General features: G+C 71.7%; 32 protein-coding genes and 1 other RNA gene. 18 read left to right on the forward strand and 15 right to left on the reverse strand.

What is annotated here, in order from left to right; all coding sequences use genetic code 11:
* Window positions 1-476: 476 nt before the first annotated feature.
* Window positions 477-1,352 (reverse strand): ADP-dependent NAD(P)H-hydrate dehydratase, encoded by an 876-nt coding sequence (locus ACTJKO_RS13830; protein ID WP_440689664.1) that lies wholly within the window; start codon window positions 1,350-1,352, stop codon window positions 477-479.
* A 24-nt stretch (window positions 1,353-1,376) separates the two neighbouring features.
* Between ACTJKO_RS13830 and ACTJKO_RS13835 the strand changes: the two genes are divergently transcribed.
* The 4 genes from ACTJKO_RS13835 (at window position 1,377) to ACTJKO_RS13850 (ending at window position 5,723) form a co-directional block, all read left to right on the forward strand.
* The gene (locus ACTJKO_RS13835; RefSeq protein WP_440689666.1) at window positions 1,377-2,015 is read left to right on the forward strand and encodes an HAD family hydrolase; all 639 of its coding nucleotides are present in this window, start codon (window positions 1,377-1,379) and stop codon (window positions 2,013-2,015) included.
* A gap of 9 nt (window positions 2,016-2,024) precedes the next feature.
* Complete coding sequence (locus ACTJKO_RS13840) at window positions 2,025-3,107, forward strand: NADH:flavin oxidoreductase/NADH oxidase (RefSeq protein ID WP_440689668.1); 1,083 nt, start codon at window positions 2,025-2,027, stop codon at window positions 3,105-3,107.
* Between the two features lie 202 nt (window positions 3,108-3,309).
* Window positions 3,310-4,689, forward strand: coding sequence for a hemolysin family protein (locus ACTJKO_RS13845; protein WP_440689670.1), 1,380 nt, complete (start codon window positions 3,310-3,312; stop codon window positions 4,687-4,689).
* Window positions 4,686-5,723 (forward strand): hemolysin family protein, encoded by a 1,038-nt coding sequence (locus tag ACTJKO_RS13850; protein WP_440689672.1) that lies wholly within the window; start codon window positions 4,686-4,688, stop codon window positions 5,721-5,723. Before ACTJKO_RS13845 ends, ACTJKO_RS13850 begins: the two co-directional genes overlap by 4 nt.
* Before the next feature lie 357 nt (window positions 5,724-6,080).
* On the opposite strand, the gene ACTJKO_RS13855 is transcribed toward ACTJKO_RS13850, so the two are convergent.
* Window positions 6,081-7,520, reverse strand: a complete 1,440-nt coding sequence (locus ACTJKO_RS13855; RefSeq protein ID WP_440689674.1) for a GuaB1 family IMP dehydrogenase-related protein — start codon at window positions 7,518-7,520, stop codon at window positions 6,081-6,083.
* A gap of 209 nt (window positions 7,521-7,729) precedes the next feature.
* Here ACTJKO_RS13855 and ACTJKO_RS13860 point away from each other — a divergent pair, with 209 nt between their 5' ends.
* Complete coding sequence (locus ACTJKO_RS13860; RefSeq protein ID WP_440689676.1) at window positions 7,730-11,485, forward strand: multifunctional oxoglutarate decarboxylase/oxoglutarate dehydrogenase thiamine pyrophosphate-binding subunit/dihydrolipoyllysine-residue succinyltransferase subunit; 3,756 nt, start codon at window positions 7,730-7,732, stop codon at window positions 11,483-11,485.
* Between the two features lie 77 nt (window positions 11,486-11,562).
* Here the strand turns inward: ACTJKO_RS13860 and ACTJKO_RS13865 are convergent, their stop codons facing one another.
* The 3 genes from ACTJKO_RS13865 to ACTJKO_RS13875 are packed head-to-tail and all read right to left on the reverse strand — an operon-like array spanning window position 11,563 to window position 13,073.
* Window positions 11,563-12,003 carry a GNAT family N-acetyltransferase gene (locus ACTJKO_RS13865; RefSeq protein ID WP_440689678.1) on the reverse strand — a complete coding sequence of 147 codons (441 nt, stop codon included), beginning with the start codon at window positions 12,001-12,003 and terminating at the stop codon, window positions 11,563-11,565.
* A 42-nt stretch (window positions 12,004-12,045) separates the two neighbouring features.
* Complete coding sequence (locus ACTJKO_RS13870) at window positions 12,046-12,288, reverse strand: zf-HC2 domain-containing protein (protein WP_440689680.1); 243 nt, start codon at window positions 12,286-12,288, stop codon at window positions 12,046-12,048.
* The gene (locus tag ACTJKO_RS13875; protein ID WP_440689682.1) at window positions 12,285-13,073 is read right to left on the reverse strand and encodes a sigma-70 family RNA polymerase sigma factor; all 789 of its coding nucleotides are present in this window, start codon (window positions 13,071-13,073) and stop codon (window positions 12,285-12,287) included. Before ACTJKO_RS13875 ends, ACTJKO_RS13870 begins: the two co-directional genes overlap by 4 nt.
* Window positions 13,074-13,199: 126 nt before the next feature.
* On the opposite strand from ACTJKO_RS13875, the gene aroA reads away from it, so the two are divergent.
* From aroA to ACTJKO_RS13920, 9 genes are all read left to right on the forward strand, one after another.
* Window positions 13,200-14,606, forward strand: coding sequence for a 3-phosphoshikimate 1-carboxyvinyltransferase (aroA, locus tag ACTJKO_RS13880; RefSeq protein ID WP_440689684.1), 1,407 nt, complete (start codon window positions 13,200-13,202; stop codon window positions 14,604-14,606).
* Between the two features lie 4 nt (window positions 14,607-14,610).
* A complete protein-coding gene (gene rsgA / locus ACTJKO_RS13885) occupies window positions 14,611-15,657 on the forward strand; it encodes a ribosome small subunit-dependent GTPase A (RefSeq protein WP_440689686.1) in 1,047 nt (348 codons plus the stop codon).
* A gap of 52 nt (window positions 15,658-15,709) precedes the next feature.
* Window positions 15,710-16,861 carry a hypothetical protein gene (locus tag ACTJKO_RS13890; protein WP_440689688.1) on the forward strand — a complete coding sequence of 384 codons (1,152 nt, stop codon included), beginning with the start codon at window positions 15,710-15,712 and terminating at the stop codon, window positions 16,859-16,861.
* Between the two features lie 18 nt (window positions 16,862-16,879).
* Window positions 16,880-17,662, forward strand: a complete 783-nt coding sequence (locus ACTJKO_RS13895; RefSeq protein WP_440689690.1) for an inositol monophosphatase family protein — start codon at window positions 16,880-16,882, stop codon at window positions 17,660-17,662.
* Between the two features lie 459 nt (window positions 17,663-18,121).
* The gene (locus tag ACTJKO_RS13900; RefSeq protein ID WP_440689692.1) at window positions 18,122-20,836 is read left to right on the forward strand and encodes an AAA family ATPase; all 2,715 of its coding nucleotides are present in this window, start codon (window positions 18,122-18,124) and stop codon (window positions 20,834-20,836) included.
* Between the two features lie 394 nt (window positions 20,837-21,230).
* Window positions 21,231-23,045 carry a glutamine--fructose-6-phosphate transaminase (isomerizing) gene (gene glmS / locus ACTJKO_RS13905; RefSeq protein WP_440689694.1) on the forward strand — a complete coding sequence of 605 codons (1,815 nt, stop codon included), beginning with the start codon at window positions 21,231-21,233 and terminating at the stop codon, window positions 23,043-23,045.
* A gap of 140 nt (window positions 23,046-23,185) precedes the next feature.
* Entirely contained in the window at window positions 23,186-23,899 is a 714-nt protein-coding gene (locus tag ACTJKO_RS13910) for a M50 family metallopeptidase (RefSeq protein WP_440689696.1), read from the forward strand.
* Between the two features lie 135 nt (window positions 23,900-24,034).
* Complete coding sequence (locus ACTJKO_RS13915) at window positions 24,035-25,417, forward strand: O-acetylhomoserine aminocarboxypropyltransferase/cysteine synthase family protein (RefSeq protein WP_440689698.1); 1,383 nt, start codon at window positions 24,035-24,037, stop codon at window positions 25,415-25,417.
* 2 nt (window positions 25,418-25,419) lie between these two features.
* Window positions 25,420-26,727, forward strand: a complete 1,308-nt coding sequence (locus ACTJKO_RS13920) for an LLM class flavin-dependent oxidoreductase (RefSeq protein WP_440689700.1) — start codon at window positions 25,420-25,422, stop codon at window positions 26,725-26,727.
* An 82-nt stretch (window positions 26,728-26,809) separates the two neighbouring features.
* On the opposite strand, the gene ACTJKO_RS13925 is transcribed toward ACTJKO_RS13920, so the two are convergent.
* The 8 genes from ACTJKO_RS13925 to ACTJKO_RS13960 all read right to left on the reverse strand — a co-directional run bounded on the left by ACTJKO_RS13925 (window position 26,810) and on the right by ACTJKO_RS13960 (window position 34,710).
* Window positions 26,810-28,474 (reverse strand): APC family permease, encoded by a 1,665-nt coding sequence (locus tag ACTJKO_RS13925; protein ID WP_440689702.1) that lies wholly within the window; start codon window positions 28,472-28,474, stop codon window positions 26,810-26,812.
* A 127-nt stretch (window positions 28,475-28,601) separates the two neighbouring features.
* Window positions 28,602-29,414, reverse strand: a complete 813-nt coding sequence (locus tag ACTJKO_RS13930) for a hypothetical protein (RefSeq protein WP_440689704.1) — start codon at window positions 29,412-29,414, stop codon at window positions 28,602-28,604.
* Window positions 29,415-29,589: 175 nt separating this feature from the next.
* Window positions 29,590-29,966: a transfer-messenger RNA gene (ssrA, locus tag ACTJKO_RS13935) on the reverse strand.
* Window positions 29,967-30,072: 106 nt separating this feature from the next.
* Window positions 30,073-30,549: an SsrA-binding protein SmpB gene (gene smpB / locus ACTJKO_RS13940; protein ID WP_440689706.1), complete on the reverse strand. Its 477-nt coding sequence runs from the start codon at window positions 30,547-30,549 to the stop codon at window positions 30,073-30,075.
* A gap of 122 nt (window positions 30,550-30,671) precedes the next feature.
* Window positions 30,672-31,586 (reverse strand): permease-like cell division protein FtsX, encoded by a 915-nt coding sequence (ftsX, locus tag ACTJKO_RS13945; protein ID WP_440689708.1) that lies wholly within the window; start codon window positions 31,584-31,586, stop codon window positions 30,672-30,674.
* Window positions 31,583-32,341 carry a cell division ATP-binding protein FtsE gene (ftsE, locus tag ACTJKO_RS13950; protein ID WP_440689710.1) on the reverse strand — a complete coding sequence of 253 codons (759 nt, stop codon included), beginning with the start codon at window positions 32,339-32,341 and terminating at the stop codon, window positions 31,583-31,585. Before ftsE ends, ftsX begins: the two co-directional genes overlap by 4 nt.
* A gap of 72 nt (window positions 32,342-32,413) precedes the next feature.
* Window positions 32,414-33,523 carry a peptide chain release factor 2 gene (gene prfB / locus ACTJKO_RS13955; protein ID WP_440689712.1) on the reverse strand — a complete coding sequence of 370 codons (1,110 nt, stop codon included), beginning with the start codon at window positions 33,521-33,523 and terminating at the stop codon, window positions 32,414-32,416.
* A gap of 11 nt (window positions 33,524-33,534) precedes the next feature.
* Window positions 33,535-34,710, reverse strand: coding sequence for a cysteine desulfurase family protein (locus tag ACTJKO_RS13960; RefSeq protein ID WP_440689854.1), 1,176 nt, complete (start codon window positions 34,708-34,710; stop codon window positions 33,535-33,537).
* A gap of 65 nt (window positions 34,711-34,775) precedes the next feature.
* On the opposite strand from ACTJKO_RS13960, the gene ACTJKO_RS13965 reads away from it, so the two are divergent.
* From ACTJKO_RS13965 to glgB, 3 genes are all read left to right on the forward strand, one after another.
* Window positions 34,776-36,797: a glycogen debranching protein gene (locus ACTJKO_RS13965; protein WP_440689714.1), complete on the forward strand. Its 2,022-nt coding sequence runs from the start codon at window positions 34,776-34,778 to the stop codon at window positions 36,795-36,797.
* A 267-nt stretch (window positions 36,798-37,064) separates the two neighbouring features.
* Window positions 37,065-39,065 carry a maltotransferase domain-containing protein gene (locus ACTJKO_RS13970; protein WP_440689716.1) on the forward strand — a complete coding sequence of 667 codons (2,001 nt, stop codon included), beginning with the start codon at window positions 37,065-37,067 and terminating at the stop codon, window positions 39,063-39,065.
* Window positions 39,062-41,788, forward strand: a complete 2,727-nt coding sequence (gene glgB / locus ACTJKO_RS13975; RefSeq protein WP_440689718.1) for a 1,4-alpha-glucan branching protein GlgB — start codon at window positions 39,062-39,064, stop codon at window positions 41,786-41,788. The genes ACTJKO_RS13970 and glgB overlap by 4 nt, the downstream gene beginning before the upstream one ends.
* A gap of 59 nt (window positions 41,789-41,847) precedes the next feature.
* Here the strand turns inward: glgB and ACTJKO_RS13980 are convergent, their stop codons facing one another.
* Both ACTJKO_RS13980 and ACTJKO_RS13985 read right to left on the reverse strand, forming a co-directional pair.
* Window positions 41,848-42,858 carry a tetratricopeptide repeat protein gene (locus ACTJKO_RS13980; protein ID WP_440689720.1) on the reverse strand — a complete coding sequence of 337 codons (1,011 nt, stop codon included), beginning with the start codon at window positions 42,856-42,858 and terminating at the stop codon, window positions 41,848-41,850.
* Entirely contained in the window at window positions 42,855-44,591 is a 1,737-nt protein-coding gene (locus ACTJKO_RS13985; RefSeq protein WP_440689722.1) for a hypothetical protein, read from the reverse strand. Before ACTJKO_RS13985 ends, ACTJKO_RS13980 begins: the two co-directional genes overlap by 4 nt.
* A gap of 187 nt (window positions 44,592-44,778) precedes the next feature.
* Here ACTJKO_RS13985 and ACTJKO_RS13990 point away from each other — a divergent pair, with 187 nt between their 5' ends.
* Window positions 44,779-46,638 carry a hypothetical protein gene (locus ACTJKO_RS13990; protein ID WP_440689724.1) on the forward strand — a complete coding sequence of 620 codons (1,860 nt, stop codon included), beginning with the start codon at window positions 44,779-44,781 and terminating at the stop codon, window positions 46,636-46,638.
* Window positions 46,639-46,672 lie beyond the last annotated feature (34 nt).

Below are 46,672 nucleotides of genomic sequence, written 5' to 3' on the forward strand. Positions count from 1 at the left end.
CGTCGCTGTCGTACGACAGCGACTTCGTCGCCAGCTCGCAGCCGCAACAGCCCGCGCAGGCAAGGAACGACATCGTCGGTGTCGTACGACAGCGACTTCGTCGCATCGACTCGGCCGCGCCTGACAGCGCGCACGAGAGGCCCCGCAGGACAGGAGCGACGTTGTCGACGTCGTACGACAACGACTTCGTCGTCGGGCCGCGCCCGCAACAGCCCGCGAACGCAACGAACGACATCGTCGACGTCGCACGACAACGACTTCGTCGTCGAGCCGCGCCCGCGACAGCCCGCGCACGCAAGGAACGACATCGTCGCTGTCGTGCGACAGCGACTTCGTCGCATCGAGTCAGCCCCGCCCAATCGCGCCCAACCGCGCCCACCACCGCGCCCGGCCGCGCCCGCAACACCCCGCGCGCGCAACGAACGACACCGTCGACGTCGTGGGACAGCGACCTCGTCGCACCGAGTCGACCGCGATCACCCCACCGGCGCCGGGCCCCGCGCGTCGCCCTCGACGACCAGGTCGCGGACCACCCCGGGGAGCTCCTCGATGAGCGCGGTCATCGTGAACGGACCCCCGCGGGACGCACGCCGGCCAGCGATCCCGTGCACGACCGCCGCGGTCGCCGCGAGGTGCGCCAGGTCGGCCGGCCCGAGCGACGCGCCGGAGGGCTCCGCGGCACCCTGCCGGGTCGCGACCAGCGCCCCGAGCACCCCGCCGAGGACGTCCCCGGCACCGGCGGCGGCGAGCCACGGCGTCGCGGAGGAGGCCACGAGCCGCACCGCACCGTCCGGCGTCGCCACGTGCGTGTCGGATCCCTTGAGGAGCACGACGCTCCCGGTCTGTGCCGCCGCTCGGAGTGCCGCGGCGCCCGGGTCCTGCTCGATCGACTCCCGGGAAACGTCGAGCACGGCGGCGAGCTCGCCCGCGTGCGGGGTGAGCACCGCGAGCGGGCCGAGGTCGACCAGCGGGATCGCCCCGGCATCCACGACGACCGGGACGCCGTCGTCCGACGCGTGCGCGAACCCCGCGGCGGTCGTCGGGTCGAGCGCGCCGACCGAGTCCGCGGAGATCCCCGACCCGACGAGCCACGCCTGTACCTGGCCGGCCCCGGAGACCACCTCGGGACGACGGGCGAGCACGTGGTCGGACGCACGCGACGGTCCGACGTACCGGACCATCCCGACGCCGGTGTGCACGGCCGCGTCGACACCCATCACGGCGGCGCCCGGGTACTGGTCGGAACCGGTGGCGACGCCGAGGACGCCGCGTCGGTACTTGGTCGAGTCACCGTGCGGGGCGGTGGTCCAGGCTGCGGCGTCGGTCGGGGCGAAGGGGACGAAGTCGTTCACGGTCGCCACGTTACGGTGGAGCGCATGAGCCTGTTCCTGCCCGGTCGTGTGGTGGTCTTCGACTACGGCGAGGTGATCAGCCGGACGCCGCACGCCTCGCGCGACCTCCTGGTGGCGGCGACGGGCGTGCCGGCCGACGAACTGTTCCCGGTGTACCAGGAGCTCCGGCACGACCTCGACCGCGGGGACCTCTCCGTCCTGGCGTACTGGCGGGCGATCGCGGAGCGGACCGGGCGGCACTGGACGGTCACGGACATCCACCGGTTCTGGGCGATCGACTTCACGGGGTGGTTCGAGGTCGAGCCCGACACGCTCGCGGTCGTCGAGGAACTGCACGAGGGCGGCACGCGGCTCGCCCTGCTCTCGAACGCCGGCTTCGACTTCGGGGACCCGTACCGACGCTCGCCGATGGGGTCGCTGTTCGAGACGGTCGTGGTGAGCGCCGAGGAGCACGTCCTCAAGCCCGGACCGTCCATCTACCGCGACACCTGTGCGCGTCTGGGAATCGACCCGCGTCAGATGGTGTTCGTCGACAACAGGGCCGAGAACGTCGCCGGAGCGGAAGCGATCGGGGCGATCGGCCACCACTACACGTCACCGGAGGGACTCCGGTCGTTCCTGGCGGAACTGGCCGAGCAGCCCGCACCGGTGCCCGTCCCCTGAGGAGCCCGCGTGACGCACGCCCTGTTCGAACCGATCACCATCCGCGACCTCACGGTCCGCAACCGCATCTGGGTGTCCCCGATGTGCCAGTACTCGGTGGAGGCCCGGGACGGCGTCCCGACGCCGTGGCACCTCGTCCACCTCGGCGGCTTCGCGAAGGGCGGCGCCGGAGCCGTCGTGGTCGAGGCGACGGGTGTCGTGCCGGAGGGGCGGATCACCCCGCAGGACCTCGGCCTGTGGAACGACGAGCAGCGTGACGCCTACCGACCGATCGTCGACTTCATCCACTCGCAGGGCGCCGCGGCGGGCATCCAGCTCGCGCACGCCGGCCGGAAGGCATCCACCCACCGCCCGTGGGAGCAGACGCAGGGCACCGTGCCGGTCGAGGACGGCGGTTGGCAGACCGTGGCCCCGTCGGCGGAGGCGTTCGACGGGTACGACGTCCCGCGCGAGCTCGCGCCCGAGGACATCCGCGTCGTGGCGCTCGCGTTCGCGGCGGCGGCACGTCGGTCGATCGAGGCCGGCTTCGACCTCGTGGAGATCCACGCCGCGCACGGGTACCTGCTCCACCAGTTCCTCTCCCCGCTGTCGAACCACCGCGAGGACCAGTACGGCGGCACGCTCGAGAACCGCGCCCGCGCGCTCCTCGAGGTCCTCGACGCCGTGCGCGCCGAGGTCGGCGAGGGCTTCCCGGTCGTGGTCCGCTTCTCGGCGACCGACTGGATCGACGGCGGTCTGACGCTCGAGGAGACCACGCAGGTCGCCCGCTGGGCCGCGGAGCACGGCGCCGACCTCGCCGACGTCTCGACCGGCGGGAACGTCGCCAGCGCACCGATCCCGGTCGGCCCGGGCTACCAGGTCCCGCACGCCGCCGCGATCAAGCGTGATGCCGGCATCGGCACGATCGCGGTCGGGATGATCTCGGAGGCGTTCCAGGCCGAGCAGATCGTCGCGACCGGGCAGGCCGACGTCGTCATGGTCGGCCGGGAGTTCCTCCGCGACCCCGCCTTCCCGCTCCGCGCCGCGGTGGAGCTCGGCGTCACGGTCGACTACGAGCCGCAGCAGTACCACCGGGCCCGCGTCACCGCGTAGGCCGACGTCGACGACGCGGGTCGCGCCTCCTGTCCGTCCAGGAGGCGCGACCCGCGTTCTGTACGGATTCTCGGTTTCGCGACGCGCCAGGCAGTACCATTGGACCCACTGTGGACGATCCCCCGAACAGTTCTTCGCCCTCCCACTCATCCGGCGCTCACTCGGTGAGCAGCCCCTCCCCGCACGTTCCGGGGGGTGAATCATGAGTCCGATCGACATCGTCATGCTGGTCGGCGGCATCCTGCTGACGCTCGGCACCGGTGTGTTCGTGGCGTCCGAGTTCGCGCTCGTCAACCTCGACCGCGCCGACGTCGAAGCACGGCAGGCTCGCGGCGAGACCGGTCTCGGACCCGTCATCGGCGCCCTGAAGGTCACGTCGACGCACCTCTCCAGCGCGCAGCTCGGCATCACCCTGACGACGCTGCTCACCGGGTACCTGCTCGAGCCGTCGATCGCGACGCTGCTCGAGGCGCCGTTCCTCGCACTGCAGCTGCCCGAGGCGGTCGTGGAGACGGTCGGCTCGATCGTGGCGCTCGTCATCGCGACCCTGCTGTCGATGATCCTCGGCGAGCTCGTGCCGAAGAACTTCGCGCTCGCACTCCCGCTGCAGACCGCCAAGCTCGTGGTCCCGCTGCAGGTGGCCTTCACGACCGTGTTCAAGCCCGCCGTCGCCGTCCTGAACGGCACCGCGAACGGGGTGCTCCGGTCCCTGGGCATCGAGCCGCAGGAAGAGCTGTCGGGTGCGCGCAGTGCCGAGGAGCTCACCTCCCTGCTCCGCCGGTCCGCGTCCGAGGGGTCGCTCGAACAGGACACCGCGACGCTCCTCGAGCGGACGATCTCGTTCTCCGAACTCAGCGCGAGCGACGTGATGACCCCGCGTCCGCGACTGTCGACGATCCGCGTCTCGGAGTCCGCGGAGGACGTCATCGCCCTCGCGCGACGCACCGGGTTCAGCCGCTTCCCCGTCATCGAGGAGGACGCGGACGACGTCGTCGGCATCGTGCACGTGAAGCAGGCCGTCGCCGTCCCCCGTGAGAAGCGCCCCGAGGTGCCGGTCGGTGCGCTCATGACCGACGCCGAACGGGTGCCGGAGACCATGCCGGGCGACACGCTCCTCGCCGAGGTGCGGGGCCGCGGCTACCAGATGGTGATCGTGGTCGACGAGTACGGCGGCACGGCGGGCGTCGTCACCCTGGAGGACCTCGTCGAGGAGCTCGTGGGCGAGGTGTCCGACGAACACGACCGCGCCCGCATCGACGTCGTGCGGTCCCGGGACTGGCTGACGTTCCCCGGGCTCCTCCGACCGGACGAACTCGAGGACCGCGCCGGCGTGACGGTGCCGGAGGACGGCCCGTACGAGACCGTCGGCGGGTTCATCATGTCCCGGCTCGGGCGGCTGCCGGTGGTCGGTGACGAGGTGTCGCTCGACGACGGCGTGTTCCGCGTCGAGCGGCTCGACGGCCGCCGTATCGACCGGATCCGCTGGACGCCCACCGCGCCGGAGACGCCGGCGACGGGGATCATCATCCCGGCGACCGGGAGCACCACCACGACCACCGCGACGAAGAGCGGCACCCGATGAGCTCCGACTGGTGGGGCATCTTCTGGCTGTTCGTGCTGCTGCTCGGCAACGCCTACTTCGTCGCGGCCGAGTTCGCCGTGATCTCCGCGCGACGCTCCCAGATCGAGCCGCGGGCCGAGGCGGGCTCGAAGTCGGCGCAGATGACGCTGTGGGCGATGGAGCACGCCACCCGCATGCTCGCGACCACCCAGCTCGGCATCACCGTGTGCTCGCTGCTCATCCTCAACGTGTCCGAGCCGGCGATCCACCACCTGCTCGAGGTCCCGCTGCACCTGACGGGCTGGAGCGTCGAGGTCATCGGCACCGTGGCGTTCGTGTTCACCCTGCTGCTGGTGTCGTTCCTGCACGTCGTGTTCGGCGAGATGGTCCCGAAGAACATCTCGTTCTCGATGCCCGACCGCGCCGCCCTGCTCCTCGTGCCGACGCTGTGGTACATCGGGCACGGGCTGCACTGGGTGATCGTCGGCCTGAACGAGGCGGCGAACGCCGTGCTGCGGCTGTTCAAGGTCGAGCCGAAGGACGAGGCGGTGAGCGCGTTCACGGTCGACGAGGTCCAGACCATCGTCGAGCAGTCCCGACGCGAGGGCACGCTCACCGACGACGGCAAGCTCGCCATGGCGTTCGAGTTCACCGGGAAGAAGGTCCGCGACGTCGCGGTGCCGATGGCCGAGCTCGTCACCCTCCCCGACGACGCAACGCCCGGCGACGTGGAGCGGGCGGTGGCGCAGCGCGGGTTCTCGCGGTACGTGCTCGTCGGGGACGACGGCGACCCCACGGGCTACGTGCACGTCAAGGACGTCATCGACCTGCGCCCGGACGAGTACGACGACCCGGTGCCGCCGAAGCGCATCCGGCAGCTCATCTCGCTCTACACCGAGATGGACCTCGAGGACGCGCTCGCCACGATGCGTGCGGCGGGCCGTCACGTGGCCCGGGCGTTCGACGCGGACGGGCGCACGCTGGGTGTGCTGTTCCTCGAGGACATCCTCGAGGAACTGGTCGGCGAGGTCGAGGACGCCACCCGCCGCCGCTGAGCGGCCGGCCGGCCGGGCCGGCAGGGGCCGTGCTGGGCTGGGCTGGCAGGGCTGCCCCGAGTCTCGCGCTCAGCGACAGTTCTCGCGCTCCGGAGCCCGAGAAGTGTCGCCCAGGCCGAGACTCGGCACCGGCGGGCCGAGACTCGGGCACCGGCGGCGCGTGCGGCGCGACCCGGACGCAGACGGGAGGCGCGGTGCCAGCCGGCACCGCGCCTCCCGTCCGGTGCGCCCGGTCGCCAGCACGCCGGGCCGAGACTCGCGCTCAGCGACGTCCCTCGCGCTCCGGAGCCCGAGACGTGTCGCTCAGGCCGAGACTCGGCCCCCGCCGGCCGAGACTCGGCAAGCGCCGCGGCCGCGCTACCAGCTCACGGGCAGCGGCTTGCCCTCCTCGTACCCGGCAGCCGACTGGATGCCGACGAGCGCCCGCTCCGAGAACTCCGCGAGCGACGCCGCACCCGCGTACGTCGCCGAGCTGCGGAGCCCCGTCGTGATCATGTCGAGCAGGTCCTCCACCGAGGGCCGCTCCGGGTCCAGGTAGATCGTCGACGACGAGATGCCCTCGGCGAAGAGCGCCTTGCGGGCCCGCTCGTACGGATCGAGCCGCTCGAACCGTTCCCGGACGGCCTTGGCGGACGCCATCCCCCAGCTCTCCTTGTACGCCTTGCCCGCGGCGTCGCGGCGGAGGACCCCGGGCGCCTCGAGCGTGCCGGCGAACCACGAGCCGATCATCACGGCGGATGCACCGGCGGCCAGCGCGAGCGCGACGTCCCGCGGGTACCGGACGCCCCCGTCGGCCCAGACGTGCGCGTCGAGCGAGCGGGCCGCCGCGGCGGTCTCGAGCACGGCGGAGAACTGCGGGCGCCCGACGGCGGTCATCATGCGCGTGGTGCACATCGCGCCCGGGCCGACCCCGACCTTGATGATCGAGGCGCCGGCGTCGACGAGGTGCGCGACGGCGTCGGCGGTGACGACGTTCCCCGCGACGATCGGGAGGCCGAGCCCGAGCGCGGAGACCTCGCGCAGCGCGCGGAGCATGCCCTCCTGGTGGCCGTGCGCGGTGTCGAGCACGAGCACGTCGACGCCGGCCGCGGCGAGGGCCTTCGCCTTCGCGGCGACGTCCCCGTTGATGCCGACCGCGGCGGCGACCCGGAGTCGGCCGTCCGCGTCGACCGCGGGCCGGTAGATGTCGGAGCGGATGGCACTGGTCTGGCTGACGGTGCCGACGACCTTGCCGTGCCGGACGACCGGCGCGAAGTCGACCCCGGCGGCGCTCAGCACGTCGTACACGTGGCGCGGGGTGCCGGCGTCCTCGGCGTCGATCGCGGTCGACGGCCCGTGCAGCAGGTCACGGAGCGTGGCGTCGGCCCCGGCGGTGCCGAGTCGTCCGGCGGGGACGCAGCCGAGGTACTCCCCCGCGGCGTCCCGGACCACGACCCCGCGTCCCGCGACGGGCAGCAGCTGCTCGAGCGCCTCGGCGACGGTCGTGTCCGCGCCCATGTCGTAGGCGGTGTCGAAGTCGACGGGCTGGTCCTTCACCCAGCGGATCGCCTGGTCGAGGTCCTGCAGGTGCATGTCCTGCGGCAGCACACCGAGTCCGCCGCGCCGTGCGAGGGTGGCGGCGAGGCGCGGTCCGGTGACGGAGTTCATGTTGGCGCTCACGATCGGGATCGTCGCCCCCGTGCCGTCGTTCGTGGCGAGGTCCACGTCGAAGCGGCTCGTCACCGCCGAACGGCTCGGGACGAGGAAGACGTCGGAGTAGGTCAGGTCGTGCGTCGGCCGCGTCTCGTAGAACCTCATGGGGCCACTGTACGGCTCCGCAGGGTGGCCGGTCGGGGTGCTCCGGCTCGGCCCGGCGCGACACGCGCGACGGGCGGACGGGAGGCGCGACCCGCCTCCGACTGACACCGAACGGTCATCCGCGAGCGGCTAGGATCGGGACCTGTGCGAGGCAGGGTTGCCCGCACGACACACACGAGCATCTATCGACGGAGAGTGGGCGATCGGCTGTGTCGAGCCATCTGACCGGAACGGACGAGACCGCGGGCGAATTCGGGGCGAACGAGTGGCTCGTCGACGAGCTGTACGAGCAGTTCGTCACGGACAAGGACTCGGTCGACAAGTCCTGGTGGCCGGTCCTCGAGAGCTACCACCGCTCGCAGGGCGGTGCCGCTCCGGCTGCTTCCCCCGAGCAGGCTCCCGCTCCCGCCGCGGCGTCCTCCGCGCCCGCTCCGACGCAGTCCTCCACGCAGCAGCCGGCGACCGGCGACACCCCGGGCGAGGCGAAGTCCGGCACCATCCAGGCGAGGACCACGTCCCGGCAGCCGGCACCGCAGCCGATCCCGGCCGAGGCCAACGACGCCGCCGACGACCACGAGGAGACCCACGAGGACGTGGCGACCCCGCTCCGGGGCATGGCGAAGACGCTCGCGTCGAACATGGACGCCTCGCTGAGCGTCCCGACGGCCACGAGCGTGCGGACGATCCCGGCGAAGCTGATGATCGACAACCGCATCGTCATCAACAACCACCTGCGCCGGGCCCGCGGCGGCAAGATCTCGTTCACGCACCTGATCGGCTGGGCGATGGTCCAGGCGCTCAAGGACTTCCCGAGCCAGAACGTCTTCTACGAGGAGCGCGACGGCAAGCCCTTCGTGGTCCAGCCGGCGCACGTGAACCTCGGCATCGCGATCGACGTCCCGAAGAAGGACGGCTCGCGGTCCCTGCTCGTCCCGAGCATCAAGCGCGCGGAGACCCTGACGTTCGGCCAGTTCCTCTCCGCCTACGAGGACCTCGTCAAGCGGGCCCGCGACAACAAGCTCACCCCCGCGGACTTCCAGGGCACGACGATCTCGCTGACCAACCCCGGCGGCATCGGCACGGTCCACTCCGTCCCGCGCCTGACCAAGGGACAGGGTGCGATCATCGGTGCCGGCGCGCTCGAGTACCCGGCGCAGTTCCAGGGCTCCGCGCCGAAGACCCTCGTCGAGCTCGGTGTCGGCAAGACCATCACGCTGACGAGCACGTACGACCACCGCGTGATCCAGGGCGCCGGGTCGGGCGAGTACCTCAAGATGGTCCACGAGCGGCTCATCGGCCAGCACGGCTTCTACGAGGACATCTTCTCGGCGCTCCGCATCCCGTACAAGCCGATCCAGTGGGCGAACGACATCAACGTCGACCTCGCGCACCGCGTCAACAAGACCGCGCGCGTGCAGGAGCTCATCAACAGCTTCCGGGTCCGCGGGCACCTCATGGCGGACATCGACCCGCTCGAGTACCGGCAGCGCACCCACCCGGACCTCGAGATCGAGAGCCACGGGCTGACCTTCTGGGACCTCGACCGCGAGTTCGTCACCGGCGGTCTCGCCGGCACGACGACCGCGCCCCTGCGCGACGTGCTCGGGATCCTCCGTGACGCCTACTGCCGCACGGTGGGCGTGGAGTACATGCACATCCAGGACCCGGAGCAGCGTCGCTGGGTGCAGGCGCACATCGAGGTGCCGTACTCGAAGCCCTCGAAGGAGGAGCAGCTCCGCGTCCTCGGCAAGCTCAACGAGGCCGAGGCGTTCGAGACCTTCCTGCAGACCAAGTACGTCGGCCAGAAGCGGTTCTCGCTCGAGGGCGGTGAGTCGACGATCGCGTTCCTCGACACGCTCATCCAGCACGCCGCGACCTCCGGGCTCGACGAGGTCGCGATCGGCATGGCGCACCGTGGCCGCCTGAACGTGCTCACCAACATCGCGGGCAAGACGTACGGGCAGATCTTCCGCGAGTTCGAGGGGTCGTCGCTCCCCGGCGCGGTGTCGGGCCAGGGCTCCGGCGACGTGAAGTACCACGTCGGCACCGAGGGCGTGTTCCGCGCGAGCGACGGCACGGCCATCCCGGTCACGATCGCGGCGAACCCCTCCCACCTCGAGGCGGTCGACGGCGTGCTCGAGGGAATTGTCCGGGCGAAGCAGGACCGTGAGGCGCCGGGGACGTTCGGTGTGCTGCCGGTGCTCGTGCACGGCGACGCGGCTATGGCCGGCCAGGGCGTCGTGGTCGAGACGCTGCAGATGTCGCAGCTGCGCGGCTACCGCACCGGCGGCACGGTGCACCTCGTCATCAACAACCAGGTCGGGTTCACCACCCCGCCGGAGTCGGCTCGCACGTCGGTGTACTCCACCGACGTCGCGAAGACGATCCAGGCGCCGATCTTCCACGTGAACGGCGACGACCCCGAGGCCGTGGCGCGGGTGGCCGAGCTCGCCTTCGCGTACCGGCAGGAGTTCCACCGCGACGTCGTGATCGACCTCATCTGCTACCGGCGCCGCGGGCACAACGAGGGCGACGACCCATCGATGACGCAGCCGCTCATGTACAACCTCATCGAGGCGAAGCGCTCCGTCCGCACCCTGTACACCGAGGCCCTCGTCGGCCGTGGCGACATCACACAAGAGGAGTACGACGAGGCACACCGCGACTTCCAGGACCGCCTGGAACGCGCGTTCGCCGAGACGCACGAGGCGCAGACCGGCACGATCCCGGTGATCCCGGTCGACGACGACGGCGCCGTGCAGGGGCTCGAACGTCCGGCGGCGCAGCGGGACGACTCCGAGCACGAGGTGCACGAGACCGCCGTGTCCGAGGACCTCGTCCGGGCGATCGGCGACGCGCACAGCAACCCGCCAGCGGGCTTCTCCATCCACCCCAAGCTCCAGCAGCTGCTCTCGAAGCGCACCGACATGACGCGCAACGGCGGCATCGACTGGGCGATGGCGGAACTCATGGCCATCGGCTCGCTGCTCGTCGAGGGCAAGCCGGTCCGCCTGGCCGGTCAGGACGCCCGCCGTGGCACGTTCGTCCAGCGCCAGGCGGTGTTCCACGACCGGGTGAACGGGCAGGAGTGGCTGCCGCTGTCGAACCTCACCGAGGACCAGGCACGCTTCTACGTCTACGACTCGCTGCTCAGCGAGTACGCGGCGATGGCGTTCGAGTACGGCTACTCGGTCGAGCGCCCCGAGGCACTCGTGCTGTGGGAGGCGCAGTTCGGCGACTTCGCCAACGGTGCGCAGACGGTCATCGACGAGTTCATCTCGTCCGCCGAGCAGAAGTGGGGCCAGCGCTCCGGCCTGGTGCTCCTGCTCCCCCACGGGTACGAGGGCCAGGGCCCCGACCACTCGTCCGCCCGGATCGAGCGCTACCTGCAGCTCTGCGCCGAGGACAACATGGTCGTGGCGCGCCCGTCGACGCCGGCGTCGTACTTCCACCTGCTGCGTCGCCAGGCGTGGGCCCGACCGCAGAAGCCGCTCGTCGTGTTCTCGCCGAAGGCCATGCTGCGGCTCCGTCAGGCGACCAGCCCGGTCGACGCGTTCACGAGCGGGACGTTCCAGGAGGTGCTCGACGACGACCGCGTGGCAGACCGCTCGGCCGTGCGCCGCGTGGTGCTGCACTCCGGCAAGGTGCACCACGACCTGCGCGCCGAGGTCGAGAAGCGCGGGCGCAGCGACGTGGCTCTCGTCCGGCTCGAGCAGCTCGCGCCGCTCCCCCTCGAGCGCATCCTCGAGGTCCTCGCCGGCTACCCGGACGCCGAGGTCGTCTGGGCGCAGGAGGAACCCGAGAACCAGGGCGCATGGCCGTTCGTGTGCATGAACCTGTCGCCGCACCTGGACGGACGTCCGCTCTCCGTCGCCGCGCGTCCGGCGAGTGCCGCACCCGCGACCGGATCGTCGAAGCGCTCCGCACAGGAGGCGACCGAGGTCATCGCGAAGGCCCTCGGCTAGGCCCGAGAGCCGGCCGCGGCCTCGAGACGGAGCGGCGCGCTTCGCGCGTCGCTCCGTCGACGTTCGCGCCGCGCGCGCTACTTGATCTTCGTGTAGCGCACGCCGGCCTCGTGGTACCCGCGCTTCTGGTAGAAACGGTGCGCACTGTCGGTCGCGGCGGCGCTGACGGCGCTGAGGCGACGCGCGCCCTGCTCCACCGCCCACGTCTCGAAGGTGCCGATGAGCGCCGAACCCGTGCCGTTCCTCCTGGCCTCCGGGTCGACCACGAGCAGCAGGAGCTGCGCCGTGGGCTCGTCGCTGGCGTAGGCCCACGTGACCTGTGCCCCGGCGACCGCCACGGCACGTCCGTCGTCGCCGCGGACCAGCCAGGTCCGGTGTCCCGCGGCGGGCGTGAGCCGTTCGAGTCGTGCGCGCATCGCGGGCTCGGAGACCGTGTGGCCGAGCTGACGGACGAGTGCGGCGACGTCGGCGACGTCCGTGTCGGTCCAGGTGGTGATCGACTCGACGAGGAGGGTCATGACCGTGAGACTACCCACCCGCCCACGCGTGTGACGACGACCCTAGTGGGTGGCCTGCTCCACGCGGATGCGGGCGAGGATCTCGTTCCGGAGCTCCTCGGGCGCGGTCTCCTTGCACGCACGCCGGACGGTCTCGATGAGGACCACGCCGACGCGGTGCTCGGTCGTGCAGTCCTCGCAGCCGTCCATGTGCTCACGGATGTCCGCGGCGTCCTCACGGCAGAGCTCGCCGTGCAGGAACTCCTCGAGCTCGGCCTTCGCCTTCGAGCAGTCGCAGCCGCTCATCGTGCTTCCTTCCCTTCGACGCGACCCGACGTCGCGGCAACCTTCCGGCCCCGCCCGCGCATCGTCGCCGTCGACGCTGCGTCCGGGACGATGCCGGTCTCACGGGCATGGTCCGCCAGGAGCCCCCGGAGGAGCCGGCGACCACGGTGGAGTCGGCTCATGACCGTCCCCACGGGGGTCTTCATGATGTCGGCGATCTCCTGGTAGGAGAACCCCTCGACATCGGCGAAGTACACGGCCATCCGGAAGTCCTCGGGGATGGCCTGCAGCGCGTCCTTCACGGCGGAGGACGGCAGGTGGTCGATGGCGTCGGCCTCCGCCGAACGCGCCGAGATCGACTGCGTGACGCTCTCCGCGCCGCCGAGCTGCCAGTCCTCGAGCTCGTCGATGGTGCCCTGGTACGGGTTCCGCTGGTTCTTGCGGTACGTGTTGATGAACGTGTTCGTGAGGATCCGGTACAGCCACGCCTTGAGGTTCGTGCCCTGACGGAACTGCCGGAAGGCCGCGAAGGCCTTGACGAACGTCTCCTGCACGAGGTCGGACGCGTCGGCGGGGTTGCGGGTCATCCGCATCGCGGCGCCGTAGAGCTGGTCCATGAACGGCAGCGCCTGGTCCTCGAAGAGGGCGCGGAGTTCGGATTCCGAGACGGTCTTCGCATCGACGACGTCGAGCTCGTCGTGGTCTTCGTCGCCCGTCAGTCCGGCTTCCTCGGAGACCGCGTCGAGCTGCGCCTCGGTCTCCTCGACCAGGTCGTGCGGTGCGGCGTGCGGTTCGTCGGTCGTCATCGCCGTCGAGTCTAGGCCGAGGGCACCCCCGAGCGTCGTCGGCACGGCGGGCAGAGCCGTCCGCGGTCGTACGAGTGTCGCTGTCGCCACTGATCCTCCCGGTGCGTTCAGTACCCTTGTGAACCGATGGCAGCCTCGACGCATTCCCAGTCCCCGATCGACGCCTGGACCGCCCCGGTCGCGCGTGGTCCGTTGCGCGGCGACGTCGCGCTCCCCGGGTCGAAGTCGCTGACGAACCGGGAGCTCGTGCTCGCCGCACTCGCGGACGGCCCGTCGACGATCCGGCTGCCACTGCACTCCCGTGACTCGGCGCTCATGGTCGCGGGTCTCCGGCAGCTCGGCGTCGGGATCGGCGAGGTCGCCCCCGCCCCGGGCGAGGCGCCCAACCCGTACGGCCCGGACCTCCGCATCACCCCCGCTCCGATGCACGGCGACGTGCGGTTGGACTGCGGCCTCGCCGGCACGGTGATGCGCTTCCTGCCGCCGCTGGCCGCGCTGGCGGTCGGGCCCGTCACGGTCGACGGCGACCCCTACGCCCGGAAGCGTCCGATGCACGCCATCATCCGCGCGCTCGCCGACCTCGGGGTGGACGTCACCGACGACGGTGACGGCGCGATGCCGTTCTCGTTCACCGGCACCGGGTCGGTCCGGGGCGGCACGCTGTCGATCGACGCGTCGGCGTCGTCGCAGTTCGTGTCCGGGCTGCTGCTGTCGGCGCCCCGCTTCGACGAGGGGCTGCACCTCACGCACGTCGGCGAGCGGCTCCCGAGCATACCGCACATCGACATGACGGTCGCCGCGCTCCGCGAACGCGGTGTCCGCGTCGACGAGCCGGCCGTCGGCGAGTGGGTCGTGCACCCCGGACCGATCGCCGCGCGCGACGTCACGATCGAACCGGACCTGTCGAACGCCGCGCCGTTCGCGGTCGCCGCGCTCGTGGCGGGTGGGACGGTCCGGATCCGCACCTGGCCGACGGAGACGACCCAGGTGGGCGCGGACCTCGAGACGCTGCTCCCCCGGTGGGGTGCGACCGTCACGCGCGACGGCGACGACCTCGTGTTCGACGGCGGCCCCGGCGTCCGGGGTGGCGCCTCCCTCCCCGGCCTCGACCTCGACCTGACGCGCGGTGGCGAGCTCGCTCCCGCGCTCGTCGCCCTCGCCGCGTTGGCCGGCGGACCGACGCGGATCACCGGGATCGGGCACCTGCGTGGTCACGAGACGGACCGCCTCGCCGCCCTGGCGGACGACGTGAACCGGTCGGGAGGCGCGGTGCAGGAACTCGAGGACGGTCTCCTCGTCGAGCCTGCCGCGCTCCACGGCAGCGACTGGCGCGCGTTCGACGACCACCGGATGGCGACCGCCGGGGCGATCGTGGGCCTCATCGTCGACGGCGTCGCCGTCGACGACGTCGGTTCGACCGCGAAGACGCTGCCGCAGTTCCCCGAGCTGTGGGCAGCGCTGGTCGACTCCGCGGTCACGGACGGCGACGGGGTCACGGACGGCGACCAGGCCACGGACGGCGACCAGGGGTGACGCGATGAGCTGGTGGGACGACGTCGACGGTGACGACACGGACGAGGACGAACCGTACGGTCAGTACGACGAGTCGAGCGTCCGGGTCCGTCCCAACCCCAAGGGCAACCGCCCGCGCACGAAGGTCCGACCGACGTACGAGGACGCGCCGACCGGTTGGGTGACGAACGTCGACCGGGGTCGGTTCGGGGTGCTCGTCGGGGACCGGCTGGTCACGGCGACGAAGGCCCGCGAGCTGGGCAAGAAGTCCGTCGTGACCGGGGACACGGTGTTCCTCGCCGGTGACGTGTCGGGCGAGCCGGGTTCGCTCGCCCGCATCGTCCGGGTGGCGGAACGGACCACGCTGCTGCGCCGGAGCGCGGACGACACCGACGACGTCGAGCGCGTCATCGTCGCGAACGCCGACCAGATGCTCATCGTCGTGGCCGCCGCCGACCCCGAGCCCCGTCCCCGGCTGATCGACCGGTACCTCGTCGCGGCGTTCGACGCGGGACTCGACCCGGTCCTGTGCGTCACCAAGACCGACCTCGCCGACCCGGCGGAGTTCCTCGGGCACTTCGACTGCCTGGACCTCCGGGTCGTGACGAGTCGGCAGGACGACGTGCCGTACGACGCCCTGCACGAGGTGCTCGACGGCGCGGTCACCGTCACCGTGGGGCACTCGGGCGTCGGCAAGTCGACACTCGTGAACGCCCTGACCGGTTCCACGAGGGCGACCGGTGTCGTCAACGCGGTGACCGGCCGCGGTCGGCACACGTCGTCGTCCTCGATCGCCCTGCAGGTCAAGGGCGGCGGCTGGATCATCGACACCCCGGGCGTCCGGTCGTTCGGGCTGGGCCACGTGGACCCGGCCAACGTGTTCCGGGCGTTCGCGGCGCACGCGGTGCCGGTGCGCGAGCCCGAGGACGGCATCCCGCTCGACCAGGCGCACGACTGGGAGATCGTGGACCGCGTGCAGGCGGGCGAGCTGGGTCCGACCGGCGTCGAGCGGCTCGACTCGTTCCGGGCGCTCCTCACCGGGATGGGCGCGGAGGACCCGGGCACCGAGTAGCGCGCCCGCCCGGGATCGACACGTGCGCACCGGCGTTGTAGAGTTGCCCCTCGTGTCTGAAGTTGCAAAGTACAACTTTGCGCCGACCACCACCGTCGACGCCCCGTCCTCCCCCGCCGAGCCGCACTCGCACGCCGCCGTGCGCGGTTCCCGTCCGCCCCGGCGACCGAGCGCACTACACCCGCAGGGCCTCGGCCGGATCCTGGCGTCCTTCGGTTCCCACATCCTCGTACCGCTCTTCCTGGCGGTCGGGATGGGCCTGGCGTACCTCGGCGCCTTCCACGCGCCCACCCCGCACGACCTGCCCGTCGGGATCGTGGGGCAGACCCCCGCGACCCAGGTCTTCGCGCAGACCGTGACCGACCGGTCCGACGGCGCCCTCGTGGCGCACGTCGTCCCGTCGACCGAGGCCGCGGAACAGGAGGTGCGCGACCGAGAGCTCGCCGCCGTGTACGCCCCGACCGCGACCGACGCGACGCTCTACGTCTCGACGGCGGCCTCCGAGACGACCGCGAGCGCCGCGCAGAAGGTCTTCCTGCCCATCGCGTACCGGGCACACCTGCCGTTGGCCGTCCGGGACGTCGTCCCCACCGGCGCCGAGGACACCACCGGGCAGGGACTGTTCTTCCTGCTGGTCGCCCTCAGCGTGGGCGGCTACGCCTCCGCGATCGCCGTCGCCGCGTTCGCCACCCGGCTCCGGCCGCTGTGGACCGCCGTCGTCGGACTCGCCACGTCGGGCGTCGTCGCCGGCATCGGGATCGTCGTCGCCGGTCCGCTCTACGGGATCATCACCACGCACCGGTGGGAGGTCTTCCTGTTCGCGTGGCTCTACGACGCGATCATCGTGGCGCTCGGCGTCGGCCTCCACCCGGTGCTCGGCCGTTGGACGACCCCGATCCTCACGATGCTGTTCGTGATGCTGAACTTCACCTCGTCCGGCGGCATCTTCCAGCCGGCGTTCCAGCCCGGGCTGTTCGCCGGCCTCAACACGTTCTGGAGCGGCGCGGCCTGGCTCCAGGCGGCACAGGACCTGCTGTACTTCCCCGGCGCCTCGCTCGGCCGGTCGTCGCTCGTCCTCGCGATCTGGCTCGCCGTGGCCGTGCTGCTCTGCGTCGTCGTGCACGGCCTCGTCGCCCGGAAGGCCCGCGTCGCCCGCGAACGGGAGGTCACCCGCCTCGAGGAGGAAGCGGTGGTCGCCGCCTAGGACGCTACGCTGACGACCGTGGACCTCAGCGCCGACCTGGACTTCGCCCGCTCCCTCGCCGACACCGCCGACGCGATCAGTCTCGACCGGTTCCGCGCCGCCGACCTGCACGTGTCCAGGAAGGCCGACAGCACGCACGTCACCGACGCCGACCAGGCGGTCGAACGTGCCCTGCGCGAGCGGCTGGCGGCGGAGCGCCCCGACGACGCCTTCCTGGGCGAGGAGACCGTCGCCGACAGCGGTGCCGACGCCGTCAGCGAGGGACACCGGCAGTGGGTCGTGGACCCGATCGACGGCACCGCGAACTACCTCCGCGGCGTGCCGGTGTGGGCGACCCTCATCGCCCTGGCGGTCGACGGCCGCCCCGTCCTCGGCGTCGTGAGCGCTCCGGCCCTCGGCAAGCGCTGGTGGGCGGCGGAGGGGCTCGGCGCCCACTCCCTGGACGGCCCGATCCACGTCTCCGGCGTGGACACGCTCGCCGACGCCAGCCTCAGCTACAACAGCCTCCAGCAGTGGGACGACGACGACCGGCTCGACGCGCTCGTCGACCTGTCCCGACACGTCTGGCGCACGCGCGCGTACGGGGACATGTGGTCGTACATGATGGTGGCCGAGGGCGTCCTCGACGTCGCCGGCGAACCCGACCTCAAGCCGTGGGACATCGCCGCCCTCGTGCCGATCGTCGAGGAGGCCGGCGGGCGGTTCACCTCGCTCGACGGCGACCCGGGCCCGTGGCACGGCAGCGCCCTCGCCACCAACGGCCTCGTGCACGACGCCGTCGTGGAGCGCATCCGCCGCTGACCACCGGCCGACCGTGGCACCGGTGGTGCTGTACCCCGTTTCCGTACCGCGGCGTATCGGAATCGACCCCCACAGTGGGCACGTGGCCCCCCGTACTGGGGGCACGGTCCGGGGCTCCACATTGCGGGGACCGGCCATCACGGGCAGAACCTGAGTTATCGTGCTCGCAGGCGACAGGCCAGGTGACGCCCCGGATTCCCTAGATCCGAGCGTGCTGCCGGACCGGTCGTGTTTCGTCCGAAAACCCTAACCCGAGGGGTGGTACAGACGATGACATCATCGTTCCCGAGCGGAACCGAGTGCACCCTCACTCGTCGTCCGCACATCGAATCCGACTGCCTCGGCACGCGTCCGCACCTGCGTGCCCCGCGTCCGGCGATGCTCGCGGTCACCCGCCGCGCCGCCGTCCGGACCGCGTCCCCCACCGCATCCGCTTCCGGGCCCGGAGGCCGGTGAGTCATGGCACTCACCGGTCGCCGTCTCGAGGTCGACCGGATCGCGACCCTCGCCGTACTCCCTCGTGAGTCCGCGATGGTCGTCGTCGGCGACCCTGGTTCCGGACGCAGCAGCGTCCTCGACGCGGTCGCCGACCGCGTCTCCCTCCCCGTCGTCCGCGTCGGTGTGAACGGGAGCGAATCGCGCTGGCCCCTGGCCGGCGTGACGTCGCTCTTCACCGCACTCGACGATCCCCGTGCGACGGCCCACATCGCCCACCTGCTCCAGGGGAACGGCTCGGCTGCCACGGAACGCACCACCCCCGCGCAGACCGCCGGGCTCGCGGCGGCGCACGACTTCCTCGACGCCGTGCACGCCCTGACCCTGCCGCCGACGCTCGTCCTCATCGACGACCTCGACCGGATGGACGCGGAGAGCCAGGAGCTCATCGCGTTCCTCGCCTCCCGCCTCGCGGGCACCGCCCTGCGCGTCGTGGCCTCGGTGCGCACGGTCCCGTCGGACGGCCCCCTCGCCGCACTCCCGGTGCTCCGGATCGAACCGCTCCCGGCGGACGAGGCGCTCGTGCTCGCCCGTGCGATGGCGCCCGAGGACGCGAACGAGGGCGTGCTCGCGATCCTCGCCGAGGAGACCGGCGGCAACCCCGGCGCGCTGCGCGAGCAGCTGTCGGTGCTGTCCCGCGAGCAGCTGGGCGGCTCCGAGCCGCTCGTGCTCCCGCTCCGCCCCACGCCGACCACCGAGGCCATCGCGGCCCTGGCGCTCGGCTCCGCTGCGGGACGCGATCTGGACGTCCTCGCTCGGCTCGCCCTCGTCCCGGTGGCGAAGACCGCCGGATGGGACCGCGACGAACTCGACGACCTCGCCGACGCCGGGCTGACGTCCGTCAAGGGGCAGACCGTCACGGTGCGCGACCCCCTGGTCCGGTCGGTGCTCTACTGGCGGATGCCCGCCCGCGACCGACGAGCGGCCCACACCGCGCTGGCCACGGCGAGCGCCGAGTCCGACCCCAGAGCGGCCGCGTGGCACCGCAGCTTCGTCGACGAGGTCCCCGACGTGGTCGCGCTGCTCGGCGCTGCTCGGTCGTACGTCGTGGACGGCAACGCGCAGGCGGCGGTCGTGCTCACCGAACGGGCGCTCCACATCGGGGGCGGTACGGAGGACGAGCACGTGGCGCTGCTGGGCGTCGCCGAGGCCCTGCTGGCGAACCGGCTGCTCGGCTTCGCGGCGCGGTACCTGGCGGCGATCCGGCCGTTCCGGGCGATGGCGGACGAGACACGTCGGCTCCGCCTGGAGTACTCGGTGCAGTACCTCAGCGGCGACGTGGTGCACGCGGACGAGCTCCTCGTGCCCGTCGACCCGGCGGACGCGTCCGAGGCGGACGCCGTCGGCGGGCTCCTGGCGATGGTCGCCAGCTTCCGGGCGGAGGCCTGGGAACTCGACCACGCACGGGACCTCCTCGCGCGGGCCGAACCGCTCCGGGCGTCGGCGTCCCCGCACACGGTGGAGATCACGACGGCGGCGGAGGAACTCATCGCCGCCGTCGACGGGACCCTCCCGCCCGACGCGGAGCTGCACGACGGGTTGTCGACGTCGACGCTGCTCCGGATGTCGGACCCGGCGTTGCTCCTCCTCGCGCACGCCCTGAGCATCGCCGAGCGGTACCGCAGTGCCCGTCGGGTGTTCGCGCTCGTCCTCGCGCGCGGACCGGAGACGATGCCGGTGTGGACCGAGGCGGCGCGCTACCTGTCGGCCGAGAACGAGGTGCGCTCCGGGAACTTCCGGCAGGCGCTCCGCGCGATCGACGTGTGGGAAGCCGGGTCGTCCGTCGTCGAGCGGCTGCGCGAGCCGTCGCGGGCGATCGCGATCGCGTGGCGGCACTTCGCCGAGGGGCGGACCCCGGAGGCGCTCGAGGTCCTGGACCGGTGCCTGGCGCAACGGTCGACGAACCGGTTGTGGGGTGCCACCGCGAAGCTGTACGCCCTGCGCGGCCGGGTCCTGCTGCTCGACGGTCGGCTGGACGAGGCGGTGGTGTCCCTCGAGGCCGCCGACGCCATCGGTCGGTCGCTGCGGAACCCCGCGGTGCTGCGGCACCTCGGGGACCTCGTCGAGGTGTACTCGCGCCTCGGCCGGGTCGACGACGCCCGTGCCGTCGCCGCTCGGCTCGCGGCGGACCACCACGCCCGCCCGTCCCGCTGGGGTGCGCTCGTGCTCGCCCGGTGTCTCGCGCTCATCGCCGACGACACCACGCGTGAGACGGCCCGTCGGCGCGCGCTGGAGCTGTTCCAGCCACACGACTCGCAGTTCGAGCGTGCGCGGACCTTCGCGGCCCTCGCCGCGGTGGGGAGTCCGTCGGAACGTCCGCGCCTGGGTGCGGCAGCCGCGGCGGCGTACGAGGCGGCGGGGCTCCGGCGCCCGCTGGCCGCGCCGGTCGCGACCGTCGCGATGCCGTCCTCCGGGTCGGCGTCGTCCCTGCGGTCGGGTCCGGTGCTGTCGGTGCCGGCACCCGGCACGCCGCGCAGCGCTCCGGACCCGTCGGCGGTGCTCACCTCGCTCACCGCAGAGGAGCGCGCCGTCGTGCAGAAGGTGACGGAGGGCTACCGCAACCGTGAGATCGCGTCGTCGCTGTTCATGTCGCAGCGGACGGTGGAGCTGCGACTGACGCAGATCTACCGGAAGGTGGGTGCACGGTCGCGGTCGCACCTGGTCGCGCTCCTCACGTGACCTGACTCGACGTCTCGTCGGACGGGAGGCGCGGTGCCGGTCGGCACCGCGCCTCCCGTGCGTTGCGCGACCCCGCACGCGCCCGCACCGGTTCGCACGTCGGGCGCGGTGAACCGCAAGAGCGGGTGCCGGGCGTTGCCGTGCGAGCGGGCCGCGGGTGAGAGTTCTCCTGCACCGACCGCCGTGCTCCTCCGGGAGCCCGCCCGTGGTACCCCGTCCGGTACCCGAACCACCGGCCCACGCACGCCGTCGTCCGTCCTCGCCTGATCCGAGGACGGGCGGCGGTCGGGTCAGTGGACCGGACGCACGGCAGACCCGACGGCGGTCGGTGCCGTTCCCCTCCCCCGAGCTCCCCCGGCTCCCCCGCTGCTCCCGTCCACCGAAGGGACACCAGATGTGCGGCATCATCGCGGCCCGCGTCACCGACGACGCGACCCCGTACCTGCTCGACGGCCTCGAACGACTCGAGTACCGCGGGTACGACTCGGCGGGCATCGCCGTGCGGACCGCCGCGGGCGGTACCGAGACGATCCGGTCGGTGTCCCGCGTCGGCGACCTCCGCACGCTCGTCGCGGCCCGCTCGGGCGCCGCGCTCACCGGTGTCGGGGTCGGCCACACCCGGTGGGCGACGCACGGCGTGGTGCGGGAGGCGAACGCCCACCCGCACGCGGACTGCTCCGGACGGATCAGCATCGTGCACAACGGCATCGTGGAGAACGCCGACGAGCTGCGCGCGGTGCTCGAACGGCAGGGGCACCGGTTCTCGTCGGACGTGGACTCCGAGGTGATCGCACACCTCGTCGAGCGTGCCCTCGCCGTGGACCCGGACCTCATGCTCGCCGTGCAGATCGCGACGGCGCAGCTCGAGGGGTCGTGGGCCGTCGTGGTGCTCGACGCCCGTACCGGTCGGATGGTGGTGGCAGCGGACCGGTCGCCGCTCGTGGTCGCACGGTCCGCACGGGGCGACTTCGTCGCGAGCGACATCGGGGCGATCGCCGAGTGGTGCGAGACGTTCGTGGCCCTCCGTGACGGCGACGTCGTGGAACTGGGCGAGGCGTGGACGTGGTCGTCGGCCGGTGTGGTCGTGCCGGTGCCGTTCCCGACGCCGTCACCGTTCGCCGCGACCGCACTCGAGCTCGGCGACCACCCGGACCACATGGCGAAGGAGATCGAGGAGCAACCGGCCGTGGTGTCGGCGATCCTCGACCGCGTCGCGCGACGCGCGGCTGACGGCAGCATGTGGGTCGGGCTGGGACTGCCCGGCTTCCACCGGCTCGCGGTCGTCGCGTGCGGCACGTCGCTGAACGCCGGACAGGTGATCGCGACCACGCTGCGCGGCCTCGGGGGTGTCCCGACGGACATCGTCGTGGCGAGCGAGGCCGACCAGGTCGTCCTCGGACCGGACACCCTCGTCGTCGCCATCAGCCAGTCCGGTGAGACCGCGGACGTCCTCCGCGCGCTCGACCGCTTCGAGGACCGACACCCCGTCCTCGCGCTGACGAACAACGTGCACTCGTCGCTCGCCCGTCGGGCCGACGCGGTGCTCGACTGCCACGCGGGGCCGGAGGTCGGCGTGGCCGCGACGAAGACGTTCACCGCCCAGGTGGTGGTCGGGGTCGCGGTGGTCGTGTCCGCGCTCGTGGCGTCCGGCCGCATCGACGCCGCCCGTGCCGCCGCACTCGTCGCCGAGCTGTCCGACCTGCCGTCGCGCATCGCGCACGCCGCAGCGATCGCGGCGGACCGCATCCCGTTGCTCGTGTCGAGCGTCCGGGACGCCTCGGGGTTCCTGTTCCTCGGCCGTGGCGCCGGTCTGCCGTACGCCGCCGAGGGCGCCCTCAAGCTCAAGGAGCTCAGCTACCGCTGGGCCGAGGCGTACCCCGCGGGCGAGCTCAAGCACGGTCCGCTCGCACTCGTGGACGACGGGACGCCCGTCGTCGTGGTCGACCACGGCGAGCCCCGGCTGCAGGCGAACATCGCCGAGGTCCGGGCACGGGGCGGCTTCGTCATCACCATCGGCACCGAGGGCTCGGACATCCCGGCACTCGGCCGACGCGCCGCCGGAGACCTGACGTGGGGTCGGGCCACCGCACCCTGGGGACCGCTCGAAGCGGTCGTCCCCCTGCAGATGCTCGCCCGCGAACTCGCGTTGCAGCTCGGCTGCGACGTCGACAAGCCGAGGAACCTCGCCAAGTCGGTGACGGTCGAATAGCCAGGCACTCGCACATGAACCGCCTGACGGTGTTCCTGGCCGTCCTCACGGCGCTGGTCGTCCTCGCGACGGTCGTCGTGCTCGCCACGGCGCCCTGACCCGCACGGGTCCCTCCGGGCTGGTGCTGCGATCCTGGTGCCTTGACCACCGCAGCCCCCGCCCTCGTCCCGATCGCGCTCCTCGTCGGCGCGGTCCTGCCGTTCGTGCCCGCCGCCGGCCGGGTGGCGCGCATCGCCGCGACCATCGCCCACGAGGTCGGCCACGCGGTCGTCGTCGTGCCGTTCGGCGGGCGCATCCGACGCATCGAGCTCCACCCCGACGGCTCCGGCGAAGCCTGGGTGCAACTCGGCGGGGTACCGGGTGCCGTCCGATGGCTCGTCCGGGTCCTCAACCTGTTCGCCGGCTACAGCGCACCGATCTGGGTGGGCGTCCTGCTCGTCACCGGCGTCCTGCACGCCTCGCGGTGGTTGCCCGTGGCGGTGCTCGGTGTCGTCGGCCTCGTCGCGCTCGCGTTCGTGCGGAACTGGTTCGGCCTGCTCGTCGTGATCGGGTTCGACGCACTCGCGCTCTGGGTCGCGCTGCGGCCGTCGGACGCCACCGTGCTCGTCGTCGCGGCCGTCGGGGCGTTCTTCGTGGTGGACGGTCTCCGGTCGGTGGTGCAGGTCGCGCGGTGGTTGCTGACGGGGGCGCGGGTGCAGACGGACTTCCACATCGCGGCGGCCGAGATGCGGGTGCCGGCCGGGCTGTGGTTCGTGCTGTTCCTCGCGGTGAACGCGCTGGCGGTCTGGCTCGCCCGCGGGCCCCTGCTCGAGACCTGGGCGACCGTCGTCAGCGCACTCCGCGCCCTGGTCTGAACGCACGGCGCGGGACGGGCCCGACCCGCGCCTCCCGTCCGCCCGGCGCGCGTCGTCGTAACCGGAGGCCGCAAACGGCGGCTCCCCACCCCGGGCCTGCGAGAGTACCGACACGACGACGGCAGGAGGTGTCCCATGACGGACGAGGAGCACGGTTTCGCCACCGAACAGGTCCACGGCGGGTTCCAGCCCGACGCCGGGCACGGCGCGAGGGTCCCCGCCATCCACATGTCCTCCGGCTTCCTGTTCGACGACTTCGAGCAGGCCCGTGACCGCTTCGCCGGCACCGACGACGGCTACACGTACACGCGCCTCGGCAACCCCACCAACGCGGACGTGGAGCGCCGGGTCGCCCTGCTCGAGCGCGGCGTGGAGGCGATCCTCGTCGGCAGCGGCCAGGCGGCGGCGACGGTCGCGTTCCTCGGGCTGCTGCAGGCCGGCGACCACGTGGTCGCGGCGCGGAGCATCTACGAGGGCACGAAGGGGCTGCTCGTGCAGAACCTCGGGCGCCTCGGCATCGAGGTCGACTTCGTCCCCGACCAGCGCGACCTCGACGGGTGGGCGCGACTCGTCCGGCCGAACACGAAGGCGTTCTTCGCCGAGACCATCCCGAACCCGAAGAACGACGTCCTGGACATCACCGGCGTGGCCGACACCGCCCACCGCGCGGGCGTGCCGCTCATCGTCGACAACACGCTGGCGACGCCGTACCTCGCCCGCCCGATCGAGCACGGCGCCGACCTCGTGATCCACTCCGCGTCGAAGTTCCTGTCCGGCCACGGAGCCGGGCTCGGCGGCGTGGTCGTGGACGGCGGCACGTTCGACTGGTCCGCGTCCCCGGAGCGCTGGGTGCACCTGACGAGCCCGGACCGCTCCCTCGGCGGCGCGAGCTACGTGGAGCGGTACGGTGCCCGCGCGTTCGTCGTGTTCGCCCGCGACGTCGTGGCGTCTCGCGTCGGACCGAGCCCGTCGCCGTTCAACGCCTTCCTCATCCGGCAGGGCATCGAGACGCTGTCCCTGCGCGTGGAACGGCACAGCCGGAACGCGCTGGAGATCGCGTCCTGGCTGGAGCAGCAGCCCGAGGTGACGAGCGTCGACCACGCGGGGCTGGCCTCCAGTCCGTACCACGACCTCGCCGAACGCTACCTGCCGCGCGGCGCCGGGTCCGTGTTCGCGTTCACCCTCTCCGGCGGCGAGGACGCCGCACGCGCCTTCATCGACGCCGTGCAGCTGTTCAGCCGGATGACCCACCTCGGCGACGTGCGGTCGCTCATCCTGCACCCGGCGACGACGACGCACGCCGGCAAGACGGCTGCGGAACGGGCCGAGCAGGGCATCGACGACGGCCTGATCCGGCTGTCGGTGGGGATCGAGGACGTCGCGGACCTCGTCCGCGACCTCGACCGCGGGTTCGCGGCGTTGCGCGGCGCACGGGAGGCGCGGCTCGGCCCCGACGCGGAGCTCGCCTCCCTGGAACACGCCGTCCCCGGGGACCACGTGATCGTCGAGGAGCTCTGACGATGGCCGACCTGCAGCACTTCGGGTACTTCTTCTCGCGCGGCTTCGGGCCGCAGGCATGGGGTCGTGCGGACTGGGACTGGGGGTACGACTGGACGAAGCCGGACATGTACCAGCAGTCCGTACGTGCCCTCGAGCAGGCCGGCATGGACCTCGTCATCGCCGAGGACGCCATCTCGCTCGGCAACCCGTCGACCCTCGACCTACGGATCCGGCAGGCCTACGGCGGACCGAAGCACGACCCGCTGCTGCTCGCCCCGTACCTGTTCGCCGCGACGTCCCACATCGGGATCGCCCCGACCGTGAACGCCGGCATCACCCCGCCGTACCTCGCCGCCCGGCAGTTCGCCACGCTGGCGCACCTGTCCGGGGCACGGCTCGGTATCAACGTCGTCACCGACACCGGCAGCGCCCGGCACGCCGGTCTCCAGCCGCTCGGGCACGACGCCGCGTACGACCGCGCCGAGGAGTGGATCACGCTGCTGCGCCGGCTGTGGCGATCGTGGGGGTCGTCCGGGTACGTCGGGGACGCGTCGGACTGGCACTTCGCCGACGGCCACGCCCTCGACGCGTTCCACCACGACGGCGCGTACTTCACCGCCGACGGGCCGCTCAACGCCCTGCCACTCGACAGCGACCCGGTGGTGGTCTCCCCCGGCGGCTCCGGACGGGGCCTCGGGTTCGCCGGGACGCACTCGGACGTGCAGCTCGCGCTCGCACCGCTGTCCGCGTCCGCCGTGTCGGACTACCGCGCCCGCGTGATCGCCGCCGCCGACGCCGCCGGACGCTCCGCCGCCGACCTGCGGATCCTGTTCGTGCTGAAGCCCGAGATCGTCGCGTCGCCGGAGGAAGCGGACCGGGTCGTCGACGCATCCCGCCACCCGTCGGACGAGGACCTCCGCACCGCGGCGATCGCCTGGTCGAGCGACTCCGAGACGGACCTGCTCGCGCTCGACCTCGACGCGCCGATCCCCGAGGGGACCTTCGGCGAGCACGTCTCGGCCGGGACGATCCGCGGCCTCGTCGGCGACACCCCGGACGCGCCGCTGCGCACGCTGCTGGAGCGCAAGGCGCGGAAGGGCCGGGTGTCGTCGCGCGAGGGCTTCGTCGGCACCGCGGACGAGCTCGCCGACTTCATCGAGGAACTCGGCGCCGACGCCGACAACGACGGCATCATCTTCTCCGGTGACCTCCACCCGGCGCAGGTGTACCGGATGTTCGGGGACCTCGTGCCGGTGCTCCGGCGCCGCGGGCTCCTGCGGCGGGAGTACGGCGCCGGGGGCATCCGGGCGAACCTGTTCGACTTCTGACGCGACCGGCGTGCCCGGCGCGGCCGCCGGACGACGGGAGGCGCGGTGCCAGCCGGCACCGCGCCTCCCGTCCGTCCGGCGATCAGTGGTGGACGGGCTCCACCACGTTGGACTCCTCGACCGCGCGCACGTCCTCCGCGGTGCGGAGGATCTCCTCGCGCGAGCTCGCCGAGTTGACCGCCCAGTAGTAGATCACCACGGAGAACACGGCGACCACGAGGATGTCGATCCAGAGCGGGAACAACGGGTGCGTGAGCGGCCCGAAGTCGCTGAGGAACACGATGAGCCCCATGCCGATCAGGTAGGGCAGCAGCCACTGGGCCGCCTTCCAGTCCCAGCGCGGCCGGACGCTCGTCGCGCCGCGGAACACGTTGTTGAGGATGATCACGACCGCGCCGATGAGGATCGCGACGCCGAGCTTCCAGTCGGTGTCCCACCCGGTCCAGAGGATGATGAGGTTCGCGATCACGAAGGCGATCGGGGAGAGCACCGTCGCGACGGGCATCCGGTAGGGACGCTCGATCTCCGGGATCCGCTTGCGGAACGCTCCGAGTGCGAGCGGTGCGCCCGCGTACATGAGCACCGAGGCGCTCGTGATGAGGCTCACCAAGCCCTGCCACGACGGGAACGGCGCGAAGCACGCGCAGCCGACGACGAACGCGGTGATCAGGCCGACCCACGGCACACCGGCCTTCGTGGTCCACTCGAACGCCTTCGGGAAGTACCCGTTGCGGCTGAGGCCGTACGAGATGCGCGTGGTCGCCGTGACGTAGATGAGACCGGTGCCACCGGGCGAGATGATCGCGTCGATGAAGATGATCACCGCCAGCCAGGTGATGCCCGCCGCCATGGCGATGTCCGCGAACGGACCGGTGTACTTCGTGAAGTCCGCCGTCGCCCACGAACCCTGGATCACGTCGGAGCGCAGCACGCCGAGGAAGACGATCTGCAGCAGCAGGTAGATGACGAGGCCGATGACGACCGAGCCGATCACGGCACGCGGGATGTCCCGCTTCGGGTTCTTCGCCTCGCCGGCGAGCTGGTCGGCCTGCTCGAACCCGAGGAACGCGAAGATGATGCCCGAGGTCGAGACCGCCGCGAGGATGCCCTTCGCCCCGCCGGGCAGGAAGCCGTCGGCCGCGCCGAAGTTGCTGCCGTGGAAGCCGCTGAAGGCCAGCACGATGATGACGAGCAGGGGGATGGCGACCTTCCACCACGTCGCCGCCGAGTTCGTGTTCGCGAGGATCCGCACGCTCAGCAGGTTGATCGCCGAGACCACCGCCATGAGCAGGATCGCCACCGCGATGCCCGACCCGGTGAGCAGCTGCTGGGTCTCGCCGTCCACCGTCGTGGTGTGCAGCCACGGGTGGGCGAACTGCCAGTGCTGCGCGTACTTGATCATCGCCTCGACCTCGATCGGGGCGACCGTCACGGACTGCAGCCACGAGAACCAGCCGAACGAGGCTCCGGCGATGCCCCCGAACGCGATGTGGGGGAACCGCGCTGTTCCGCCGGCGATCGGGAACATGCCGCCGAGCTCGGCGTGCACGAGGGCGAGGACGAGGACCGCCACACCGCCGATGACCCACGAGATGATCGCGGCGGGTCCGGCGGTCTTCAGCGCCTCCTGCGAGCCGAAGAGCCAGCCCGAGCCGATGATCGACCCCGTCGAGGCCCAGATGAGCCCGATGAAGCCGACGTTGCGCTTGAGGCCGGAGTCCGGCAGCGCCTGTGTCGTTGTTGCCACTGTTGCTCCTGTCGAATGGGCGCGGCCCCGCGAAGGGGGGCCGCGCTCATCGACTCTGGCACTGTGACAGCGACTTCGGCGGATTGTTTAACACAATGGAAACAAACGTGCTGTACAAGCACTCAGGCTACTTCTTCTTGGACTTCTTCTTCTTGTCGCCGGCCTTCTTCTCGGACTTCTTGTCCTTCTTGCCGTCGTCCTTCTTCTTGGACTTCTTCTTCTTGCCGTCGTCCTTCTCGGACTTCTTCTTCCCGTGCGCGTCCTTCCCGTGCGGAGCGGCCGCCGGAACCGCTCCCGGAGCGTCGTCCGCTCCCGGAGCGTCGTCCGTGTCCGGGGCTTCGAGTCCGTCGACGGGCTCGACGACGACCGCGCTGCCGGTGTCGGTCAGGAGGTCGACCTCCTGCTCCTGGATCACCGGCGCCAGCGCGTCCTCGACCCGCTCCACGGTGAGGGTGGCACCGTCCTCGGCCAGCCGCACCAGTGCCTGGGCGGCGCGGACGCGGGTGGTGGTCCGACGAGCGAGGACGTCGGCCCGTGCGCCCTCGAGGAAGGCGCGCAGCGAGCGCTCGACGGTTGAACGGCCCCGCGGCGCCGATCGGTCGAGACGGTCGAGCTCGCCGGCGACGCCCGCGACGTCGTCCTCCACGTGCTCGTGACGGACCGACTCGATGAGCGCGGCGATCGCGGCGGCCCCGCGCTCGACGGCGACGGAACGCTGGTCGAGGACGATGAGCAGCTCGATCACCGATCCGTAGGTGACGGTCTCCAAGCGGACCGGTTCGGCACCGCGACCGCGGATGACCAGACGGGCGTCGGGCGTCGGGAGCCAGGCGGCCAGGGCGGCGACGGTGGCCACCGAGCCCACTGCCCGCTCGTACTCGGCGAGCCCCACTCGCTCCTGCTCTCGCAGACGGACTCGGATCGCGATCTCCTGCACCACGCGTGGACCTCTCGTCTCGACGGTCGGCACGGGCGACTTCCCGCGCCTGGACCGGAGCGTAGTCCTCGAGCCCGACACGACGCAGAACGCCCCGCGACCGTCGGGGACGGTGCGGGGCGTTGCTCGGGAGATCGTCCCGACGACTCGGCGTGACAGCGACCCGACGACCGGCAGGTGGTGGAGATGGGGGGAATCGAACCCCCGTCCATCGCTGCAGTTCGACGTCTTCTACGGGCGTAGCCGGATTGTTCGTTCTGCTCGGCCCCGTCCTTTGCTACCGGCTTCTCGGACGACGAGCCCAGTCTCAGTGCAAGTCCCGCACGGCCCTGAGGCGCAACCGTGCAGCAAGTCCTCTGGATGACGCCGGGATCAGGTTAGGGGACGATCACCTGGCCGACGGACTTCATGTGCTGGGCTGCTTACGCAGCGAGAGCGAAGTCAGTGCGCTTGGAATTGGCACTTGTTGTTTTCCACGGATCGTTCACGAGATGACCGTGGGTCCTCGGCCCGCTTCCCGTCGGCGCACAGGCAATGTCGAAACCGATCATCCCCATGCAGGCCGGACGCACGAGCCGCTGTCACGCTGTTGAGTTGTCACTGGACTTCCGATGCTCCGATCGGAGCAGTCCCCCAGTCTAGCCGACCGGGATGCGCGGCGCTACTCGCCCATGCGGTTCCGGGTGCGCATGGCTCGCTCGGCCTCGCGCTTGTCGGTCTTCTCGCGGAGTGCCTGACGCTTGTCGAACTCGCGCTTGCCCTTCGCGACCGCGATCTCCACCTTGGCCCGACCGTCGTGGAAGTAGATCTGCAACGGCACGAGCGTGTAGCCGCCCTGCGCCGTCTTGTGCGAGATCTTCACGATCTGCTGCTTGTGGAGGAGCAGCTTCCGCTTGCGCCGCGGCGCGTGGTTGTTCCACGTGCCCTCGGTGTACTCGGGGATGTGCACCGCGTCGAGCCAGGCCTCGCCCCCGTCGATGAAGGCGTACCCGTCGACGAGCGACGCCCGCCCTTCGCGGAGCGACTTCACCTCGGTGCCGGACAGGACCATGCCGGCCTCGTACGTGTCCTCGATGAGGTAGTCGTGGCGCGCACGACGGTTCGTCGCCACGATCTTCTCGCCGCGTTCCTTCGCCATGCGTGTCTCCTTCCGGGGCGGTCGCTGCGTTCGCAGCCCCACAGACTATCCAACACACGACGTGCGGCGCACCTTCCCGGCGCGCCGCACGTGTCGACCTGGTGGCCCGAGCGGGCCCTCGGTCAGACCTTGAGGTACCGGCGGATCGCGACGAGCGCCGACAGGCCCGCGAGCACGATGCCGATCACGATGACCGCGGGGACCACGACGGCCGCGTCCCCCATCCCGATGAACGCCGTGCCCGAGAACCGCTGCGCGAGGTAGTTGCGGACGAAGAACCACACCACCGCCACGATCGCGCCCCCGGCGAGGACCGCCCCGATGGCGGCGGCGATCACCCCCTCGAGCACGAACGGTGTCTGGATGAACCGGTTCGACGCACCGACCAGGCGCATGATGCCGAGCTCTCGCCGTCGACTGAACGCCGACAACCGGATCGTCGTCGCGATGAGGAGCACTGCGGCGATCAACATGAGCGCGGCGATGCCGATCGCGGTGTACGACGAGGCGTTCAACAGGTTGAAGATCGGTTGCAGGTACCCGCGTTGGTCCACGACGCTCTGCACCCCGGCGACCTTCGAGAGACTCTCGACCAGGACGTCCGCCTGCGAGGGGTTCTTCAGGTTCACCCAGAAGGTCTCGTTGAGGTACTCGGGCTTGACGAACTCGGTGGCCGGCGAGTCCTTGAACTGCTGCTTGAAGCGCGAGTACGCCTGGTCCTGGTCCTCGTAGTACGTCTTCTCGATGTACGGCTTGAGGGTGGACGAATCGAGCTGTTCCTGGACCTGCTTGCGCTGGTCGTCGGTCGCCTTCGCGCCGGTGCAGTTGCCCGTGGTGTCGGTGTCCGTGCAGAGGTACACGGCGACCTGGGCCCGGTCGTACCAGTAGCCCTTCATCTGGTTGATCTGCATCTGGAGCAGGATCGCGGTGCCGACGAACGTCAGCGAGATGAAGGTCACGAGCACGACGGAGACGACCATCGACGCGTTGCGCCGCAGGCCCGAGCCGACCTCGGACATGACGAGCCCGAGCCTCATCGGATGATCCCCGGGATGGTCTGGATGCCGGTGGTGTTCGACACGGTGGAGCCTCGCTGGATCGGGACGGCCTGGGTCTGGTAGCCGCCGGACTGCTCGTCGCGCAGCACGGTGCCGTTCGAGAGTTCGATGACGCGGCGCTGCATCTGGTTCACGATGCTGGCGTCGTGCGTCGCCATGAGCACCGTCGTCCCGCCCTGGTTGATGCGTTCGAGGAGGGCCATGATGCCCGCCGACGTCGTCGGGTCGAGGTTGCCCGTGGGCTCGTCGGCGAGCAGGATCGCGGGCTTGTTGACGACCGCGCGGGCGATCGCGACACGCTGCTGCTCGCCACCGGAGAGTTCGTGCGGCATGCGGGTCGCCTTGCCGGCGAGACCCACGAGCTTCAGCACGTCGGTGACCGCTTCGCTGATGAAGCCCTTGCTCTTGCCGATCACCTGGAGCGAGAACGCCACGTTGTCGAAGACGTTCTTGTTCGGGAGGAGCCGGAAGTCCTGGAAGACGACGCCGAGGTTGCGTCGGAAGTAGGGCACCTTGCGCGACGACAGGGCCCCGAGGCGCTGGCCGAGCACGTGGATCTGCCCGCGCGACGGCTTCTCCTCCTTGAGCACGAGGCGCAGGAAGCTGGACTTGCCGGACCCGGACGCACCCACGAGGAAGACGAACTCCCCCTTGAGGATCTCGAGTGAGATGGCGTCGAGGGCGGGGCTCGGGTTGCCCGAGTACACCTTGGTGACCTGGTCGAATTTGATCATGACCGGATCAGGGTAGGTCGCCCGGGCCGGAAATCAACCGAGGCGCGCGGTTCGGGTCCGCGCCGGTGCCCCTCAGGACTCGACGGACTGCTTGCGCCAGCGGATGCCCGCGTTGATGAACCCGTCGAGGTCGCCGTCGAACACGGCTGAGGGGTTGTTCACCTCGTGCTCGCTCCGGAGGTCCTTCACCATCTGGTACGGCGCGAGGACGTAGGACCGGATCTGGTCGCCCCAGCTCGCCGTGATGTTGCCGGCGAGCTCCTTCTTCTTCGCGTTCTCCTCTTCCTTCTTCAGGAGCAGGAGCCGCGACTGCAGCACGCGCATGGCGGCGGCACGGTTCTGGATCTGCGACTTCTCGTTCTGCATCGAGACCACCGTGCCGGTCGGCAGGTGGGTGATGCGGACGGCAGAGTCGGTCGTGTTGACGGACTGTCCGCCCGGGCCGGACGACCGGAAGACGTCGACGCGGATGTCGTTCTCGGGGATGTCGATGGCCTCGGTCTCCGGCATGAGCGGGATGACCTCGACCGCGGCGAAGGAGGTCTGGCGCTTGCCCGCCGCGCCGAAGGGCGACATGCGGACGAGCCGGTGGGTGCCGGCCTCGACCGAGAGCGTGCCGAACGCGTACGGCGCGTCCACCTCGAAGGTCGCGGACTTGATGCCCGCTTCTTCCGCGTAGGAGGTGTCCATGACGGTCGTCTTGAAGCCGTGCTGCTCCGTGTATCGGAGGTACATGCGCAGCAGCATCTCGGCGAAGTCGGCCGCGTCCACACCACCGGCGCCGGCACGGATCGTGATGACCGCGGGCCGCTCGTCGTACTCACCGTCGAGGAGCGTCTGCACCTCGAGGTCGCCCATGGTCTTCTGGATCGCCTTCAGCTCGGCGGCGGCTTCGTCCGCGGAGTCCTGGTCGTCGGCCTCGTTCGCCATCTCGACGAGCACTTCCAGGTCGTCGATGCGCTGCTCGGTGTCGGTGATCTTCCGGAGCTCGGCCTGCCGGTGCGAGAGCGCGCTCGTCACCTGCTGCGCGTGCTCGACGTCGTCCCAGAGGTCCTGGGCACCCGCCTGCTCGCTGAGTTCGGCGATCTCCCGCTGCAGGCGGTCGACGTCGACCACCGAGCGGATGTTGCCGAAGGTCTCGCGGAGGGCGGAGATCTGCTCGGTGAAGTCCAGTTCGACCATGGTGAACGATCCTACCGACCGAGCAGGGGTTCCCTCGACGCCATGCCCGCCGCGCTCGCCCGCTCGACCGCCGCCGGGAGGGCCGCCAGGAAGGCGTCGACGTCGGCGTCGGTGGTGGTGTGACCGAGCGTGATCCGCAGGGCGCCCCGGGCGTCCTGTTCGGAGAGGCCCATGGCGAGCAGCACGTGCGAGGCCTCCGGGACCCCGGCCTGGCACGCCGAGCCGGTCGACACCGCGACGCCGGCCGCGTCGAGCAGGAACAGGAGCGAGTCCCCCTCGCAGCCGGGGAACGTGAAGTGGGCGTTGCCGGGCAGACGGTCGACCGGGTCCCCCATCAGGACCGCGGCGGGGACGGTCTCCCGCACGCCCGCGACCAGTCGGTCCCGCAGCGGCGACACGGAGGGGTGCGGCATCGATGCGGCCACCCCGAAGGCCGCGGCGGCCGGGGCGTCCTGCGTCCCGCTCCGCACCTGCCGCTGCTGCCCGCCGCCGTGGATCAGCGGTTCGACCGTGGCCTTCCGCCCGAGCACCAGGGCGCCGATCCCGACCGGGCCGCCGATCTTGTGCGCGGACACGCTCAGCGCGTCGAGGCCGGAGCCGGCGAACGACACCGGGACCTGGCCGTACGCGGCGACGGCGTCACTGTGCACCGGCACGCCCGCGGCGTGCGCGAGCTCGACGATCCTCGACACCGGCTGGATCGTGCCGACCTCGTTGTTCGCCCACAGGAACGTGACCAGGGCGACGTCCGAGGCGTCGGCGAGCCGCGCCTCCAGTCCGGCGAGGTCCACCCGGCCCTGCGCGTCCAACGGGACCACGTCGACGACGGCGCCCTCGTGGCGCTCGAGCCACTCGACGGTGTCGACGGTCGCGTGGTGCTCCCCCGCCGGGACGACGATGCGCGGACGGGGGCGGTCCTGCTGACGCGCCCAGAAGAGGCCCTTCACCGCCAGGTTGATGCTCTCGGTGCCGCCGGAGGTGAAGACCACCTCGACCGGGTCGGCGTCGAGCGAGGCCGCGACGGCCGCGCGGCCGTCCTCGAGGAGCATCTTCGCCTGCTGCCCGGCGCTGTGGATCGACGACGGGTTCCCGACGGTGGCGAGCGCAGCGGTGAACGCGGCGAGCGCCTCCGGCAGGATCGGCGTCGTCGCGGCGTGGTCGAGGTAGACCGGACCAGTGCTGTTGATGTGGATGGTGCACCCCCTGAACGAGCGTTTCCAGGATACCCGCGGGTCCTCGTACCCTGGTGGGCATGCACGAGACCGCTGTCGACGACACCCCCGGGTTCCTCCTGGGCGCCGGTGACCCGCGTTTCTCGGTGCGGTCCGCCTCCGCCACCGCCGTCTCGGTCGTGGTCGACGGACGCGGCACGTTCCCGCTGACGCGGAGCGGTGACGTCTGGTCGGGGGCGGTGCCGGGCGCGGAGGTGGGCGACACCTACCACCTCCTCGTCGACGGGCCCGCGGGACCACGCCACGACTTCGACCCCGAGCGACCGCTGCTCGACCCGTACGCGCGCGGCATCGTCCGCGGGGCGTCCGGACAGCGCTGGACCAGCGTCGTCGTCGACGAGTCGTTCGACTGGGGCGGGGTGGTGAAGCCCCGGACGCCGCTCGACCGGGCCGTCCTGTACGAAGCGAACGTCCGGACCCTGACCGCGGCGAACCCCGACGTCCCCGAGCACCTGCGCGGCACGTACGCGGGCGTCGCACACGAGAGCACCATCGCGCACCTCCACCGCATCGGCGTGACCACGCTCGAGCTGCTCCCCGTGCACGCGTTCGACACCGAACGGTGGCTGCGCGAGGCCGGGCGGGAGAACGCCTGGGGCTACAACACGCTCGGGTTCTTCGCCCCGCACGCCGCGTCGGCCTCCGCGCCGGCACGTGCGGCGGGCGCGGGTGCGGTGCTCCGCGAGTTCAAGGGCATGGTCCGGCTGCTGCACGAGGCGGGCATCCAGGTCGTCCTCGACGTCGTCTACAACCACACGGCGGAAGAGGGGCTCGGCGGCCCGACGTCGTCCCTGCGGGGCATCGACGGTGCGAACCGGTACCGGTGGACGGCCGACGGGTCCTCGTACTACGACACCACCGGGTGCGGGAACACGCTGGACACCTCGGTCGAGGCGACGGCGGACCTCATCGTCGACAGCCTCGTGTACTGGGCGCGCGACGTGCAGGTCGACGGCTTCCGCTTCGACCTCATGGCGGCGCTGGCCCGCGACGGAGCCCACGCGTTCGACCCCGCGCACCCGCTCCTGGAGCGGATCCGGAGCCACCCGGACCTGCAGGACACCCTCGTCATCGCCGAGCCCTGGGACGTCGGACCGGACGGGTGGAAGACGGGCTCCTTCGGCGCGGGCACGAGCGAGTGGAACGACGGCTTCCGGAACACCGTCCGGCAGTTCTGGCTCACCGACATCGCCGACGAACGCCGACACGGCGCCCCGGCGACCGGCATCGGAGCACTCGCGGGAGCGCTGACCGGCTCCCGGCAGCTCTTCGACACCGCGCGCGGCCCGCTCGCCGGCATCAACTTCGTCACCGCGCACGACGGCTTCACCCTGCTCGACCTCGTGTCGTACGACGGCAAGCACAACGAGGCCAACGGCGAGGACAACCGCGACGGGTCGGACGACAACCGCTCGTTCAACCACGGCATCGAGGGCGACACGGCCGACCGGGGCGTGCGCGCGGCACGCGGACGCTCGATGCGGAACCTCCTCGGGACCCTCATGCTCTCGGCCGGCGTCCCCATGCTCACCGCCGGCGACGAACGCAGCCGGACCCAGCACGGCAACAACAACGCCTACGTCGTTTCCGATGACCTCACCCCGGTCGACTGGAGCGACGACGAGGACGCCGAGGCGATGACCGAGGCCGTCGCCGCGCTCGCACGACTGCGCGCCGCCCACCCCGCACTCCGGCCCACCCGGTTCGGCGTGCCGGGGCAGGAGACGCCCGGCGCGTCGCGCATGTCCTGGTACGGGCCGGACGGCCAGCCGATGACGGTCGAGGGCTGGGACCAGCCGATCCACCGCGCGTTGCAGTACTTCGTCGAGTCGACACCGGAGCACGAGCCGTTCGACCGCGTCCTGGTCGTCGTGCACGGCAGCGGACGGACCCGCGACATCACCCTGCCCACCCGAGAGGACGTGCTCGGCTACCGCCTCGCCTGGTCGAGCGAGAAGCACCGCGACCACGAGCGGCTGCGGCCGGCCGGCCAGGTGTTCACGGCGTACGGCCCGGGCATCCACGTGTTCGAGATCGCCTGACCGGGACGGGACGGCTGTCAGCGTCGGGCCGGGCGTCCGGGACGGGACGGCTGTCCGCGTCGGGCGTCCGGGTCGGGTCGGACTGGAGGCGCGGGTCGGCTCGCGACGCTGGTCGCGTCCGCGCGTCCACAAGCGTGTCGGACGGCTGCAGGATCCGGGTCGCGTGCGTGTCGCGGCCGTCCCTCCACAGGGCCGCGGCACGCCCGGAACGTCACCGATCGCGCCTTCCGGGGAACGCGGAGGCGCTCGCCGGGTAGCGTCGGCTCCGTGGCCACCGCAGATCGACCCCGCCGACCGAAGATCGGGCGCATCCCGATCACCGAGCTCGCTCCGAGGACCCCGAACGGATTCCCGGGCAAGGCCTTCGACGGCGAGGTGATCACGTTCGGTGCGACCGTCTTCCGCGAGGGGCACGGGATCATCGGCGCCGACCTCGTGCTCGAGCGCCCCGACGGCGGCACCCGGACGGTGCCGATGGTGCTCGTCGCCGAAGGCACCGACCGGTACGAGGCGACCGTGCAGGTCGACCACGTCGGTGTCTGGACGTGGCACGTCGAGTCCTACTCCGACGACTGGGCGACCTGGCTGCACGCCGCACGACTCAAGATCGCGGCCGGCGTCGACACCGAGGCGACCCTGCTCGACGGGGCCGTGCTCCTCGACCGCCTCGCCGACGAGACCGACTCCCCCGCGGCCACGCGCGCCGCTGCCCGGGTCCGTGACACCGACCTCGACCCCGCCGAACGCCTCGCCGCCGTCGAGGACCCGCGCATCACCGCCGAGGTTGAGGAAGCTCCGCTCACCTCGCTCCGGACGCTCTCCGCCACGCAGCTGCTCGACGTCGAGCGCACCCGCGCCGGTGTCGGCGCCTGGTACGAGTTCTTCCCCCGCAGCGAAGGGGCGAAGAAGAACCCCGACGGCTCGTGGAAGAGCGGCGACTTCCGCTCCGCCGCCCGCCGCCTCCCCGGTGTCGCCCGGATGGGCTTCGACGTGGTCTACCTCCCGCCGATCCACCCCATCGGCACGACCGCGCGCAAGGGCCCGAACAACACGCTCACCCCGGGGCCGCACGACCCCGGCAGCCCATGGGCGATCGGTTCCGCTGCGGGCGGTCACGACGCGATCCACCCCGACCTCGGCACCGAGGAGGACTTCCGCGGCTTCGTCGAGACGGCGAAGAACACCGGGATGGAGGTCGCGCTCGACTTCGCGCTGCAGTGCTCCCCCGACCACCCGTGGGTCACCGAGCACCCGGAGTGGTTCACCGTCCGGGCCGACGGCTCGATCGCGACCGCCGAGAACCCGCCGAAGCGCTACCAGGACATCTACCCGATCCAGTTCGACACGGACCCCGACGGCATCGTCGCCGAGGTGCTCCGCGTGCTGCGGCACTGGATCGCGTTCGGCATCCGGATCTTCCGGGTGGACAACCCGCACACCAAGCCCCTGTGGTTCTGGGAGCGCGTCATCCGCGAGGTCCGCGACGAGCACCCGGACACCGTGTTCCTCGCCGAAGCGTTCACCCGACCGGCGATGATGCGCGCGTTGGCCGAGGTCGGGTTCCAGCAGTCCTACACGTACTTCACGTGGCGGAACTCGAAGGACGAGATCACCGAGTACTTCGAGGAGCTGTCGCACGAGACGAGCGCGTACCTCCGTCCGAACCTGTTCGTGAACACGCCGGACATCCTCACCGAGTACCTGCAGTTCGGCGGCCGAGCGGGCTACAAGGTCCGCGCCGCGCTGGCTGCGACCGGTGCTCCGACCTGGGGGATGTACGCCGGCTACGAGCTCTTCGAGGACGTCGCACGCCCCGGTTCGGAAGAGAACATCGACAACGAGAAGTACGAGTACAAGCCCCGTGACTTCGCCCTCGCCGAGGCCGAGGGCGCGAGCCTGGCGCCGTACGTCACGATGCTCAACCGGTTCCGGCAGGCGCACCCCGCGCTCCGTCAGCTGCGGAACCTGCACGTGCACGTCGCCGAGGACCCGGCGATCGTCGTCTACTCCAAGCACCTGTCCGGACGGTTCATCCGCTCCGGGCGCGACGACACCGTGATCGTCGTCGTGAACGTCGACCCCCACTCGGCCCGTGAGACCACGGTCCACCTCGACCTCGCCGCACTCGGCCTCGACCCGGAGCAGGCGTTCGACGTCCGCGACGTGGTCACCGGGCAGCGCTGGGTCTGGGGGACGTCGAACTACGTCCGACTGGACGCGTTCCAGGAACCCGTGCACCTGCTCGTCGTGGAGGGACCCCACCGATGACCGACACCCACTCCGAGGACGACGCACGGAAGGCGCAGGGCAACGGCCCCGGCGTGCCCCCGACCCCGCCGCCCCCGCCGCCTGTGCTGCCGCGTCGCATGCCGGAGGACACCCCCCGCCCGACGCACCCGGTGCAGCACGTCGCGCCGACGGACGACCGACGCCCGGGGACGCCGGCGGCCCCGGCGACCCCGCGGTACGAGCCGCGGGTCTCCGCACCGGGTGAAGACCTGCCGGGTGCGCCGGCCGCAGCCCGCGAAGCGCCCGACCGCGGCGTCCCCGAATCCGCGACGCTCGCCGGGCACGCGCCGGACGCCGCCCACCCGCGTCACGTCGCCGCGGAAGCCGCGGAAGCCGTGGAACGGACCGGTGCACCGGCCCCGTCGACGGCCGCCGCGCCGGCCACCGCCGCGGGAGCTGCCGGTCCGGGCGACGGCGCCGACGCCCCCACGAGCGAGGGCGGAACGCCGCTCGCCGCCACCGACGAGGCGGAGCCGAGCCGCGCCTCCAGGGCCGCGACCACGACCACGAGCACGCCGACGTCCTCGTCCCCTCGGCCCGCGCCGCTCGACGAGTGGCTCCGCCAGCAGGTCGCCGAGGCCCGCTGGTCCCAGCCGCACGACGTGCTCGGCCCGCACCCCGTCGAAGGCGGTACGAGCATCCGTGTCGTCCGGCACCTCGCCACCGCCGTCCGGATCGTCCGCCCCGACGGGGACGACGTGGAGCTCACCCACGAGGGCGACGGGCTCTGGGCCGGCGCCACTCCCGGCGAGCTCGGACGCTACCGCGTCGAGGCGGACTACGACCCGGACCCGTCCTCGGACGCGGACGACATCACCTGGACGACGGACGACGCCTACCGGTTCCCGCCCACGATCGGTGAACTCGACCTCCACCTCTTCGGCGAGGGCCGCGACGAGCAGCTCTGGCACCACCTGGGCGCCCACGTCATGACCCTGGACGGCGTCGACGGCGTCGCGTTCACCGTCTGGGCACCGCGCGCCACGGCCGTTCGCGTGATCGGTGACTTCGAGGGCTGGGAAGGCCGCACGACCGCGATGCGCCGCCTCACCGACCTCGGCGTGTGGGAACTGTTCTGGCCCGGCGCACTCCCGGGCCAGCGCTACAAGTTCGAGCTCCTCACGGACAGTGGGTGGGTGGAGCGTGCCGACCCGTTCGCACGGCGCACCGAGGTGCCGCCGCTGACCGCGTCCGTGATCGACGACTCGCACCACGAGTGGTCCGTCGGAGACGCGCAGTGGATGGAGCACCGCGCACGGACCACCACGCACGATCGTCCGATGAGCGTGTACGAGGTGCACCTCGGGTCCTGGCGTCCGGGCCTGTCCTACCGTGAGGCAGCCGACCAGCTGATCGGGCACGTGCAGTACCTCGGGTTCACGCACGTCGAGTTCCTCCCGCTCGCCGAGCACCCGTTCGGCGGCTCCTGGGGCTACCAGGTCACCGGGTACTACGCACCGACGGCTCGCTTCGGCTCCCCCGACGACCTCCGGTACCTCATCGACCGTCTGCACTCGGCGGGCATCGGCGTCATCATGGACTGGGTGCCCGGCCACTTCCCGAAGGACGAGTGGGCGCTCGCGAAGTTCGACGGCTACGCGCTGTTCGAGCACCCGGACCCCCGGCGCGGCGAGCAGCTCGACTGGGGCACCTACGTGTTCGACTTCGGGCAGCCGCAGGTGCGGAACTTCCTCGTCGCGAACGCGCTCTACTGGCTCGAGGAGTTCCACATCGACGGCCTCCGGGTCGACGCCGTGGCCTCGATGCTGTACCTCGACTACTCCCGCACGGAGTGGCTGCCGAACGTCCACGGCGGACGCGAGAACCTCGAAGCGATCTCCTTCCTGCAGGAGACGAACGCAACGGCGTACAAGCGCTACCCCGGGATCGTGATGATCGCCGAGGAGAGCACCTCCTGGCCGGGTGTCACGCAGCCGACCAGCGCCGGCGGACTCGGGTTCGGCCAGAAGTGGAACATGGGCTGGATGCACGACTCGCTGCAGTACATCGAGCGCGAACCCGTGTACCGGAGCTACCACCACGACGAGATCACGTTCTCGTTCGTGTACGCGTTCAGCGAGCAGTTCACACTGCCGATCAGCCACGACGAGGTCGTCCACGGCAAGGGCTCGCTCTACGGCAAGATGCCCGGCGACGAGTGGCAGAAGCTCGCCAACGTCCGCGCGTACCTGGCGTTCATGTGGGCGCACCCGGGCAAGCAGCTGCTGTTCATGGGGCAGGAGTTCGCGCAGCCCACCGAGTGGTCGGAGGCCCGCGGCCTGGACTGGTGGCTCCTCGACGATCCTGGGCACCGTGGCGTGCAGGACCTCGTGTCGGCGCTCAACCACGTCTACCGCGAGACCCCGGCACTGTGGACGCACGACGGCAGCGCGGACGGCTTCGAGTGGATCGAGGGCGGCGACGCCCCGCACTCCACCCTCGGGTTCCTGCGCAAGGACGGCGACGACCGACTGGCCGTCTTCGTGAACTTCTCCGGGGTACCGGTCGAGCGGCGCTTCGGACTGCCGTCAGCGGGTGCCTGGCACGAGGTGCTCAACACGGACGCGGCGGAGTACGGCGGGTCCGGCGTGGGGAACCTCGGCGTCGTCACGGCGGAGGACACCCCGTGGGCCGGGCGACCGGCGTCCGCCCACCTCGTGGTGCCCCCGCTCGGAGCGGTCTGGCTGAAGCTGGCCCGCTGACCACCGGGAGCAGACGGGAGGCGCGGNNNCGCGCCTCCCGTCCGTCGTGCTGGCGGGTGTCAGTACAGCGCGCTCGCCAGACGGCGACGCGCCGCGACCACCCGCGGGTCGTCGCTGCCGATGAGCTCGAAGTACTCGACGAGCCGCGCACGCAGCGCCTCGCGCTCGTCGCCGAACACGGTCGGCACGAGGTCGAGCAGCCGACCGAAGGCGTCCTCGACGTGCCCGCCGGAGACGTCGAGGTCGGCGACGGCGAGCTGCGCCTGCACGTCCGAGGGTCCGGCCGCCGCGGCCGCACGGATGTCGTCGGCGGTGCGGCCGTCCAGCCGGTCGAGGAGCGACACCTGGGCGAGCCCGGCGACGGCCATCTGGTCGTGCGGGTCCTGCGCGATCGCGGTCTTGTACTCGTGGATCGCGGTCGCGTAGTCGCCCTGCTCGATGGCGTCGTAGGCGGCCTGGTGGTGCGGCGGCAGCGGTTCCGGTTCGGGCTCGCCCTGCTCGGCGGCACCGGCCGCGGCTGCTCCGTCCACGGTGACCCGTCCGGACACGCCGTTCTGCTCGGCGGCGGCGAGGACCTGCTCGTAGACGTCCCGCACCTGTGCCTCGGGCAACGCGCCGACGAAGAGGCCGAGCGGGCGCCCGCCGATGAGCGCCGCCACCGTGGGGATCGACTGCGCCTGGAACGCCTGCACGAGCTGCGGGTTCGTGTCCGCGTCGACCTTGGCGAGCAGCACACGCCCGTCGTACTCGGCGGTGAGTTGCTCGAGGATCGGCGAGAGCTGCTTGCAGGGACCGCACCACTCCGCCCAGATGTCGACGATCACGGGGACCACCGTGGACAGCTGCAGGACGTCCTGGAAGGTCTGGTCGGTGACGTCGAGGACGAGCGACGGGACGGTCAGGTCGCCGCCGGTCTCGGTACCGGCGACCCCGGAGGGCGCGGCTCCACCGGCGGACGCGCCACCCGCCGCTCCCGGCGCGGGCTGGGACGGCCGTTGGGCACGGTCGACGAGGGACGACAGGTCGACGGCTCCGCGGAGACCGGACGGGGTCGGGGGGACGTTGGTCATTGCACCTCACTCGCTGCTGTCAGGCCCTGCGTGAACCCGAGCAGGACCACCTTCTCATCGGAGCCCACCGGGGGCACCGAGAAGAGCAGTTGCACGCCGTAGGTGGCGCTGATGCCCTTCTTGCTGGAGTCGACACCCGAGAGCGCCTTGACCGCGCCTTCGGTGTTCACCTCGGCGCCCGCCGCGGTCGGGGTCACCTTCTCGATCTCGTCGAGGTCGGCCGAGACGAGCGCCCCTGCGCCGTCGGTGGCGATCGCCGTCACGCTGTCGGCGGGGACCTCGGACGAGTACTCGATCTTCGCGGTGTCCGGGAGCGACTGGGACTTCTTGTCCTTGTACGCCTTGCCGATGGTCGAGCGCAGGCCGTCGCCGTCCGCCTGGAAGAGCGACGCGTACCGGCTGTCCGTGTCCTTCGACAGGATGTCGCCGTACGCCTGGGCGATCTGGTCCGGCGCGATCGAGAGCAGCTTCGTGTTCGGGGCGAGCAGCGCCGCACCGAGCGAGGTGGGAGCGAGGCTCGGGATCTTGGCGGCGGCCTCGAGCGAGACGTCGTACGCGACCTTGTAGTCGTCGCGCGCGGAGTCCTGGACGAGCGTGAGGGCCTGCGGCGCGGACTTCGCGGTGCAGTCCTCGGCCACCACGGCGAACACGGTGCGGGGCCACGAGTCGGTCTGCTGCGGCAGCGCCACGCACACCTGTTCGGCCGAGATCGCCGGCGGGGCGTCGGCGTCGGCGTCCTTCGCACGGATGGTGTAGTTCGCCGTGCGCAGGTCGAGCGCGGCGCCGGTGAAGCGTTCCGCGGCGACCTTCGGGTCACGGGCGTCGTCGGCCTTCTTCGCGACCTCGGCGACGCGCTGCACGATGCGGGTGATCTGCTGCTTCGTCGCCGCCGTCGGTTCGCTCTGGGCCGCGGAACCGGTGGCGGTGGCCGTCGGGGTCGGGGTCGCGCCGGAGCCGCCCTGCGGCCAGTACTCGGACGAGCACCCGGCCAGCCCGAGGGCACCGACCAGCAGCACGGGGACGACCACGAAGGCGCGGCGGCCACGACGGCCACGGACGGGCACCTGGGCACCGGCCGCAGCGGCCCGTCGGGAGGCGCGCACGCGCGGCGGACGGGACCCGCCGCTGCGGCGGCGCGGACCACGGCCACGACGCTGGTGCACGAAGGCCCACACGAGCAGGACGACGCCGCCCACCAGGAACACCCCGCCGGCGACGAGCAGCGGCCCGACGGACGGCGTGGACGTGTCGCGCGGCCAGGTCACGGAGACGTCCGCGGGGGCCGCGGACGTGCCGTCACCGACGATGATCACGGAGACGTCCTTCGGCAGCCGGACGGTGAACTGCCCGGCGCTGTCGTACTCCTGGTACCAGAGGTCGCTCCCGCGGGGGTCCGGCACGGAACGCTCGCCGCCGGTGGTGCGACCGACGAGCTTCGCCTGCTCGGCGTCGAACCGGAGCGTGGTGTGCGCCGCGTCGCCGACCCAGGCCTCGACGTCGGTGGTCTTGCCGTAGGCGGCGAAGACCTTGCCCGACCCGGACACGTTGATGCGCTGGTAGCCGGGGTTCGCGTTGAGCGTCGACCCCGGGATCACCGTCACGGGCGCGGAGCTCTTCGAGGACGATGCCGCGACCAGCGACGACGGTGGCTCGAACACGGTCCGCTGTCCGACCGCGAGCGCGACGAGCAACAGACCGATGACGAAACTGACGATCGCCAGGACGAACCGCACGGATCTTCTCCCTACCGCGCCGGGGTGGGGGTGTCGGCGCGCGAATCAGCGCTCCAGGATAGCGGGGGAGTCTGGACGGCGCATCCCCCGGCGCTGTCCGCGGTCACAGCCGGCCGTCTCCCCCCGCCACTACAATCGTGGCCGGGCCTTCCCTGTGCCCTCCGCCGAGCACCCCAGGAGTGAACACGTGGCGAACGACGAGGCAGAGTTCGGGACCGAGCTGCGCGGGTACCGCCGCGAAGACGTGGACCGTGCGCTGAACGACCTGCGCCGCGAGCTCATCAAGTCGAACAACGACCGCGCGGACGCCGCGAAGGAGATCCGTCTCCTGCAGTCGCGGGTCTCCGAGCTGCAGGGCGAGCTGGACGAAGCCGGCACCCCCACGTACAGCGGGCTCGGCACCCGTCTCGAGTCGACGCTCCGCGTGGCGGAGGAACAGTCGACGCGGCTCATCAGCCAGGCGGACATCGACGCCCAGCGGCTCCGCGCCTCCAGCCGCGCCGAAGCCGAACGCACCCTGCGCGAAGCACAGGAAGAAGTGCGCGACACCCTCGAGGACGCCCGCACCCGGTCCACGAACGAGCTCACCCGCGCCCGCGCCGAGTCGGCCGACACCGTCGAGCGCGCCCGCGCCGAGGCCGGCCTGCTCGTGCAGGACGCCCGTAATGAGGCCGCCGCGATCCGTGGGGCCGCCCTGACCGAGGCGGCCGAGGTCCGTTCCGTCGCCATCCGCGAGACCAACGCCCTCCGGGCAGAGGTGGAGCACGAGGTCGCCGAGCTGCGCGAGATCGCCCAGCGCGAGTCCGCGGACGCCCGCCAGGCCGCGGCCGACCTCACCCGCGAGACCGAGCACCGCCGCAGCGTGTTCGAGGCCGACCACACGCGTCGGATCGAGGACCTCGACCGCGAGGAGACGACGCGTCGCGAAGCGCTCGAGCGCGAGGTCTCCGAGGGTCGCGCGGCGTGGCACCGCGAACGCGCCGACGAGCAGCGGGCGCACGCCCTCGCGCTCGAGACCGAACGCGCCGCGCTCGAGGCCGAGGTCGAACGCCGCCGTGCCGAACTCGACGCGGAGCTGGCGGACCGTCGTCGGGTCCTCGACGAAGAACTCGCCGCTGCCCGCGCCGAGTGGGACCGCGAGCTCGCGTCCGCCCGCACCGCGCTCGAACAGGAGGTCGAGGCGGCTCGCGCCCAGCTCCGCGTCGACGAGGAGCAGACCCGGGCCGAGAACGCGCGCCTCGTGCAGGAGACCGCCGACCGCATCGCGCGGGAACTCGACGAGCACGCCACCCGGATCGAGCACGAGCGCGCCGAGGCCCAGGCTGCCGCCGACCGCGCCCTCCGCGAGCACGAGGACGAACTCGCCGCGCGCCGCGAACGCGAGCACGCCGAGGTCGACACCGAGATCGCCGACCGTCGAGCAGCCGAACTGGGTGCGCTGGAAGCCGAGCGCACCGCCCTGCGGCAGGAGATCGACACCGCGCGCGCCGACCTCGCCCGGGAGCGCGACGAGGTCCGCGCCGAGATCGCCCGCGAACGCGACGAGGCACGGACCACCCTCGAGTCGGAGCTCGCTGCCCGCCGCGACGACGCCGAGCAGGACTACCTGCAGCGCCACCACGAGACGGTCACCGAGACGCAGAAGTACCTCGACGAGGCGAACCTGCAGCTCGCCGAGGCGACCCGACGCGCGGCGGAGGCACGGGAGCGTGCGGAACGCCTCCAGCAGGAGGCGGACGACCTCGAGCGCTCCAGCACCTCCGAGGCGCAGGAACACGCACGGACCATCGTCTCGGACGCGCAGGAGCGGGTGCACCGCATGATCGCGGACGCCGAGGAGCGCACCGCGAGCATCATCGCCGAGTCCGAGGACCGTCTCGCCGCCATCCGGACCGAGCGCGACGCGGTGGCCGGCTACCTCGAGAACCTGCGCGGCGTGCTGACGCACGCCACGGGGCTGCTCGGCACCGAACCGGACGGTCGCGGCGACGGCGTGGTGGCTCCGACGGATGGTGCCGATGACGACGAGGGCTCAGCCGTCCGCTGAGCGGTGCGGGACGCCTGCTCGCCCCGCGACGGGC

Source organism: Curtobacterium sp. 22159 (genome assembly GCF_052045775.1).
Lineage (GTDB): Bacteria > Actinomycetota > Actinomycetes > Actinomycetales > Microbacteriaceae > Curtobacterium.

Bases quoted from the DNA above. Each gene is read 5' to 3' on its own strand.
- aroA (WP_440689684.1), top strand. From the start codon at position 13,200: ATGGCAGCCTCGACGCATTCCCAGTCCCCGATCGACGCCTGGACCGCC.
- ACTJKO_RS13980 (WP_440689720.1), bottom strand. From the start codon at position 42,858: ATGACCAACGTCCCCCCGACCCCGTCCGGTCTCCGCGGAGCCGTCGAC.
- ACTJKO_RS13850 (WP_440689672.1), top strand. From the start codon at position 4,686: ATGAGCTCCGACTGGTGGGGCATCTTCTGGCTGTTCGTGCTGCTGCTC.
- glmS (WP_440689694.1), top strand. From the start codon at position 21,231: ATGTGCGGCATCATCGCGGCCCGCGTCACCGACGACGCGACCCCGTAC.
- ACTJKO_RS13920 (WP_440689700.1), top strand. From the start codon at position 25,420: ATGGCCGACCTGCAGCACTTCGGGTACTTCTTCTCGCGCGGCTTCGGG.
- prfB (WP_440689712.1), bottom strand. From the start codon at position 33,523: ATGGTCGAACTGGACTTCACCGAGCAGATCTCCGCCCTCCGCGAGACC.
- smpB (WP_440689706.1), bottom strand. From the start codon at position 30,549: ATGGCGAAGGAACGCGGCGAGAAGATCGTGGCGACGAACCGTCGTGCG.
- ACTJKO_RS13870 (WP_440689680.1), bottom strand. From the start codon at position 12,288: ATGAGCGGCTGCGACTGCTCGAAGGCGAAGGCCGAGCTCGAGGAGTTC.
- ACTJKO_RS13865 (WP_440689678.1), bottom strand. From the start codon at position 12,003: ATGACCCTCCTCGTCGAGTCGATCACCACCTGGACCGACACGGACGTC.
- glgB (WP_440689718.1), top strand. From the start codon at position 39,062: ATGACCGACACCCACTCCGAGGACGACGCACGGAAGGCGCAGGGCAAC.
- ftsX (WP_440689708.1), bottom strand. From the start codon at position 31,586: ATGAGGCTCGGGCTCGTCATGTCCGAGGTCGGCTCGGGCCTGCGGCGC.
- ACTJKO_RS13845 (WP_440689670.1), top strand. From the start codon at position 3,310: ATGAGTCCGATCGACATCGTCATGCTGGTCGGCGGCATCCTGCTGACG.
- ACTJKO_RS13835 (WP_440689666.1), top strand. From the start codon at position 1,377: ATGAGCCTGTTCCTGCCCGGTCGTGTGGTGGTCTTCGACTACGGCGAG.
- ftsE (WP_440689710.1), bottom strand. From the start codon at position 32,341: ATGATCAAATTCGACCAGGTCACCAAGGTGTACTCGGGCAACCCGAGC.
- ACTJKO_RS13965 (WP_440689714.1), top strand. From the start codon at position 34,776: ATGCACGAGACCGCTGTCGACGACACCCCCGGGTTCCTCCTGGGCGCC.
- rsgA (WP_440689686.1), top strand. From the start codon at position 14,611: ATGAGCTGGTGGGACGACGTCGACGGTGACGACACGGACGAGGACGAA.
- ACTJKO_RS13915 (WP_440689698.1), top strand. From the start codon at position 24,035: ATGACGGACGAGGAGCACGGTTTCGCCACCGAACAGGTCCACGGCGGG.
- ACTJKO_RS13900 (WP_440689692.1), top strand. From the start codon at position 18,122: ATGGCACTCACCGGTCGCCGTCTCGAGGTCGACCGGATCGCGACCCTC.
- ACTJKO_RS13855 (WP_440689674.1), bottom strand. From the start codon at position 7,520: ATGAGGTTCTACGAGACGCGGCCGACGCACGACCTGACCTACTCCGAC.
- ACTJKO_RS13875 (WP_440689682.1), bottom strand. From the start codon at position 13,073: ATGACGACCGACGAACCGCACGCCGCACCGCACGACCTGGTCGAGGAG.